Annotated in this window: 52 protein-coding genes and 4 tRNA genes (2 of these 56 only partly in view); 34 read left to right on the top strand and 22 right to left on the bottom strand. The window is 41.1% G+C overall.

Annotated elements, in window-relative coordinates:
• Positions 1 to 1,025 carry the 5' portion of a primosomal protein N' gene (locus tag D9K81_RS01380; RefSeq protein ID WP_120374625.1) on the bottom strand. The gene continues 1,198 nt to the left of window position 1, outside the view, so the window shows 1,025 of its 2,223 coding nt (coding positions 1-1,025); its start codon is at positions 1,023 to 1,025; its stop codon lies beyond the left edge, outside the window.
• A gap of 152 nt (positions 1,026 to 1,177) precedes the next feature.
• Between D9K81_RS01380 and gspF the strand changes: the two genes are divergently transcribed.
• The 4 genes from gspF to D9K81_RS01360 all read left to right on the top strand — a co-directional run bounded on the left by gspF (position 1,178) and on the right by D9K81_RS01360 (position 4,022).
• Complete coding sequence (gene gspF / locus D9K81_RS01375) at positions 1,178 to 2,383, top strand: type II secretion system inner membrane protein GspF (protein ID WP_120374626.1); 1,206 nt, start codon at positions 1,178 to 1,180, stop codon at positions 2,381 to 2,383.
• 37 nt (positions 2,384 to 2,420) lie between these two features.
• Positions 2,421 to 2,858, top strand: coding sequence for a type II secretion system major pseudopilin GspG (gspG, locus tag D9K81_RS01370; protein WP_120374627.1), 438 nt, complete (start codon positions 2,421 to 2,423; stop codon positions 2,856 to 2,858).
• 282 nt (positions 2,859 to 3,140) lie between these two features.
• Positions 3,141 to 3,476, top strand: a complete 336-nt coding sequence (locus D9K81_RS01365; RefSeq protein WP_120374628.1) for a hypothetical protein — start codon at positions 3,141 to 3,143, stop codon at positions 3,474 to 3,476.
• A 207-nt stretch (positions 3,477 to 3,683) separates the two neighbouring features.
• A complete protein-coding gene (locus tag D9K81_RS01360) occupies positions 3,684 to 4,022 on the top strand; it encodes a tRNA-binding protein (protein WP_120374702.1) in 339 nt (112 codons plus the stop codon).
• Between the two features lie 56 nt (positions 4,023 to 4,078).
• On the opposite strand, the gene lnt is transcribed toward D9K81_RS01360, so the two are convergent.
• Together lnt and D9K81_RS01350 are read right to left on the bottom strand one after the other, a co-directional pair.
• Positions 4,079 to 5,638, bottom strand: a complete 1,560-nt coding sequence (gene lnt / locus D9K81_RS01355) for an apolipoprotein N-acyltransferase (protein WP_120374629.1) — start codon at positions 5,636 to 5,638, stop codon at positions 4,079 to 4,081.
• Positions 5,635 to 6,474: an HlyC/CorC family transporter gene (locus D9K81_RS01350; protein ID WP_120374630.1), complete on the bottom strand. Its 840-nt coding sequence runs from the start codon at positions 6,472 to 6,474 to the stop codon at positions 5,635 to 5,637. Before D9K81_RS01350 ends, lnt begins: the two co-directional genes overlap by 4 nt.
• Before the next feature lie 267 nt (positions 6,475 to 6,741).
• Between D9K81_RS01350 and tusA the strand changes: the two genes are divergently transcribed.
• From tusA to D9K81_RS01330, 4 genes are all read left to right on the top strand, one after another.
• Positions 6,742 to 6,999 (top strand): sulfurtransferase TusA, encoded by a 258-nt coding sequence (tusA, locus tag D9K81_RS01345; protein WP_120374631.1) that lies wholly within the window; start codon positions 6,742 to 6,744, stop codon positions 6,997 to 6,999.
• Positions 7,000 to 7,346: 347 nt separating this feature from the next.
• Positions 7,347 to 10,136 carry a type VI secretion system Vgr family protein gene (locus tag D9K81_RS01340; protein WP_120374632.1) on the top strand — a complete coding sequence of 930 codons (2,790 nt, stop codon included), beginning with the start codon at positions 7,347 to 7,349 and terminating at the stop codon, positions 10,134 to 10,136.
• Positions 10,133 to 11,122: an alpha/beta hydrolase family protein gene (locus D9K81_RS01335; protein ID WP_227601992.1), complete on the top strand. Its 990-nt coding sequence runs from the start codon at positions 10,133 to 10,135 to the stop codon at positions 11,120 to 11,122. The genes D9K81_RS01340 and D9K81_RS01335 overlap by 4 nt, the downstream gene beginning before the upstream one ends.
• A gap of 14 nt (positions 11,123 to 11,136) precedes the next feature.
• Positions 11,137 to 11,583, top strand: coding sequence for a hypothetical protein (locus D9K81_RS01330; RefSeq protein ID WP_120374633.1), 447 nt, complete (start codon positions 11,137 to 11,139; stop codon positions 11,581 to 11,583).
• A gap of 664 nt (positions 11,584 to 12,247) precedes the next feature.
• Here the strand turns inward: D9K81_RS01330 and D9K81_RS01325 are convergent.
• Complete coding sequence (locus D9K81_RS01325) at positions 12,248 to 13,960, bottom strand: electron transfer flavoprotein-ubiquinone oxidoreductase (RefSeq protein ID WP_120374634.1); 1,713 nt, start codon at positions 13,958 to 13,960, stop codon at positions 12,248 to 12,250.
• Positions 13,961 to 14,151: 191 nt separating this feature from the next.
• Between D9K81_RS01325 and D9K81_RS01320 the strand changes: the two genes are divergently transcribed.
• The 5 genes from D9K81_RS01320 (at position 14,152) to D9K81_RS01300 (ending at position 18,581) form a co-directional block, all read left to right on the top strand.
• Positions 14,152 to 14,763: a DUF1285 domain-containing protein gene (locus D9K81_RS01320; RefSeq protein ID WP_120374635.1), complete on the top strand. Its 612-nt coding sequence runs from the start codon at positions 14,152 to 14,154 to the stop codon at positions 14,761 to 14,763.
• A 45-nt stretch (positions 14,764 to 14,808) separates the two neighbouring features.
• Positions 14,809 to 15,681 carry a glutamate racemase gene (gene murI / locus D9K81_RS01315; protein WP_120374636.1) on the top strand — a complete coding sequence of 291 codons (873 nt, stop codon included), beginning with the start codon at positions 14,809 to 14,811 and terminating at the stop codon, positions 15,679 to 15,681.
• A 130-nt stretch (positions 15,682 to 15,811) separates the two neighbouring features.
• A complete protein-coding gene (locus D9K81_RS01310) occupies positions 15,812 to 16,840 on the top strand; it encodes a DUF4062 domain-containing protein (protein ID WP_120374637.1) in 1,029 nt (342 codons plus the stop codon).
• A gap of 64 nt (positions 16,841 to 16,904) precedes the next feature.
• Positions 16,905 to 17,918 carry a ferrochelatase gene (gene hemH, locus D9K81_RS01305; protein WP_120374638.1) on the top strand — a complete coding sequence of 338 codons (1,014 nt, stop codon included), beginning with the start codon at positions 16,905 to 16,907 and terminating at the stop codon, positions 17,916 to 17,918.
• 18 nt (positions 17,919 to 17,936) lie between these two features.
• Positions 17,937 to 18,581: an MBL fold metallo-hydrolase gene (locus tag D9K81_RS01300; protein WP_120374639.1), complete on the top strand. Its 645-nt coding sequence runs from the start codon at positions 17,937 to 17,939 to the stop codon at positions 18,579 to 18,581.
• A gap of 719 nt (positions 18,582 to 19,300) precedes the next feature.
• Here the strand turns inward: D9K81_RS01300 and D9K81_RS01290 are convergent.
• Entirely contained in the window at positions 19,301 to 19,474 is a 174-nt protein-coding gene (locus tag D9K81_RS01290) for a DNA gyrase inhibitor YacG (protein WP_120374641.1), read from the bottom strand.
• 86 nt (positions 19,475 to 19,560) lie between these two features.
• On the opposite strand from D9K81_RS01290, the gene D9K81_RS01285 reads away from it, so the two are divergent.
• The 3 genes from D9K81_RS01285 to D9K81_RS01275 all read left to right on the top strand — a co-directional run bounded on the left by D9K81_RS01285 (position 19,561) and on the right by D9K81_RS01275 (position 21,895).
• Entirely contained in the window at positions 19,561 to 20,214 is a 654-nt protein-coding gene (locus tag D9K81_RS01285; protein ID WP_171406848.1) for a class I SAM-dependent methyltransferase, read from the top strand.
• A 2-nt stretch (positions 20,215 to 20,216) separates the two neighbouring features.
• Positions 20,217 to 21,416, top strand: a complete 1,200-nt coding sequence (locus D9K81_RS01280; protein ID WP_120374704.1) for a TIGR03862 family flavoprotein — start codon at positions 20,217 to 20,219, stop codon at positions 21,414 to 21,416.
• A 68-nt stretch (positions 21,417 to 21,484) separates the two neighbouring features.
• Complete coding sequence (locus tag D9K81_RS01275; protein WP_120374643.1) at positions 21,485 to 21,895, top strand: GFA family protein; 411 nt, start codon at positions 21,485 to 21,487, stop codon at positions 21,893 to 21,895.
• 66 nt (positions 21,896 to 21,961) lie between these two features.
• Here D9K81_RS01275 and D9K81_RS01270 read toward each other — a convergent pair whose 3' ends face one another.
• Both D9K81_RS01270 and D9K81_RS01265 read right to left on the bottom strand, forming a co-directional pair.
• Complete coding sequence (locus D9K81_RS01270; protein WP_120374644.1) at positions 21,962 to 22,564, bottom strand: hypothetical protein; 603 nt, start codon at positions 22,562 to 22,564, stop codon at positions 21,962 to 21,964.
• Positions 22,565 to 22,572: 8 nt separating this feature from the next.
• Entirely contained in the window at positions 22,573 to 23,349 is a 777-nt protein-coding gene (locus D9K81_RS01265; RefSeq protein WP_120374645.1) for a class I SAM-dependent methyltransferase, read from the bottom strand.
• A 122-nt stretch (positions 23,350 to 23,471) separates the two neighbouring features.
• Here D9K81_RS01265 and D9K81_RS01260 point away from each other — a divergent pair, with 122 nt between their 5' ends.
• From D9K81_RS01260 to D9K81_RS01250, 3 genes are all read left to right on the top strand, one after another.
• Complete coding sequence (locus tag D9K81_RS01260) at positions 23,472 to 24,746, top strand: hypothetical protein (RefSeq protein WP_120374646.1); 1,275 nt, start codon at positions 23,472 to 23,474, stop codon at positions 24,744 to 24,746.
• Between the two features lie 112 nt (positions 24,747 to 24,858).
• Positions 24,859 to 25,065, top strand: coding sequence for a hypothetical protein (locus D9K81_RS01255; protein ID WP_120374647.1), 207 nt, complete (start codon positions 24,859 to 24,861; stop codon positions 25,063 to 25,065).
• Between the two features lie 114 nt (positions 25,066 to 25,179).
• Positions 25,180 to 26,136 (top strand): 2-hydroxyacid dehydrogenase, encoded by a 957-nt coding sequence (locus D9K81_RS01250; RefSeq protein WP_120374648.1) that lies wholly within the window; start codon positions 25,180 to 25,182, stop codon positions 26,134 to 26,136.
• A gap of 69 nt (positions 26,137 to 26,205) precedes the next feature.
• Here D9K81_RS01250 and D9K81_RS01245 read toward each other — a convergent pair whose 3' ends face one another.
• From D9K81_RS01245 to D9K81_RS01210, 7 genes are all read right to left on the bottom strand, one after another.
• Positions 26,206 to 26,742, bottom strand: a complete 537-nt coding sequence (locus D9K81_RS01245; protein WP_120374649.1) for a hypothetical protein — start codon at positions 26,740 to 26,742, stop codon at positions 26,206 to 26,208.
• Between the two features lie 314 nt (positions 26,743 to 27,056).
• Positions 27,057 to 27,446, bottom strand: coding sequence for a hypothetical protein (locus D9K81_RS01240; RefSeq protein WP_120374650.1), 390 nt, complete (start codon positions 27,444 to 27,446; stop codon positions 27,057 to 27,059).
• A gap of 89 nt (positions 27,447 to 27,535) precedes the next feature.
• A complete protein-coding gene (locus tag D9K81_RS01235; protein ID WP_120374651.1) occupies positions 27,536 to 28,624 on the bottom strand; it encodes a YaaC family protein in 1,089 nt (362 codons plus the stop codon).
• Between the two features lie 681 nt (positions 28,625 to 29,305).
• Positions 29,306 to 29,704 carry a hypothetical protein gene (locus D9K81_RS01225; RefSeq protein ID WP_120374652.1) on the bottom strand — a complete coding sequence of 133 codons (399 nt, stop codon included), beginning with the start codon at positions 29,702 to 29,704 and terminating at the stop codon, positions 29,306 to 29,308.
• Between the two features lie 174 nt (positions 29,705 to 29,878).
• On the bottom strand, positions 29,879 to 31,948 hold the full coding sequence (glyS, locus tag D9K81_RS01220; protein ID WP_120374653.1) for a glycine--tRNA ligase subunit beta: 2,070 nt from the start codon (positions 31,946 to 31,948) through the stop codon (positions 29,879 to 29,881).
• On the bottom strand, positions 31,948 to 32,937 hold the full coding sequence (gene glyQ / locus D9K81_RS01215) for a glycine--tRNA ligase subunit alpha (protein ID WP_120374654.1): 990 nt from the start codon (positions 32,935 to 32,937) through the stop codon (positions 31,948 to 31,950). Before glyQ ends, glyS begins: the two co-directional genes overlap by 1 nt.
• Before the next feature lie 84 nt (positions 32,938 to 33,021).
• The gene (locus D9K81_RS01210; RefSeq protein WP_147395916.1) at positions 33,022 to 33,486 is read right to left on the bottom strand and encodes a hypothetical protein; all 465 of its coding nucleotides are present in this window, start codon (positions 33,484 to 33,486) and stop codon (positions 33,022 to 33,024) included.
• Positions 33,487 to 33,666: 180 nt separating this feature from the next.
• Here D9K81_RS01210 and D9K81_RS01205 point away from each other — a divergent pair, with 180 nt between their 5' ends.
• Positions 33,667 to 34,788, top strand: coding sequence for an HPP family protein (locus tag D9K81_RS01205; protein ID WP_120374656.1), 1,122 nt, complete (start codon positions 33,667 to 33,669; stop codon positions 34,786 to 34,788).
• Positions 34,789 to 34,913: 125 nt separating this feature from the next.
• Here the strand turns inward: D9K81_RS01205 and D9K81_RS01200 are convergent, their stop codons facing one another.
• Positions 34,914 to 35,174 (bottom strand): PspC domain-containing protein, encoded by a 261-nt coding sequence (locus D9K81_RS01200; protein WP_120374657.1) that lies wholly within the window; start codon positions 35,172 to 35,174, stop codon positions 34,914 to 34,916.
• Between the two features lie 288 nt (positions 35,175 to 35,462).
• On the opposite strand from D9K81_RS01200, the gene D9K81_RS01195 reads away from it, so the two are divergent.
• Positions 35,463 to 36,128: a hypothetical protein gene (locus D9K81_RS01195; protein WP_147395917.1), complete on the top strand. Its 666-nt coding sequence runs from the start codon at positions 35,463 to 35,465 to the stop codon at positions 36,126 to 36,128.
• Positions 36,129 to 36,157: 29 nt separating this feature from the next.
• Here the strand turns inward: D9K81_RS01195 and D9K81_RS01190 are convergent.
• From D9K81_RS01190 to D9K81_RS01165, 6 genes are all read right to left on the bottom strand, one after another.
• Positions 36,158 to 36,233, bottom strand: a tRNA-Lys gene (locus D9K81_RS01190).
• Between the two features lie 218 nt (positions 36,234 to 36,451).
• A tRNA-Lys gene (locus tag D9K81_RS01185) sits at positions 36,452 to 36,527 on the bottom strand.
• Positions 36,528 to 36,574: 47 nt separating this feature from the next.
• Positions 36,575 to 36,650, bottom strand: a tRNA-Lys gene (locus D9K81_RS01180).
• Positions 36,651 to 36,672: 22 nt separating this feature from the next.
• Positions 36,673 to 36,748: transfer RNA gene (locus D9K81_RS01175), tRNA-Lys, on the bottom strand.
• A gap of 129 nt (positions 36,749 to 36,877) precedes the next feature.
• Positions 36,878 to 38,719: a long-chain-acyl-CoA synthetase gene (locus D9K81_RS01170; RefSeq protein WP_120374659.1), complete on the bottom strand. Its 1,842-nt coding sequence runs from the start codon at positions 38,717 to 38,719 to the stop codon at positions 36,878 to 36,880.
• A gap of 185 nt (positions 38,720 to 38,904) precedes the next feature.
• Positions 38,905 to 42,282 carry an Rne/Rng family ribonuclease gene (locus D9K81_RS01165; protein WP_120374660.1) on the bottom strand — a complete coding sequence of 1,126 codons (3,378 nt, stop codon included), beginning with the start codon at positions 42,280 to 42,282 and terminating at the stop codon, positions 38,905 to 38,907.
• Positions 42,283 to 43,039: 757 nt separating this feature from the next.
• Between D9K81_RS01165 and D9K81_RS01155 the strand changes: the two genes are divergently transcribed.
• The 7 genes from D9K81_RS01155 (at position 43,040) to D9K81_RS01125 (ending at position 51,039) form a co-directional block, all read left to right on the top strand.
• Positions 43,040 to 44,002 (top strand): RluA family pseudouridine synthase, encoded by a 963-nt coding sequence (locus D9K81_RS01155; protein WP_120374661.1) that lies wholly within the window; start codon positions 43,040 to 43,042, stop codon positions 44,000 to 44,002.
• A gap of 133 nt (positions 44,003 to 44,135) precedes the next feature.
• The gene (locus tag D9K81_RS01150; protein WP_120374662.1) at positions 44,136 to 44,804 is read left to right on the top strand and encodes an HAD-IA family hydrolase; all 669 of its coding nucleotides are present in this window, start codon (positions 44,136 to 44,138) and stop codon (positions 44,802 to 44,804) included.
• A 484-nt stretch (positions 44,805 to 45,288) separates the two neighbouring features.
• Complete coding sequence (locus D9K81_RS01145) at positions 45,289 to 46,086, top strand: 2-keto-4-pentenoate hydratase (protein ID WP_120374663.1); 798 nt, start codon at positions 45,289 to 45,291, stop codon at positions 46,084 to 46,086.
• 36 nt (positions 46,087 to 46,122) lie between these two features.
• The gene (locus D9K81_RS01140) at positions 46,123 to 47,025 is read left to right on the top strand and encodes an acetaldehyde dehydrogenase (acetylating) (RefSeq protein ID WP_120374664.1); all 903 of its coding nucleotides are present in this window, start codon (positions 46,123 to 46,125) and stop codon (positions 47,023 to 47,025) included.
• Positions 47,026 to 47,035: 10 nt separating this feature from the next.
• Positions 47,036 to 48,055: a 4-hydroxy-2-oxovalerate aldolase gene (dmpG, locus tag D9K81_RS01135; protein WP_120374665.1), complete on the top strand. Its 1,020-nt coding sequence runs from the start codon at positions 47,036 to 47,038 to the stop codon at positions 48,053 to 48,055.
• Between the two features lie 565 nt (positions 48,056 to 48,620).
• The gene (locus tag D9K81_RS01130) at positions 48,621 to 49,889 is read left to right on the top strand and encodes an OprD family outer membrane porin (protein WP_120374666.1); all 1,269 of its coding nucleotides are present in this window, start codon (positions 48,621 to 48,623) and stop codon (positions 49,887 to 49,889) included.
• A gap of 289 nt (positions 49,890 to 50,178) precedes the next feature.
• Positions 50,179 to 51,039 (top strand): alpha/beta fold hydrolase, encoded by an 861-nt coding sequence (locus D9K81_RS01125; protein WP_120374667.1) that lies wholly within the window; start codon positions 50,179 to 50,181, stop codon positions 51,037 to 51,039.
• A gap of 391 nt (positions 51,040 to 51,430) precedes the next feature.
• Here the strand turns inward: D9K81_RS01125 and hcaR are convergent, their stop codons facing one another.
• Positions 51,431 to 52,336: a DNA-binding transcriptional regulator HcaR gene (gene hcaR, locus D9K81_RS01120; protein WP_120374668.1), complete on the bottom strand. Its 906-nt coding sequence runs from the start codon at positions 52,334 to 52,336 to the stop codon at positions 51,431 to 51,433.
• Positions 52,337 to 52,616: 280 nt separating this feature from the next.
• Here hcaR and hcaE point away from each other — a divergent pair, with 280 nt between their 5' ends.
• From hcaE to hcaD, 6 genes are all read left to right on the top strand, one after another.
• The gene (hcaE, locus tag D9K81_RS01115; RefSeq protein ID WP_120374669.1) at positions 52,617 to 53,984 is read left to right on the top strand and encodes a 3-phenylpropionate/cinnamic acid dioxygenase subunit alpha; all 1,368 of its coding nucleotides are present in this window, start codon (positions 52,617 to 52,619) and stop codon (positions 53,982 to 53,984) included.
• Entirely contained in the window at positions 53,981 to 54,499 is a 519-nt protein-coding gene (gene hcaF, locus D9K81_RS01110) for a 3-phenylpropionate/cinnamic acid dioxygenase subunit beta (RefSeq protein WP_120374670.1), read from the top strand. The genes hcaE and hcaF overlap by 4 nt, the downstream gene beginning before the upstream one ends.
• On the top strand, positions 54,499 to 54,825 hold the full coding sequence (gene hcaC, locus D9K81_RS01105; RefSeq protein ID WP_004278517.1) for a 3-phenylpropionate/cinnamic acid dioxygenase ferredoxin subunit: 327 nt from the start codon (positions 54,499 to 54,501) through the stop codon (positions 54,823 to 54,825). The genes hcaF and hcaC overlap by 1 nt, the downstream gene beginning before the upstream one ends.
• Before the next feature lie 2 nt (positions 54,826 to 54,827).
• Entirely contained in the window at positions 54,828 to 55,643 is an 816-nt protein-coding gene (gene hcaB, locus D9K81_RS01100) for a 3-phenylpropionate-dihydrodiol/cinnamic acid-dihydrodiol dehydrogenase (protein ID WP_117006843.1), read from the top strand.
• Between the two features lie 65 nt (positions 55,644 to 55,708).
• Entirely contained in the window at positions 55,709 to 56,674 is a 966-nt protein-coding gene (locus tag D9K81_RS01095) for a 3-carboxyethylcatechol 2,3-dioxygenase (protein WP_120374705.1), read from the top strand.
• Between the two features lie 4 nt (positions 56,675 to 56,678).
• Positions 56,679 to 57,671, top strand: partial view of a 3-phenylpropionate/cinnamic acid dioxygenase ferredoxin--NAD(+) reductase subunit gene (gene hcaD, locus D9K81_RS01090; protein WP_120374671.1) — the 5' portion only. 237 nt of this gene lie beyond the right edge of the window; the window shows 993 of its 1,230 coding nt (coding positions 1-993); it begins with the start codon at positions 56,679 to 56,681; its stop codon lies beyond the right edge, outside the window.

Here is a 57,671-nt window from a genome sequence, read left to right as displayed (position 1 = left end):
AAGCCTTCTTGCTGTTTAAAGGATAAATCGTGTTCTTCATCAAGCACGATTAAACCTAAGTTGGGTAAGGGGCTAAAAATGGCGGAACGTGTACCCAATATAATCGAGGCTTTGCCCGTTTCGGCGGCCTGCCAAGCCTGTAAGCGTTTGCTATCGTTAAGCCCAGAATGTAATAAAGCAATATTGCAATGAAAGCGTGACTGAAAACGGCTAATGGTTTGTGGGGTGAGACCAATCTCGGGGACCAACACCAACACTTGCTTGCCTTGTTTTAATACTTCCTGCATGACTTGCAAATACACTTCAGTTTTGCCACTACCCGTGAGCCCGTCCAGTAAAAAAGCCTGATATTTTTGGCGTGCTTTAAGAATACACTCGATGGCATGCTTTTGTTCTGGATTTGCAGTGAGAGGCATTTGTGCCATTTGAATTGGCATTGGGCTAAAATCTTGTGCTTCTAGCTCACAGATACAAATATTTTTTTTCTCTAAAGCTTTAAGTGTTGCCGTTTCTACGCCCGCTAAATTCAGCACATTTTCGGAGGTACCCGCAGGATGCAGTTTTAATATTTTATAAGCTTCTTGTTGGCGTTCTGAGCGTTTTAGTTTAGCTTCGGCTTCGGTATCTAACAGTTTCCATGTACGGGCCAATAAGTTATAGGGTTTGCCTTGACGCAGTAGCGTAGGTATAGCGCTATGCACCACTTCTCCAATCGGAAACTGATAGTACTGCGCGGCCCAGGTTAATAAATTTAAGCTACGGGTATTCAAAATTGCACGGTCATCGAGCAATTCTGTAATCGCTTTGAGCTTGATGTCTGGATTGAGCGGAGCATCGGGAGGCAACTTTTCCATAATCACCCCGACTAGATTTTGTCGGCCAAATGAGACCGCAACCCGCGTGCCAATTTCAGCACGTTGATAAAGTTCTGCGCTTAGACTGTAATCAAAACAATCATATAAGTGCACAGGTACGGCCACACGTACACGAAAAATTGGGGCGGAGGTGAGATCTGAAACTTGCATAAAAAAGGCAGTTAGGTCCTGATTAAATTTCGTCGTGCTGTAAGAACAGTTGTGTTAGAGTGATCAAACAATTTATATCTAAGAATATGAATGATTTTGAGGGTTGGGCGCAACTGCGCTCACAGGGTTTTTTGGAAAATTAGAGCATTGTAATGCCAGCATATCAGTTTACCGCCATAGATGCGTCAGGCAAGCAACAGAAAGGTGTGCTTGAAGGCGATTCTGCGCGTCAAATTCGTCAGCAGCTACGTGATAAAGCATTAATTCCCGTGGCTGTAGATCCTATTGAGCAAAAAGATAAACACGCACAACCACGCTGGTTTCAAAAAAGCATTACCTCATACGATTTAGCGCTCATGACTCGGCAGTTGGCGGTGTTGGTGGCAGCGGCCATTCCATTAGAAGAGGCGATTCGAGCGGTAGGCAAACAAAGTGAAAAAGCACACGTACAAAGTCTCTTAATGTCTGTGCGTTCAAAAGTGTTGGAAGGGCATTCTTTAGCGCAAGCCTTACAACAGTCGGGGCGTTTCCCTGAACTTTATATTGCTACTATTGCTGCAGGTGAGCGTTCGGGGCATTTAGATTTAATTTTAGATCAATTGGCGGATTACACTGAAAATCGTTTTGCTATGCAAAAAAAGATTCAAGGCGCCATGATCTATCCGATTATTTTAATGTTGATGTCCTTTGCGATTGTGATGGGGCTTATGACTTATGTTGTACCTGACATTGTAAAAACCTTCGATCAAGATAAAGCTGCATTACCTTGGATTACCGTTGCTTTAATGAAGGCTAGTGATTTTATTCGTGTGGCTTGGCCATTTTTGTTGGTGGGTGCAACGGTGGGAATCATGTTGCTCATCCGCTTTTTAAAAACCACGGCGGGGCATTATGCCTTTGACCGCTTTACTTTAAAAATGCCTTTATTTGGCAAGCTGTCTAAAGGAATTAATGCGGCGCGTTTTGCCAGTACATTGTCTATTTTGACCAAATCAGGTGTGCCTTTGGTGGACGCACTCAAAATTGGTGCAGCCGTTAGTAATAATTGGGTGATCCGTGATTCAGTTAATAGCGCTGCTGAAAAAGTCACTGAAGGTGGCAACTTAGCAACACAACTGGAGCGCAGTGGTTATTTCCCACCAATGATGGTACAAATGATCCGAAGTGGTGAATCTTCAGGCGAATTAGACCGTATGTTGGAGCGGGCTTCTGTGATGCAAGATCGTGAAGTGACTACCTTAATTTCAACATTATTGGCTTTATTAGAGCCACTCATGTTGGTGGTCATGGCGAGTATTGTGTTGGTCATTGTGATTGCTGTCATGCTACCGATAGTAAATATGAATAATATGATTTAACCCTGTTGAACCCAAAGAGATAAACGAGAGTAATAACATGCAAGGCAAAGGATTAAAGACAAAACAATCGGGCTTTACCCTCATTGAAGTGATGGTTGTTATTGTGATTTTAGGTGTATTGGCGGCTTTAATTGTACCTAATGTAATGGGACGTGGCGAAAAAGCCAAAGTAGACACCACACAAATCACACTCAAAAGTGTAGCGGGTGCTTTAGATCAGTACAAAATGGACAATGGTAAATATCCATCGATGCAAGATGGTGGTTTGGGTGCTCTAGTCACTAAACCTGAGTCTGCAAAAAACTGGCTACAAGGAGGCTATGTGAAAGGTGGCTATCCAAAAGACAGCTGGGACAATGACGTACAATATGTTGCGCCAGGCACAGAAGGACGCCCTTTTGATTTGTACTCATTTGGTGCAGATGGCCAGTCTGGTGGTGAAGGAAATGATGCAGATATTTATTATCAGCACTAATTGAGAATCATTATAAATTAATGGTGATTGAATATATCGCTTCATGTCATTGGCTATTTCAATACTGGCTGAAGCGATAATTATTCTTAGTTATATTAATTAATATAAGTAATTGAAATAAAATAAGTTAAATAATATTTTTTATTTGATATTTATAATAAGAATTATTCCCAAGTTTATTGATTACAATAATCGTAAAATATGAATGAATATAGGCTTTTATTTTAATTTAAAGCTTGCATAATAACTCCATAGGCAGAATGAAAGTCAGAGGAGAGCAGTATGAAAGCATTAATACTTACGGATGAAATTAACCAATTTCATTGGGCGATGCTGAAATCTGTGCTTCTGATTTTAAGCTTATTGCCTGTGAGCCAAGGAATTATGCATTTGTGGCTAAATACCGAAGGCAGTAGCCAAATTATGGTGGGCTTCTTTGCAATTAGCCTGATGAGCTCGATGTTGGCCTTGAGTTTTTGGTCAGCTTTACAAGCAACAGTTGCAAAGCTCAAACAAGAACACAGCAATGTTTTTGAAAAAGCTGTGGTGAATCTTTATCGTTATGTGCCCATGCTTTCTTTGGCAGGCATGTTGTCTTATTTGGCGGTACAGTTCTAAACAAACCAAAATCCGATGATTTAAACCGAGTGTATCAACTCGGTTTTTTTATACCACTACTTTGGTTTTGCTTAAATTTGTCATGATTAATGGATAGATTGTCAGCTTCTAGTTATATGTTTGAGTGTTGATTTACGTACAGTGGTGGAAATGAATTCTAATCACAGCATATAAAATTGCAGGAAGCTAAACATGTCATCATCTGAGATGCAACAAATAGAATGGTCAGACTTTATGAAAGTCGAGCTACGAGTGGGGAAGGTAATTCAGGCGGAAGTCTTTCAGCAAGCCCGTAAACCTGCTTATATTTTACATATCGATTTTGGTGCTGAGTTGGGTATTAAAAAATCCAGTGCACAAATTACGCAGTTATATTTGCCTGAAGGCTTAGTTGGAAAGTTGGTGCTCGCAGTGGTAAATTTTCCCAAGAAACAAATTGGCCCGATTCAGTCCGAGTGCTTGGTGACGGGTTTTCATAATGCGGATGGACATGTGGCTTTATGTGTACCTGATGCTGAAGTTCCCTTGGGCACTCGATTACTTTAAGACTCGCATTAAAAAACCGAGCTTAGGCTCGGTTCATTGGTTTCACTAGATCAAAACTAGCGACGTGATTTAAAGCTTACATTTACAGTGCGTGGACGGTACATCCAGCCCAAAATAAGCAAGAACACACAGAAGCCTAAAATTGGCCAATCGCTTAAGCGGGTATATAAGGTTTGACCTTGCATAGCAGGTAAATCCCCACGTAAAACAGCTTCTTGATCCATCGGTGCTTGTTTCACAATATGTCCATTGTGGTCAATAAAAGCGGTGACGCCAGTATTGGTTGCACGGATAAACCAACGGCCGTTTTCTTTAGCGCGCATTTGTACCATTTGTAGATGTTGTAATGGGCCAGCAGTACCTGTAAACCACGCATCATTTGATACAGTCACTAAGAAATCACTTTGTGATGCATTGCGACGAGTCAGATTTGGATAAGCCACTTCGTAGCAAATAGCCGCCCCTAAATGATGATTCTTAATATTTAAAGGCTTTTGATCACTGGCACCACGAGAGAAACCACTCATAGATGGATCATTTTGCATAGCAGGCAGTACCCAGCTGAGTAGGCCTGATAATGGAATATATTCACCAAAAGGAACCAGACGCTGTTTTTTGTACATGCCTGAAGCATCATCGCCTGTAGCCATAATGCTGTTGTAGTACATCGGGTGCTGTTCAACTTCTGATGCTTTTAAATCCCAATAAGGAATCCCTGTCACCCACGATGTCCCTGTTTTTTCTGCCTGTGCTTTCATGGCATCTAAAAAAGGTTCGATGTCGGTTTGGAACATCGGAATAGAAGATTCAGGCCAAACAATTAAATCGCGTCCCCACTCAGTACGGCTGAGCTGTGCGTAGATCATCAGTGTTTTGACTTGATATTCAGTCAGCCATTTTAAATCTTGTGGAATATTGCCTTGAACCAAAGATACAGAAAGAGGTTTTTCAGCTTTGGGTTGAACAAAACTGAGCTGTGAGGCTCCCCAAGCACCAAGCAAGAAAATAGCCGAAGGCACTAGCCAAAAAATACGTCTATTGAGGATTTCTACTACAGCACAAGCCAGCACTATAACTACAAACGACACGCCAAATACACCAAAAAGCGGTGCATAGCTGTCTAGGTAGCGCTCAGTAAACGCATAACCCGCAAACAGCCAAGGAAAGCCCGTAAATACCCAAGTTTTAGCCCATTCAAACAGTACCCAAAGTGGCGCAAAGGTGAGGGGTGTTTCTGGGAAAAAACGACGATATAGCCATGTTTGTACTGCGGTAAATAAGCCCATGACAATTGCCATGACAGCAATCATCAGTACGCTCAGTACGGCATTAGTGTCGCCGTACACATGTATAGACGTATAGAGCCAAAATGCTCCAACAAACCACAGGCCAAAACCATAGGCCAAACCAATGAAAAATGCATGCTTAGCACTGCGTTTGCGTAGGCTGGCATACAAGAGCGCTGGAGATAGGATTGCCAGCCACCAGTAATGGTAAGGTGCAAGAGCTAGGCTAAAAATCGCCCCTGAAAATAGGGCGATGAGCATAGGTAAAATTAAAGGCAGCTGTTTTTGTTGTTCTGTGGGGTTTAACAGCTTGTCAAAGAAGGTTCTCATTTACGAACAGCTCGAATCAGATGAATAGTGCGGGCATCTGCTTCCAAAATCGTAAATTCCCAATTTTCAAGGTCTACAGTCTGTCCTTGTAAATCGCTTACTAAACCGATTTCTTGTAGCAATAAGCCACCAACAGTTTCTACTTCATCATCTGAAAAGTCTGCATCTAAAACATTGTTAAAGTGTTCGATTGGTGTAAGTGCTTGAACGAGCCAAGTATTTGCAGTATTTGGGTCTGCATCTGGCACGATAAACTCGGCTTCCTCATCGACTTTATCGTGTTCGTCTTCAATTTCACCAACAATCTCTTCCAAGATGTCTTCTAAAGTCACGATACCTGAAGTTGTACCGTATTCATCAATGACAATCGCAATGTGCGTTTGGGTGTTTTTCAACATGCGCATGACTTGGTCGGAACGCGCACTTTCAGGCACAAATAATGGCTGACGCATTAAGGCACGAATATCGACCTTAGCGGTAGGCTCAGTTAAAAAAGGCAATAAATCTTTGGCCAACAAGATACCCACGACATTGTCAGGTTGGTCCGCAGAGAAAACTGGAAAACGTGAATGCGCAGATTCTATAAGCACATGTAGGATATCAAGAAGCTCATCATCTTCTTGTAGACTAATCATGGCAGTTCGCGGGGTCATAACTTCGCGAATTTTTGTTGCAGGAAGGTCAAGTACGCCTTCAAGCATTGCAACAGTATCGGGTTCTAAAAAACGACGTGAATCTTGTACTAATTTTAACAGTTCGTCGCGGGTTTCTGGCGCTGTGCCTAACCATTTTCGTAAGCCGCGCATGCCCCACGACGGGCCTGATTCCTCGTGCATGATCTTTCCTGAAGACGCTGAATATCTAAAAAAATTGATTTTATCATACCGTAGAAAATACAGTTGTCTATGCATATTGCTATGCGATTTTAGAATGTTCAGATCAAATTATTTAAAAGATGAGCATTGCGTCGCGTAAAGCGAGCGAATAAAAGAAAGCCAAATGCAAAATAAGGTTAATCGCTCAATGTAGCATTGAGGCGAGACAATGTAGGAATAAACTGGGCTATGCTAAACTAGGCAGGTTTTCTTCATCTGAGTTTTGCAATGTCTGATTCTACTATCACACCAAGCCTTCAATTGAACACGCGTGGACTGCGTTGTCCTGAGCCTGTCATGATGTTGCATCAAGCCATTCGTAAGTCGAAGTCAGGTGATATTGTTGAAGTATTTGCAACGGATAACTCAACCTCATGGGATATCCCAAAATTTTGTATGCATTTAGGTCATGAGCTGGTGCTACAAGAAGAGAGCTTAGATGAAAATGGCAATAAAGAATTTCATTACTTGGTGCGTAAAGGCTAAGTAGTCTGTTGCGTACAAAGCGTGACTCAATTGATATGAAATAAAAGATAAGCTTCGGTTTTTATATGTGTACTAACGGGTTTGGTCTGAAAAGGCCAGCCTGTTGGGTTAATGAATGAAGAATGTATAACAATAATAAAATGATCAGAACCGACTACTCTTTTATTGAGATATGTTTGAGGTGATTTAAAATTTTGTAGTTTTGGTTTAATATTAGCCAAAATTTCATGCGATTTAAAATCGTAATATTTTGATAGGTCTGAAAGAGTCATTCATTTTTAAAGATGACGGATGATCTTAAGTATTTAAATTAATTTAATAATAAACCTAAATTATAGATAATAATTATGTTGAGCAATATCTTTGTTGTATTAGAAAAACTCGGGTTGAGCCCACAAAAACGTGCATTGCATATCCAGTTTTCTAATCCAGCTCTAAATACACAAGTATTTTTACAACGCATTGATGGTGAGCATGCCTTAAACCAAGGTTTACATGCCACGCTCATTTGCCTATCAACTCATGCTTTGATTCCGCTCAAACAACTGATTGGCGCACAAGTGGCTGTCGATCAGGTTACAGATCAGGGTGAACTATTTCGTATAACAGGCATCATTACAGAAGCTAGCCAAGGGCAGAGCGATGGATCACTTACCTTATATAAACTCACTTTAGAAGATGCAACGTCGCTGTGGCATAAACGCCGAAATAGCCGTGTGTTTATGAACAAATCAGTGCTTGAGGTGAGTGAAATTCTTTTTAAGGAATGGCAAACTAAAAGTTCATTATTTGCATCAAGCCTCAGTTTAGACTTAAGCGGTTTGAGCCAAAGCTATGATGTTCGACCTTTCATCATGCAGTCGAATGAAACTGACTATGACTTTTTAACCCGACTTTGGCGTAGTGAAGGAATCAACTGGCTGATTGATGAAACACAGCTGAGGGTACCCCATTCCTCAGTAGCTATTGAAAAACAAAAATTCCGTTTAATTGATGATAACAACCAATATCGAGCATTGACTCGGCGTAATATTCGCTTTCATCGCTCCAGTGCCACAGAAAAACAAGACAGTATCACCAGTTTTATGGGTGATCGTAGTCTGCAGCCGACTGCAGTGCATGTACAGCGTTGGCAAGCGGATAGCCTTAGCCAAGAAGAAGGCGCAGGTTCAGTGCAAAGCAAACATCAACACAGCCAAAATCAAGACAATGCAAGCCTCAGCTTAGAACAAGCTTGGCATGTGAGTCCGGCATGGGTAAAAGACTTAAAAGGTGAAGACCAAGCCACTGAAGCATCTAACCAACAAATTGAAAAACTCAACCAAAACTTAACGCAATATCATGAGCTACAGTCCAAAAAATTTACTGCGCAATCGACTGTACGTGATACACAAGTGGGCTATTGGTTTGAGCTGAATGAACACCCTGAAATAGATCAACACAGCGGTGCTGACAAACAATTCCTGATTATAGAAAAGAAATTTTATAACCAAAACAACTTACCCAAAGATTTAGCAGAACAAGTCAGCCAACTGATTGAACAAAGCCAATGGAATATTAAACCCATCCATAAACAGGCAGAACGTCAAGCCAATCAGCTGATCTTACAACGTCGCAATATTACGATTGTGCCTGTATACAACCCATTGGAACATCGACCAAATACCCATCCACAGCGTGCAAAAGTGGTTGGGCCCAGTGGTGAAGAAATTCATGTTGATGCATGGGGGCGAATCAAAGTTCGTTTCTTATTTACCCGCGGTGATGACCACAGTCATGATGGTGGTGCAGGCAGTAATGATAACGATACAGACTCTGCATGGGTGGATGTACTGACCCCATGGGCAGGTGAAGGCTATGGTGCACGCTTCTTACCGCGTATTGGTGAGATCGTAGTCATCGATTTCTTTGATGGTAATATCGACCGACCATTTGTGGTAGGGCGCATACATGAGGCGCAGCGTAGCCCAACTCAATTCGATAATCAAGGCAAACTGCCCGATACCAAAAAACTGGCAGGGATTAAAAGCAAAGAAGTTCAAGGCCAAGGCTTTGGACAATTGCGCTTTGATGATACCACTGGGCAGATTGCAACCCAATTGCAAAGCACCCATGGCGCGACTCAGCTCAATCTCGGGAATCTGAGTCATCCCAAAGAAACTGCAGAAAGTGAAGGCCGAGGCGAAGGTTTTGAACTACGTACAGATCAATGGGGCGCTGTAAGAGCTGGACAAGGGTTATTGCTCACCACTCACTCGCAACAACAAGCAGTGGCAATGCATCTTGATACACAACCCGCGAAACAACAAATCGAAGCGAACTTAAACAGTAGTAAAGCATTAAGTGAAGTCGCGAAGAATCAACAAACCGATCCACTTGAAGTCCTAGACAACTTAAAAAACTTCCTAGAACAGATAGAAAAGGGGAGTAAGGAAAAAGCTGATGCCTTTAAACAAGCATTAATGATTTTATCTGCACCTAATTCCATCGCTATAAGTAGTAATGAAGATGTTCACCTTTCTGCAGATGGGCAGATCAGTCATAGTGCAGGTGATAGCATTAATCTGAGTAGCCAAAACTCATTGATTGCCCATGCGCAAAGCAAAATTAGCTTATTTGCGGCACAAGAAGGATTACGCGCCTATGCAGGCAAAGGCAAAGTTGAAATTCAGGCGCAAGGTGATGGGGCAGATTTAATTGCACGAAAAGGCATTCAAATTATTTCGACGGAAGATAGCGTTGAAATTAAAGCCAGTAAGAAAATAGTGCTGACTGCAGGTGGTAGTCAAATTGAAATTAGTAGTGTAGGGGTGCTACCAACGACTGCTGGAAAGTTTGAGGTGAAGGCAGGGCAGCATACGTTTGTGGCTGGTGCAAAAGTTGATACTAAAATGAAAGAAATTCCATTACTAGGTTTGAACTATCTGAATTTTTTCGCCACAGATAAAGCAGGAAATCAATTACCAGCGGGCACAGGTTATGTTTTATATGGATCTGATGGGACTATTACAACTGGGAAACTATCTGAAGATGGATATATTAAGACCCCTCCATCAAATGAACCAAAAGAGTATTCTATAATTATAGATGATCCTCGATTAGATGTAGAAGAAAGAGTTATTGAGGAAAGCGAATGATATTTACAGCACGATTAAAACTATTAGTTGATAGTCCAATGCTTTGGTCGCATATTCAATATAGGATGTTTAGCGTTAAAAGGGGTTGGTTAGATAAAGCTCCTCAAAATTTTGAAGTAAAAAATAATGGTGCTTATGGAATTACTAAAATTTATGAATGCAATAAGGACGAGCAAATAAGTTGTGAGGTTAATTATGGCCCCAATAAAAAAGTATACCTAAAAATTATAGCCTTGAAGGATGGCTCATTTGATCAATCGTGCCAAAAACTACCCAGTTCAACGGCATCACAGAATCCAGACTTTTCTAATAAAAAAGAGATTAAGGTGCCTTCTAAGCCTATACCAAAAGCAATAATATTTTTTATAGGTGGAGCTGGTGATAAACGACCTTATGCTCTTGTTGGGCCAAATGAAAATGTCATGTATGTAAGGAAAGATTACTTAAAAAGAAAAATAAAAGACTTATCTGTAGAACAACAACGTTTGATTGTTGATGATAGAGCAACTACCTATTTAGGATATTATGAGGTTTTTAAAGAGAAAAATTTAAAAACAAATGTATTAGATAAAATTCCAAATAAAAATATACTCATATATTTAATAGGTCATAGTCTAGGTGGTTGGAATGCTGCTCATTTATCAGATATTCTTACTAAAAAAGGTTATCACGTAAAAATGTTAATAACGCTTGATCCTGTTGGGACTTTATATAATGTGAAAGCTATTTCAGATATATATTGGGATTATCCAAAAGGTAGTGCTGATAGTTGGATTAATTTTTATTGTGACCCTAAAGACTGGAATTTTAGTGATATTGTGGCTGATTTGGGAGGGCAATGGAATCCAAGGGATCAGAAACCAACTTATAACGTCTATTCTAAAGCAAGTCACGTCGATGCTGAATTGATCTGTGGATCTAAGGTGACTGTAAATAAAACAGGATTAGATTTATTAATGGACTCTTTGAAAGAATTTGTTAATTAGATTGGATTTTAAGTATGAATTATAAATTTTTTATTATTCCGTGTGTTTTTTTTATTAATGCTTGTGTTTATTCAAGAAATGATGGAATTTTGGTTAAAAAAATAATGATTGATGATAATCAAAATGTTGGAATGGTTTTTTTATCAAATGTTAATTATCGTGAAAAAAAAGGAAGTGAAGTGGGCAGTTATATTTATTGTGAACCATCTAAATTGGTAGATGAGAAAAGTAACTTGTTTCCTGACGCTGAAAAAAAATCAATAACAGGTGTGATTGATACTGTTAATATTATTAATGAAAACTTATATAGTTATAATGTTTTTTTAGAGAAAAATATTCATTATGATCTGTTTGAATATGGTAGTATTTATACATGCCAAAGATTTACTGGTTCAATGAGTTGGTTTTTGAAAAAATCTGAAAAATTTAAAATAAATTTATTGATTAATAATTCTTTATAAAGATATATTTAAATATGAATAAATTATAAAGATTAGGTTGTTTCTTTAACGATTTATAAAAATAATCAAGATGTGTCTAATTAGTCTTCTAAAAGCAAAGCTGTGAGAATGTAGTGAATTTGTCGGTCTATTTTGATGGTGCAGGTAATAATTAAAAATGATGAAAAAAATTAAAATGAGCGAATCCAGCGCGTTTTATGGCGTAATGTAAATGCTTATAGCTAGTATGAAATAGAGTTAAATAAACTTGAAAATGGCTTAAGTCATGCAATTTATGTCTCAGGTGTGGGCACTCCTTTTAATGGTGATCTAAATCATTTAGAAGCTTTTGTACGCTGGATGCAAGACAATGACTTAATAGGAAGAAGTACTGGTATTGGTGCTTGGTATGCAATTGAAGTCTGAGAGGAAGAGTTGAAGAAATTTACGAAATGGACAGTTTTTAGGTTTTTTTATAATATTAATTTTATTAGCCCTAGTAGTTTTTACTTATATTAAATCTAGTGAATTAGAAGAAGAGAGTACTTTAAATAATTTTATTATGTATCTTTTTGCAGGTTTATTTATTTTATATTTTTTCTATTTAAAAATTTTTATCTAGTTGTATGTTGAAATTTAAAAAATAAACCCGCCTAAGCGGGTTTGTTTTTTATCTCAAAAGAGATTACATATTTGGGTAGTTTGGACCACCGCCACCCTCAGGTGTTACCCAAGTAATGTTTTGTGATGGATCTTTGATGTCACAAGTCTTACAGTGAACACAGTTGGCAGCGTTAATTTGGAAACGCTTCGAACCGTCATTTTCTTCCATAATTTCATACACACCTGCAGGGCAGTAGCGCTGTGCAGGCTCATCCCATTTAGGTAAGTTTACATTCACTGGAATAGAAGCATCTGTCAGTTTCAAGTGAGCAGGCTGGTTTTCTTCATGTACGGTATTGGATACGAATACAGAAGATAAACGGTCAAAAGTGAGCTTACCATCTGGTTTTGGATAGTTCGGCTTCACATTGTTCGCTTCAACAGTTTTGAGTGCGCTGTAATCTGGCTGTAAGTCACGTAGTGTAAATGGCACTTTAAAGATGTTTTGGTCAATAAAGTTAAATGCACCACCACCGAAAGTACCAAACTTATGCATTGCAGGGCCGAAGTTACGTGCGTTATACAGCTCTTCTTTCAACCAGCTGTTGTTAAACTTCTCTGTGTATGCTGTTACTTCTTTGGCAAAGAAGTCTTCACCTTCAGTCACACGTGCAATGGCAAGGTCACCACCTTTTTCAACACCCGCAGCAATCGCTTCAAATACTGCTTCACCACACAGCATGCCTGATTTCATGGCCGTGTGAGAGCCTTTGATTTTGGCAAAGTTTAAGAAGCCAGCATCATCACCAATTAAAGAGCCACCAGGGAATGTGAACTTAGGAAGCGAGTTAAAGCCACCTTTCACCACAGCACGTGCGCCATAAGAAATACGTTTACCACCTTCAAGGAATTGCTTGATCAGTGGATGGGTTTTCCAACGTTGCATTTCCATGAATGGATACATATGTGGGTTGGTATATGATAAGTCCACGATCATACCCAAAGTCACTTGGTTGTTTTCTGCGTGGTATAACCACCAGCCACCTGAAGAACCTGTTTCAGTTAAAGGCCAGCCCGCACCGTGCATCACCGTACCTGCTTTATGTTTTGCAGGATCGATTTCCCACAGCTCTTTAATACCAATACCGTAATGTTGCGGATCAGCATCTTTATCTAAATTAAATTGAGAAATTAAACGTTTACCTAAATGACCACGGCAACCTTCTGCAAAAATTGTATATTTTGCATGAAGCTCATAGCCCGGAGCAAAGTTGTGCGTTGGTTCGCCATCTTTACCAATGCCCATGTCACCAGTTTGAATACCTTTTACTGTGCCATCTTCATGGTAAAGAATTTCTGATGCTGCAAAGCCAGGGAAGATTGACACTTCAAGTTCTTCAGCTTTGGTCCCTAACCAACGAACGACGTTACCGAGTGAGATCACATAGTTACCATCGTTGTGCATGGTTTTAGGCACCATCCAATGAGGCATTTCCTGAGACTTTTCATCAGACAATAAGAAATAGGTTTTGTCTTCAGTCACAGGCACATTTAAAGGCGCGCCTTGTTCTTTCCAGTCAGGGAAAAGTTCATTGATTGCACGTGGTTCAAGCACAGCACCTGATAAAATGTGTGCACCAACTTCGGAGCCCTTTTCCACGACACAAACGGACAAATCGTTCAGGTTATTTTCAATTGCAAGTTGACGAATTTTGATCGCGGCAGAAAGACCCGCAGGGCCTGCACCAACGATGACGACGTCAAATTCCATCGATTCACGTTCGATGTGTTCCATGTAGGACTCCTCATATTTTTTGAAGGTGGCAACCATTTAGATTTTCACTAACGGCGCTGCCATGAGTGTACTGAATTCCTAGACACAAATTTATTATCGTGCCTTTTATATTATGGGCTAGTATAGTTTTAAACCTTGTTCTAGCCAATTGGCTGAATCATATTATTTTTCCGTCAGTAAGGTCTTCTGCTATGAATAATCATGAAAATCCCTCAAATTCGACGAAAGAAACAGCTCAAACCGATAATAAAAATTTAATGGCAATTGCACAATACTTAAAAGATGGACAGTTCGGTCACAAAAAGTCAATTCCTCCATTAGAGCAATGGCATCCAAAGCATTGTGGCGCAATGGATTTGAAGATAAAAGCCAATGGGGAATGGTGGCACGAAGGTCAATTGATCAAACGCCAATCCCTCATTAACCTCTTCTCTACAGTACTTTGGAAAGAAGATGATAATTTCTATTTAAAAACGCCAGTTGAGCAGATTGAAATACAGGTGGAAGATGAACCATTATTTGTCAATCAGGTAGATGAAATTCAGATAGAAGGTCAAACTTATCTACAACTCACAACATCTACAGACGATGTCATCATCGTGGATGAAGCACATCGTATCTTTATGCGTGAATTTGCAGGTGAGCTAAGGCCTTATGTACAGGTTCGATTTGGTTTAAATGCTTTAATTCAGCGCGCAGCATTTATGCATTTGGTGCAAATGGGTGAGCTCACTGAAAATGCACAAGGTGAAGCTCAATTAAGGCTGAAAAGTGGTAATTTGCTATTGCAATTAGACAGCTGAGGTTTAAGCTTTCTGAATCGAATACGTCTAATTTAACTCTGTACTATGAGCGCGATATATCCTCTATACCCACTCCATGATCCAATGCCCAAAGCTGGGCCTGATGCACCGATTGGAATCTTTGACTCGGGCATTGGGGGGCTATCGATTGCACAAGAAATTGCACGTTATTTACCCAAAGAACGTATTCTATATTATGCAGATACTGCACATGTGCCATACGGGCCACGAGAAGATCAAAATATTCGTGAACTAACCGCCCATGCGATTGAGTGGTTATATCGTCAAGGTTGTAAAATTGCGGTGGTGGCCTGCAATACCGCTTCTGCATTTAGTCTGGATTATTTACGTGAACACTATGGCGAAAACTTTCCGATTATTGGTTTAGTTCCAGCCCTTAAGCCAGCGGTATTACAAACCAAATCAAAAAAAGTTGCGGTACTGGCAACACCTGCGACTTTCCGTGGTCAATTAATTAAAGATGTGATGACCCGTTTTGCTGAACCTGCTCAGGTTGAAGTGCTCACGATCACCTGCCTAGATTTGGTGCCTTTTGTTGAGGCTGGTGCTCAGATGAGTGAGGCATGTTTAGCAACATTGAAAGAGGTGTTACAGCCTGCCATAGAGCAAAATGTGGATTATTTGGTACTCGGTTGTACACACTATCCCTTCTTAAAAGGCGCAATTCAGCATATTTTTGGTCAGAAAATGACATTAATTGACTCTGGAGCTGCCGTTGCGCGACAAACAGCCCGAATTTTAATTAAAAATGAGTTATTATTTGAACATGATGGGCAACCAGAGCATGTGCGCATTGAATGTTATGTCAGTGGGCAAAATGCAGATCAGTTAAAGTCAATTCTAAGTCATCTTATTGCGTCTGATTTGACTTGGAGCATTAAAAATATTGGTATTTAATGATCAAATAACTTAAGTTAGTCTTTTGAATTAATTAATTAAAAATTATTTATTTGGGGTAGTCATATCGCAGAACATGTTGTGACTTTAGTCACAGTAACTGTAATGTGCACTTGGAAGAGGATAACCAATGCTCGATAAGCGTTATCAAGTATTTATTTCAACGTCAGGGAGCGAAATGCAACCTGAACGCATGATTTTAGCTCAGACTCTTGTGGGAATGGGCTTTTTCTCCTGGGGCTTAGAGCAACGGACACCATTGAGTACTGCATTTGCACGTCGCCAAATTGATGACTGTGATTATGTGATTATCTTATTAGGTAGCTCTTATGGCGAGCAATCTGTATCGGGTGTTGGCTATATGCACCTTGAATATATTTATGCAGTGACAAAGCAGAAGCCAATTATTGTATTTATGCATGATGAGCCTTCTTCACGTGATCATGCACTACAAGATCAAAAGCCAGAATTGGTTGAAAAGTTCAAAGAATTTCGTCAACTCTTGCAAAATGAAGTGGATCAAATTTTTACGTATCGTAGTCTGCGCGATTTAGAAATGGCAGTGCGTTTAAATATGTCACAAATGTTGGAGCGCTATCCAGCAGTAGGTTGGGTACGTCCACAAAACACCCAAGTATTGCAAGATGAAATTGATGCTTTAAAAGATAAAATCCAACAATTAGAAACGGATGTAGGCAAGCGAGAAGTCGATCCATTTCTATCTTTACCTAAAGTGTCGATGCATGAAGTTTTTGCGTTTGAATACCGTATGCATGCCTACCAAGATGGTAATTTTAAAGAATTAAAAATTCAGAAAAAATTAACATGGGCACAAATGCTGAGTATTTTGGGCACCACATTTATGAATCCAACGCCGGAAGAGTATTTTTCCAAGCGGATGAATGAATATTTAAATGAAAATGGCTTGTCAGATGCGCGTATAGAAATGCCTCGTGCGCATGCAGTTGCACGTGCCCAAATTAATATTCGTGCTTTACACAGTATTAAAATGCAAATGCGACAAAATGAGTGGATAGTGCAATCTGGACGTGATGATCGTCAGCGCATGCTTTGGCAAGTGACGTCAAAGGCCACAAAATTGCTGGAAAGCAATTTATTAGATTCTGATCGGAGTTTTCAATTTAAATCTTTAAATTAATCTATTTAATAAATTTATTTAAAGCTGATACAGTAGATTGGTCTAAATTCATAGGAATAGCGTGATGTCTTCTGCGCCTAAAGCAAAAGTGACGGTGATTTTAGCCAATTTAGGAACGCCTGATGCGCCGACTGTACCTGCAGTGCGTCGGTTTCTAAAGCAGTTTTTATCCGATCAGCGTGTGATTGAGATTCCAAAACCCATTTGGCAACTCATTTTACGCTTGTTTATTTTACCGTTTCGCCCAAAACGCGTGGCACATGCTTATGCATCGGTTTGGCAAGCAGACTCACCCATGCGTGAAATCTTGTTACAACAAGTGAATGCCGTAGAGCAACAGTTATTAGCAGATAACCCTGAGTTTGAGCTAAATGTTGTGCCAGCAATGACTTATGGACAGCCCAGTATTTACCAAGTATTAGAAGATATTAGTCAGCAAGTCGTTGACCATGTCATTCTTTTACCGTTATTTCCGCAGTATTCAGCAACTTCAACCGCGCCTTTATATGATGCTGTGGCTAAGTGGTTACCTACACAGCGTAACTTACCTGGCTTGTCGATCATTCGCGATTATTATCAGCACCCGCTATTTATCCAAGCGTTGGCGCAAAGTGTTCGAGACTATCAAGCTGTTCATGGGCGCCCAGAAAAGCTTTTAATGTCTTTTCACGGTATTCCACAGCCTTATGCCGATAAGGGTGATCCCTATGCGGATCGTTGCCGTGTAACTGGTACCTTGCTTGCACAAGCATTGGGCCTAAAAGAGCATGAATATGCAGTGAGTTTCCAATCACGTTTTGGTAAGCAAGAGTGGGTGAAGCCCTATACAGATGCTTTACTGGCTGAGTGGGCCACACAAGGCGTGAAGTCAGTACAAGTATTAAGTCCTGCTTTTTCTGCCGATTGTTTAGAGACCTTAGAAGAATTGGCCATCGAAAATGCGACCTTGTTTCGTGAGGCAGGCGGCGGTTCTTATGCGTATATTCCAGCCTTAAACAACCGTGCTGATCATTTGCAATTGCTCAATAGTTTGCTTCAAGCTAATCTTGATACTTTAAAGCATACTTTAGCGCATTGATTTTTGAGGTCTCGCCACATGCTCCAAGTAAAAATTGTGCCTGTCACGGCATTTCAGCAAAATTGTTCCATTGTTTGGGATTCGGTTAGCAAAGAGGCCATTTTAATTGATGCGGGCGGTGAGCCAGAAAAATTAAAAGCTGAAGTTGAAGCTTTAGGTTTGACCGTTCAAGCATTGTGGTTAACACATGGGCATTTAGATCATGCAGGTGCGGTGGGTACACTACAAAAATTGTGGGATGTGCCTGTGATTGGGCCACATAAAGAAGATGCATTTTGGTTGGATATGATTCAGGAAGTGTCTGCAAAATATGGCTTCCCAATCCCAGAAAAAGTTGCAGTGACGACTTGGCTCGAAGGCGGTGAAGTACTTCAACTGGGCACTGAAAAATTTGAAGTACGCTTTGCGCCAGGTCATACACCGGGTCATGTGATGTTCTACAATGCTCAATATGGGCTGCTTTGGACAGGTGATGTGCTATTTAAAGGTTCTATTGGCCGTACGGATTTCCCACGCGGAAATCACCAGCAATTGCTAGATTCTATTCAACGTGAATGTTTTAGCTTGCCAGATGAAACTCAGTTTATTTCTGGACATGGTCCAATCAGTAGCATTGGCTTTGAAAAGCAACATAATCCCTTTGTTGCAAGCAAAGCTGGCTAAGTACTTCAGACTGGAGCTTCGGCTTCAGTCTTTATTAAAAGGATTGCTATATTCCTTTTTTACCTCAAAATACATCAGGCTTGAGGCTGTTCCCATTAACAGCCCGATGAATACAAAGATAAGATCCGAGTTGTGTATTCCAATGATTAAACAACCCAAACTCGTTAAAATAAATATCGCCATAATGACGCACATCAGTTTTGCTTTCATCTAAATCTGCTCTCCCCCAAAGCACTTTTTTGTTTTAACGCCATTTTTAAAGGTGTTTTTGTTAGACCGCTAAAATGGCTTAAGTCTATTCATGTGCAAAACGCAAGCACACTTAAATGATGAATACATGTCGAGTATTCATGACTATTTATAATCTGAATTAATGACAATATTCTTAATTAAATCTTAAAAAAAAGATAGAGGTAGAAATAAAAATATTGAACCCTAAGTGATTGACAAAAAAGGTCATTTTTCACTAAAAAATGAACATGTGTGACATCAGGTTATCTGCAACAAAACTAAAAAATATAAAGCATGAGAATGTATTTAAAACTTCCCATTTTTGGGAGGCACAGTGAGCACAAATTAAATGATATAAGGGGATAAAAAATATTGGTGTTTGGCGCTTATTAGAGGGGGGAGTGAATGAGAAGTGATGTTGAATGTTAAGAGAGGATCAGATTCCTCTCTACATCAGATACAAAGATAAGTTTTCAACGTCGAGGATATTATTCCTCAGAGCCATCTGCTTGAGGCGCATCTTGTGTGGGCAAGCTATATTCGTCGTTTGCCCAAGCGCCAAAATCGATCAGTTTGCAACGCTCTGAACAAAATGGGCGGTATACGTTGTTTTCCCAAACAGTCAGCTCGCCACAACGTGGGCAGTTCAGAGAAGTGGACATAGTGGGTGACTCCAAGTACATCAAATGATTCAATTAGGCAAAAACCGCGACACTTGTTAGACTTGTACGGTTTTTATTAGTTTGATCTGATTATGCCGATTCGTCAATTTCAAGCGCAGCGCATGCATGCACCTCGTGATTTCCAAGCTATTGCCAATCAACCGATTTGTGTGGAAATTGGTGCTGGTAAAGGTAAGCACGCGTTATTGTTTAGTGCATCTAATCCCGACAAACAATTAATTGCGGTAGAGCGCACTCGTGAAAAATTTGTTGCGATGCAAAAACAACATGGCATTGAGGGTCAAAATAATTTACAGCCTATTCATGCAGATGCATTGCCTTGGGTTGTTCATGCGTTATTTCCTGCACAAGTACAGCAATTTTTTATTTTATATCCTAATCCTGAGCCACATAATCCAGCTCAACGTTGGTTAAATATGCCATTTTTTGAGTTTTTACTGTCGCGCTTAGAAGTGGGCGGTACGATCACATTGGCCAGTAATATTCCTGAATATATTGCTGAAGCACAGCAACAGCTCATTGATGTATGGAAGCTTCCTTTTGTGAAAGAAGTGATTGCTCCTGATTCAGCCCGTACACATTTTGAAATTAAATATTTAGAGCGTGGTGAGTTGTGCCAGCAATTGATTATCACTAAACCTGCATCTTATTCAACGCGTTTTGATGATTTTCAACCTTTGCAGGGTCAAACGACACCTGCAATGAATATTGAAGCCTAATGATGAAAAAGCGAGTTGCGATCATTGGCGCTGGCCCAGCAGGTTTAATGGCTGCTGAAGTGCTCAGCCAATATGCTTATGATGTGCATGTTTATGAACAGAAACCATCTGCTGCGCGTAAGTTTTTAATGGCAGGTAAGACGGGTTTAAATATTTCGCATGCAGAACCCGTAGCCCAGTTTATTCAACGTTATGACCAAGCAGAGTGGCTTGCACCGTGGGTTCGACAGTGGGATGCTACTTGGATTCAAAATTGGATGAAAGGCTTAGGCATTGAATCTTATATTGGGTCTTCAGGTCGAGTGTTTCCCATTGAGATGAAAGCAGCACCTTTATTGCGTGCCTGGTTAAAACGCTTGCTTGAGCAGGGTATAAGCTTTCATTACCGGCACCAAGTAACCAATTTGCAAAGTACGCAGTTAACGGTGTTGGATTTAAAACAAAATGAAACCCATACTGAAGCTTTTGATGCGGTAATTTTGGCTTGTGGAGCCGTGTCGTGGTCGCAACTCGGAAGTGATGGTGCATGGCAATCTTGGTTGCAAGCAGAACATATAGAGCCCTTTCAAGCCAGTAATGCAGGTGTAGAGTATCCATGGTCGCAGTTTATGCACGCTGTGTTTGGTCAACCCTTAAAGCGTGTAGAAGCGTGGGTTGGTACAGCTGAACGCTCTATAGGCGATATTGTCATTAGTCATTATGGTTTAGAAAGTGGTTTAATTTATAAACAAGGTCGTGCTTTACGGGCTATGCTTAAAGCAAAAAAGGCCATGACACTGTATTTGGATTTAATGCCTGAACTCTCTGTAGAGCAATTGGCACACAAACTTCAGCCCAGCAAAAAGCAATCACAAAGTAATGTATGGCGTAAGGCTGGCTTAGACAGTGCCAAAGCTGCATTGGTTCGAGAATTGGTGCCGAAAGCACTATGGTCACAACCAGAAGTATTGGCCAAGCAGATTAAAGCATTATGCATTCCGTTAACAGGTTTTCGTCCGATAGAAGAAGCCATTAGCTGTGCAGGTGGGGTAAAGCGCGAAGTTTTATCTGCACAGTTGCAACTTAAGCAGCAGTCGGGCTTATTTTGTGCAGGTGAAATGTTAGATTGGGATGCACCTACGGGTGGCTATCTGCTCACGGCATGCTTTGCGACAGGGCGGGCAGCCGGCGAAGGTGTACATACTTATTTGCAGTCGAACTAAGCCAATATAGGAACTGCATTTAATACGAACTTGAACAGAACAATAACGTGGACATAGAGGAAAGTGCAGTGGATAGAAAACAACAGTATGTGGGGAGCTGCTTGTGTGGCGAGATTCAATATGCCATTGATGGCCCAATTGGCGATCTGGTGCAGTGCCATTGTCAGCGTTGCCGTAAAGCCAATGGCAGTGCTTATGCAGTTAATGCGCCGATTGCCAAAGCAGATTTTAAATTGGTTTCTGGTGAGGCATATTTCAAGCGATTCAGTTCAAGTGCTGGCGTAGAGCGTTGCTTTTGTAGTCAGTGTGGTTCGCCAATCATCAGTATTAAAACGGAAACCCCTGATACCTATCGGCTTAGAATTGGGACTTTGGATACACCACTTGAGCAAGCTCCAACATGCCATATTTTTGTGGGCTCTAAAGCTGAATGGGATCAAATTTCTGATGATCTCCCGCAATATGTGACCCGTCCATAAGCCTCTTGTTTTTGCTTGAGCTCATAAAAAAAGGGTTCACGTGGAACCCTTTTTTTGTGTTCTAAACTAGTGTGCTGATGTGACTACATCACTTGTAGCTTGCGTATTAAGTTGTGCCAGTTCTGGATATTGAGCTTGCCAGTGATCAAGTTGCTCTTGTGCATGAATAAACTGGCCTAAACCTTTGACATGCGCACTCGAAACTACATTTTCACCTTGGCTTGGCGCCTGTGCTTCGGCCAATTGAAGTTGTTGTTGCTGATCCCAATATTGATACATCAAGCCTTGAATATAACGACCTTGTTCAGTTTTGAGGTCTAATTCTTTTAACATGCTTAAGGTAGATTGAATGTTGTCACGTTTACGTTCTGCGGCAAATTCTGGAGTGAGCGAACCACTTTCTTTCATCTGCATCAGCTCATCTTCCATGTCGTCACTGACTGCGGTAAAGCGTTGATCATAGTCACGTAGCGCACGAATATCATTTGGGTCTTGTGCTGTTTTAGCAAAGCTTTTGACAGGCTCAGAAGCCAGCTCTTTCATAATACGATCGTCTGGAGTGACTTCAGTATTAGATTGTTGCGCCGTATTTTTTTGTTCGCAACCATGCATGAAAAATGTAGTACTTAACAGTGCTGGTATCGCCAAAAATTTAACCATGTGATGCATAACTTGCCCTAATCATTTTTTTTAAAGACATACACATAAGTGGTGTACGGGAAATCAATTTCATCTTGTGCTTGTTTGCCTGTGTAGTCATACACAATGTGTTCGAAGCGTTGTTTTAAATGTTGCTGCGCGGGTTCAGGCAAGGCAGCAATAAAGCTAGTAGACAATAAGCGCTTGGAGACCACTTGTTCTACTGTACCATGATGCAATTGGCGAAAGGTGGTTTGATCTTGTTGTTGGAAATAGTTTTGCTGTGAAAATACTTTTTGCCACTCGCCACTATGGTAGCGTGGGGTATCTCCTTCAAGTGGAAAGATCTCATCGGCCAATGCTTTGACCCAGTCCACGCTCACATCACGTTGATTCCAAATCAGCACCAAATGACCATGGCTTTGCAACACGCGATGCAGTTCAGCTAAAGTATCGAGCGTAGCAAACCAATGAAATGATTGTGCACAAAATATAGCGCGCACAGTATCATTGGCAATTGGTAACTGATCGCTCATGGCCTGTAAGGTATGAACATCAGGATGATGCAGACGCAATTGCGTTAACATGGCTTCTACAGGATCGGCAGCATAAATCTGCTGACTGATGACTTGTAGATAGGGTAAAAATTTGCCCGTACCTGCACCAAGGTCGAGTAAAAGATCATGGGTCTGTAGCCCAAGGGTATCTTTTAGCCATGCCGTGATGGCTTGGGGATAATCAGGACGAACGTTTTGGTAGAGGCTGGCGCCAACACCAAAGCCTTTTTCTGCAGCAGGATGGAGTGATTGTGTCATATTCTGCACTTTTTAATCCTTATCACCGATATAAAATAGCATATTCTTATGCAGGCGACCTTTTGCCAGCAGATTCAAATCAAGTGACATGAGCAGAAAGGGATTTTTTAAACAGGACAACGATGGATAAAGACATTATTTTTGAAGATGACCAAATACGGGTCATTTTTTTAAAAGGCACTTCAGACGAATTGGTTTTCTCATTTGGTGATTTGATTACACGTGCGAAGGGCAATAGCATCAATGCCGAAAAGTCATTGCATAAATATGACTTTAATGTGATTGGGATTATGCCGAAGCAAAAGTCATGGTTTCCTGAGTCATCTATATTGGCCATGTTTGAACAGATTCAAAGCTGGATTGCGCCTTTTGCGACCCGTATTGCTTATGGCGGTTCGATGGGTGGATATGCTGCTATTAAATATTCTAACTTGCTGAATATTCAGCGTATCGTGGCGATGGTGCCTCAGTATTCGATTGATCCGACAGATGTTGAAGATCCACGCTATAACATGTTTTATCAAGCTGAGCTGAATGCCAACATGCGCGTACAGCCCAGCGATGTATCGGCGTCGCGGGAATACATCATCATTTTTGATCCTTACTATGCAGAAGATCGTGTGCATGTGGACTGTTTAAAGCCACTTTTGCCGAGTGCAAAATATTTGCATCTACCTTATACCAATCATGACGCGATTGCCGTATTGGCCAGCTCAGCCTTAGTCCATGATTTAATTCGCCATCCTTTTGATGCGGGTTATTTTTATCAAAGCATGCGAAAGGTGAAAAAGAACAGTAAGTTTTATTATCGAAAAGTGATTGAAAACTTATTGCCACGCCATCCAACCGCTTTGGGCAAAATTTTAAAAAATAATGATTTGATGTTGGATGGTCAGTTTTTTGACGCCAAACAAAAGCAAGTGATATTGCGTGAATTACTACGTAACAAACAAGTAGATCAGCAAGACCTCAGTAAGCTGGGCATTGAAGTGACCATGCCTCAAGAAAAGCGCAGTATTTTGCGTGACCGCTTTGGACATGGTTTGGTTTTTAATGTCATTAGCCAAAAGTTAGAAAGCTATGCAACCAGTGCCATCGCCTTAAACCATAAGTTTCTGATTCCAATCTATGCCAGAGGCAATGCTTTAGTGCAAATTGTGTGGAATGATCAAGCCTTTATTGTGGTGATGAATGATCGGCAAATGATGAAACTCATTCGTGTAGAAGATGCTTTACCTGTGGGGCATCATCCCTTAATGATGAAGAAGTACAGCGACTACTATGCATTGGCATATAAAGCCCAATATTTGAGTACAGATGAATTTGGTGCGATCAGTATGACTGAACATTTACACAGCGACAGCCAGTTTGTAGCACAGCCTGAGGGGCAGATCTAAGACCTTGGCAGGGAGAGACTTGCTTTTTAAATTGGGAGTGCTATGGTTGAAATATAGGCAATACAAGGAATGCCTATAGACCAAGGACGAGATTGAAAGCGAGGAAAGCAGTATGCAATCTCCATTCATGCTTGCTGTATGTGTTTCATTGTTTAGCATAATTTATTCGCCCATGATTTATGCTGAAGACTTAATTCAGACAGAATCTTCGGCTACAGTGCTGGCCATCGCACTGATGATTATGTTGGCTCTAAGTATATATGTGGTCATTCGTGTTCGAAGTACCATTCGTTATCATCTAGATAAACCCGCTAAATAGCGGGTTTTTTGTATTTTAAAGCCGTGTGTTTTTCTTGAATCTTCACGCGTTGTTCGATTAAATGCAAAAACAGCCCAGTTTATGCATTGAACCCATCTCATTTAAGGAAAGCACATGAAGGCGGTATATTTAGATTACGCATCTTTGGATAAAAACGATTTAGATTTTAGTGCGTTGCATGCGGTATTTGATGATTTACAGCTGTATGAAGGTACCAGCACCGACCAGTTGTTATCTCGTGTGCAAAATGTGGATGTGATCATTAGCAACAAAGTGGTGATTGATGTAGCAACTATGCAACAGTGCCCCAATTTAAAACTGATTCTAATTTCTGCGACAGGGACCAATAATATTGATTTGGTACAGGCGACCCAGCAGGGCATTACTGTATGTAATTGCCAAGGCTATGGGACTGCCGCAGTGGCACAGCATACGCTGATGCTGATGCTGAATTTGGCCACTTCTTTCTGTCAGTATGACCGCGCTGTGCAACAAGGCGAATGGAATCAAGCCAGCCAATTTTGCTTACTAGATTATCCAATTATGGAGCTTTCGGGCAAAACTTTGGGCATTGTGGGCTATGGTGAATTGGGGCAGGCAGTGGCGAATTTAGCCCGTGCTTTTGGTATGCAGATTCAAATAGCAGCTTTGCCCAACCGTCCAGCGGGCGCAGAGCGCATAGCATTTGCAGATATGCTTCCTCAAGTGGATTTTTTAAGCTTGCATTGCCCACTCACTGAAGATACACGTGATTTGATTGATGCCACCGCACTTGCAACCATGAAATCGAGCGCATTTTTGATTAACTGTGCGCGTGGTGGCGTGGTGAATGAAAGTGCATTAGCAGAAGCATTAAAGGCGAGAACCATTGCAGGGGCTGCAACGGATGTATTAACCGTTGAACCACCCAAAGAGGGTAATGTGCTTTTGGATACATCTATTCCCAATTTAATTATTACCCCGCACAGCGCATGGGGCAGTGTGGATGCACGTCAGCGTATAGTGCAGCAAATGGTGGAAAATACACAAGCATTTAAAGCGGGTGCCCCAATCCGTAAAGTGAATGCATAAATTCATGCCAAGATGAAATCAAAAAAGCCCATTAAGTGATGGGCTTTTTATTTATGTGAAGAGCAGGGTTTATAAATCAGTCACAGCATAAGAGGTTGTAGATGAGCTAGATGTAGTTGCCGATTGGTTTTGGTTTGGTGTGCTTAACGGGCTGTTACTAATCGTACTGCTATTATGACTGTTATTGTTTGATGGCTCGCTTAGAGACTGATGTTCGATAGGAGCAGGGTGTTGTGGTTTGCCACCAAACGTTTCTTTACTGTCCTGAATTTTGGCATTGGCTGTTTGGGATGCTTGTGTTGCACTTGCATCGACTTTATTTACGGTAGTCGAGGCAAGGTTTTTGGTGTTGTCCCAAGCTTGGTCTACAGACGGTTTAACTTTGGCTACGCCTCGTTCGGTTATTTCACCTACATTTTTGGCTGCGCCAATCACGCCTTCTTGTGCTTTATAAGCCCAAACATGAAAGATATTTGGGTTATTACCATAAGGTTGTACGATTTTTTGTGTGGTTTCGGCACTGCTGGTGCTATTGGTTTCTTGTGCCCAGATAGATGCAGATGCCAAAAAAAGCCCTGAACAAATTACGGTTTTTAATATACGCATAGAAAGACAGCCTCAAGTGCCGAAAGGGGCAAACAAAAAATAGATCTACTCATGTATTAACATGCTTTGATAGGATTTTGCATACAGAACTGCAAAATTGATACAGCAGAACAGGTATTTTTATACACGTGCATGAAGTAAAAAGTAGGCTAAAACAATTTATCTGGCAGAATGCGCCGTATGGTTAGGCGAGGTATGAGATGCGTTAATACCACGACATCATTTTAAATTTTGGCGGGTCACTGCAAAACTGAAATAAGGAATAAGGCTTCATCACTCATACAGCAGATGAGTGATGAAGAATAAGCAAGTGCTTAGTCACATTGAGCAACGGCTTCTTTTGCAAAATGATGACGTAAAGCAAGGAAGTTCTTTTGAACTTCTGGTGCATGTAAGTCAAAACCTGTTGCGGTACTCGTGCCATCTTTAGCAAATGTTGCAGAGCCTGCAGAAATTAGCGTTAAGCCTTTAAATGTCCATTGCTCTACCACTTTGCCATTTTCCAGCTGGCCCGTAAATTCAATCACGCATTTGTCTACGAGCTTGTTCAGCTGTGCTTTGTTGTTGGTGGTATTTGGGTAGACATCAATGTTTGAGACTTCTTGTAATGCACCAGCTTGAATTTGCGGAATGGTTGGAGCAGATGTACAAGCGCTTAATGCAAGACCCGCAAGACCAGTCAAAATGAGTGCTTTTAGTTTCATAAGGTTCTTTCTTGTTGAGTGTTGTTGTTCCTGAGTATAGGGATTCTATATGGAATTGCCTATACCTACTTTCGATTGAACTAATCTATTTAAATAGTGCTCATTGGTGTGATTGAGGAAAATGGCACAACACATTCTTTTTCTAATAAAATAGAGCACAGTTGATATAAGAATTGATTGGGTGAAAGATTAACAAATTCACTTACAACGGGTCTTAATGTACCTTCTAATAACTCATTTGCTTCGTTAGGTCTATAACGGGCTACTGTACCTAAATAGAACATGCAAAGTAAAGAATATGCCAGATGCGGTAGTTCGGGATTTTTTAAATCAACATAATAGCGATAGCCTGTGTTTGTCAGAATTGGAACAATATCAAACTTACTGTAATCTTTTAAAATATTTTGATAGATAGTATTAATATTCTCTTTATTGAACGATTTTCTTCTTTTTGAGCGGTAGACTATTTTTCCCTCACGGGGTAAACCATTTATAAAATACTTTTGTCGTTCAGTTTTTAGAAATTTACCCATGTCAACTTTAGTCTTTTGTTCATTATCTATTATTACCTCGGTAAAAAATTTATTGTGTTCTGAGTTGCATAATATTTCAATTGAAATTGGTAAAAGTTTTCTTTTATTTATCAATTCTAAACTATGACAAAGACTATGGATCTCAGGAATATTAATTACTGCTTGTCTGAAGTTTATATTTAAAGGATGGTTGATTTTTTTTCCTAATAATTCTGAAAAAGTTGCAAATATATTTACGCCTTCATTTGACTTAGGTTTAGCTTGAATTTGACCATTTGTACCTAAGGGTAAATTTAATCCATGGTGTTCATGGACTGTTTCAAGTTCAATTTTTTTATAAGAAAGAAAACATTTTACTAAGTTGAGCATCCCGTAATATAAAAGAGTAGCTCTTGTGGGAAGTAAAATGCTATTAGCTGCTTTATAGAAGGATTCTGCAAGTGATGAAAAGTATAAGGCTCTCTCTAGGAAAGTTTTGTTTTCACCTCTACTTTTAGAAATTTTTTGCTGTAAATGTGAGTTTATGAGAGACCATGGGTCGCTAGTTAAAATGTGCTGATCTCCAGCTTTAAGATTTGCGAAAGAAAAACGTAGTTTATTGTATTTGAATAGAGCTATATCGCCTTTTTCTAATAGTTTACTCATTTTAAGCTCAGTGAAAAAATGCTATCAAAATAGCGGTTTTTTTAATCAATTACAATCTGTAACGATTAGTGTTGCAACACCGAAAAATCCTCTACTTGCGTAAACAAGTCACGAAGCTGAGTAAGCCTAATGCCTTCTTTCAATCATTAAGTTTTAGGAAAAAAGAATAGTAACACCAATCCGCCTAATATCTCGCCCATCATCAGCCAGTCTTTCTTCTGCATGTCTACAACGGGAATCACTGAAGAATACAGGCTGGTGAAAAACACTAAAACAAATAACCAATAATATAAGAGGATTGTTATGAAAAAACTGTGTAATACCTAGCAGCACAAAAATAGCGGTGCTCGAAAGCCAGTAAAGAATATTGAGTACCAGTTTACAAGAGTCTAAATACCGAAGTGAATGGTCTAAACGCGGTAAGGACACAGCCAAAATGACGATTCCAAGAAAACCACCTACAGCCGAAACAATCATAAAAACAAACCGCTTATATCCTACTTATTTGGAATATGCAGATACAATTTCCAGAGCAAGAAACATGAAACGAGTAGCGTGAATGATAAAAAAAGTATAGGTCAGAACGGAAAAACCCTTTATTTTTAACATTGGGCATGTATTGTTCTTATAAAAAAATCCCGCTATTTCTAGCAGGATTCCTGTGTTATTTCAAATTTAGCCTTATTGAAGGCGCACAAATTTTTCCACACGGTCATTGGCATCATAAGTCACTTCAAAAGCTGTCTTTTTACCGTCAAAAGTCGCTTCAGTCGGGGTTGCTACGACTTCCCACAAACCTAATGTCGCGACATCAGCAACACCGTGGAATAGCGTACGTCCAACACGGTTTGCAGTGCTGTAGCCTTGGGTAAACGAGAATACATCAATACGCTTACCATCCTGTTTCGTCTCACTGGAAATTGGAGAGCCAATTTCAGCCAAAATGGCACTGCGTGGCATACCTTGCGCAATAACTGATAAATCTTTCTTCTGAGGTTGTTTAGCAGCCATAACAGCAGAACACCCAGTTTCAGCAAAAGCTAACGCCAACAATAACGGTAAAACGAATAATTTTTTCACTTTTGAATATTCCCCTCTAAAATTATTGAATATTTTGGGGGATTATAGAATAAATGATTTGAATAAGTTTATGAAATTAAAAATAATTTTATTTATGCATACTGAATTAAGCTGTAAGAAAATATTAAAAGTAATAAAAAACCCGCTCTAAAGCGGGTTTTTTATATCTAAATCTTAGTGCTGTAACACCGAAATATCAGCCACTTTCGTAAACAAGTCACGAAGTTGTGCAAGCATACGTAAACGGTTTGCTTTTAGGTCAGCATCATCTGCCATCACCATTACACCGTCAAAGAAAGCATCAACTGGTGCACGAAGTGCAGCAAGTGCAGACAAGGCAGCAGTGTAGTCTTTGGCAGCAAATAACGGCTCAACTTGAGGCGAAATTTTAGCAAGTTCAGCGAACAATGCTTTTTCAGCATCTTCAACCAAGTTTGCTTCAACTACAGCACCTTCAGGTGTAGCTTCTTTCGCTAAGATATTCGCAACACGCTTATTCGCAGCAGCAAGCGCAGCAGCTTCAGGCAAGTTACGGAAGTGATTTACCGCATTCACACGCTTGTCAAAATCAAGCGGAGATTTTGGAGACAACGCTTGAACGGCTTGAATCACATCAACAGCTACGCCTTGGTCTTCGTATTTCGCACGGTAACGACCTTCTAAGAATGCAACAGCATCCGCCAAAGTCTTGGCATGATCTTTTAATACATCACCATAAGCAGCAAGTGCAAGTTTGATTAAATCTTCAATAGATACATCAAGCTCGTTTTCAGTCACTAAACGCAAAATGCCAATGGCAGAACGACGAAGTGCAAATGGGTCTTTCGAACCTGTAGGTGCTTGACCAATACCAAAAATACCTGTGAGCGTGTCTAAACGATCCGCAAGGGCAATGGTAGTACCCGTTTTAGTTTTTGGTAAAACGTCACCCGCAAATTTAGGTAAATACTGCTCGCCTAAAGACTCAGCCACTTCAGCATTTTCACCTTCAAGGCGCGCGTAGTAAGTGCCCGCAATACCTTGAAGTTCAGGGAATTCGCCCACTAACTCAGAAGTTAAATCACACTTGGCAAGAAGGGCAGCTTTCTCAGCATCCGCAGGATTCGCACCTGTCATAGCCGACAAAGCCACAGCCAATTTCGCAATACGTGTCGATTTATCCCAAAGCGTACCTAGTTCTGCTTGGAAAACCATATTCGCAAGTTTCTCTTTACGAGAAGCAAGCGGTTGCTTTTGGTCTTGTAAGAAGAAGAATTCAGCATCCGATAAACGCGGACGAACTACTTTCTCGTTACCTTCAATAATTTGTGTCGGGTCTTTTGACTCAATATTTGACACAGTAATAAAGTAAGGTTGAAGTTTGTTATCGCTGTTCACTAAGCAGAAGTATTTTTGGTTGTCCTGCATGGTGGTAATCAAAGCTTCTTGAGGAACCGCAAGGAAGCGCTCTTCAAAGCTCGCACGAAGTGCAACAGGCCATTCAACGAGTGCAGTCACTTCATCACGAAGGTCCGCAGGCACAATTGCAATCGCATTCACTTCATCCGCAAGTGCTTTCACTTGTTGGTCGATGATTGCTTGACGTTCTTCAAAAGATGCCACAACGTGAGCAGCTTTTAATTTTGTTAAGTAGTCATCAGCATTTGCTAAAGTGATCGCCTCAGGTGCATGGAAACGGTGACCATAAGTCACGTTACCCGCTTTATGATCTTGAATGGTTGCATCAACCACATCATTGTCTTTTAGCAATACAACCCATTTTACAGGACGCACGAATTCAGTACGGCTTGCTGCAGAACGCATACGTTTTGCAATTGGTAGGTTGTCCAACGCAGTTTGTAAAATTTGCGGTAAAAGCACATCAAGGCTTTGGCCTTTTACATCTTTTAAGTAGCAAACTTTTTCAACTTTACCTGCTTGGAAAGTTGAGACTTGATCAACCGTGATGCCTTGACCACGCATAAAGCCTTCAAGAGCTTTAGTCGGTTTACCTTCAGCATCAAATGCTGCTTGTTTTGCAGGGCCGTCAAAACGTTTTTGTGTGTCTGCTTGAGCTGCGTCAACATTAACAATTTTTAAAGCTAAACGACGTGGCGCAGCATAGGCTTCGATAGCATCGAAAGCTAAGCCAGCATCTTTTAAGCCTTTTACGGTTTCTGCTTGCAAAGCATCACGTAATTTTTTTAAGCTTTTTGGTGGAAGTTCTTCACAGCCAAGTTCAAATAAAACAGTATGTTTAGACATTATTTGCTCTCCGCTGATTTTTCTGCTTGAGCGGCTTCCGCTTCAACTTGTGCTTTTAACTGCGCTAAAACTTCATCGCGTAGTTCAGGTTCTGCCATAGGGAAACCTAATTCCGCGCGGGCTTGAACATAACTGGTTGCAATAGCACGAGCCAATGAACGTACACGTAAAATATAACGTTGACGTTCAGTTACAGAAATCGCACCGCGAGCATCTAACAAGTTAAAGCTGTGTGATGCTTTAATCACTTGCTCGTATGCAGGAAGTGGCAATTTTGCTTCAATTAAACGCGTTGCTTCAGCTTCATAGAAGTCGAATAGTTCAAACATTTTTTCAACGTTTGCATATTCAAAGTTATAAGTCGATTGTTCAACTTCATTTTGATGGAATACATCGCCATAAGTGACTGTACCAAATTGGCCTTTGGTCCAAACCAAATCGTAAACAGAATCTACACCTTGTAAATACATAGCAAGACGTTCAAGACCATACGTGATTTCGCCAGTCACAGGGTAGCATTCAACACCACCGACTTGTTGGAAGTAAGTAAACTGAGTTACTTCCATACCATTTAACCAAACTTCCCAACCTAAGCCCCAAGCGCCTAGTGTTGGAGATTCCCAGTTGTCTTCTACAAAACGGATGTCGTGTACCAGTGGGTCAATGCCAATTGCTTTGAGCGAGTCGAGGTACAACTGTTGAATGTTGTCTGGGTTTGGCTTAAGCACCACTTGGAATTGGTAATAATGCTGTAAACGGTTCGGGTTTTCACCATAACGGCCGTCTTTAGGACGACGAGAAGGCTGAACATAAGCGGCATTCCAAGTTTCAGGCCCTAAAGCACGAAGGAATGTTGCTGTGTGGAATGTACCAGCGCCCATTTCCATGTCATAAGGCTGAAGTACGACACAGCCTTGCTCAGCCCAGTAATTTTGTAAGGCAAGAATTAAGCCTTGGAAGGTATCAATATGCGATATGGCGCGACTCATGGTCATCCACTTAAAATTAGATAAAAATTGTGCTCAATTATAAGGATTTTGGGGGTGTGTGGCAAAGGTTAGTCCATAAATTTGTCAGCCCGATTTTTTAGTGTTTTTTTGATGTTGGCGGAGGAGTAAAAGCCAGTAACACAGTGCAATTGGCGTGGCTACTATTGGAGTTGCGGGAATCATCCCGAGCATGCTGGGGCCAAGTAGCAATACCATTAAGATGAAAATACAGCTCAGCATGATTGCGCTGAGCATAATCCACCAAAAATTTAGTTTTCTGCGCTTCATCAGCCAAAGTTGCGCCATATAAATAAAAATGCATGTCAGTACATAGTAGGTGATTAAAATGACGGCGCTGTATGCGGTAATGATGAACAGTATTTCAAGAGAAGATTTGAAATCGAAATTGCTGGAAATAAGAATCAGGATATAAACAAAGCCGAAACAGATCAGACAAGTATAAAGTGGCGCCCAAAGGAGACATTTTTGGATTTGCTCACGATTTACATGGAGCTTTAAAGACAAGACTTGCATCGCGTTGGATAACATACAATTCATTTCATTCTCTAAGCTGCCTATCGCGATCAACATATTCTATAGTGATCAGATCATGGCATAAATATTGTCAATAAAGCGGGTAATATGATTTTAAAGATGTAATTTAAATCTATCTTTGGCTGACTTTGTTTTATAATTTGAATCATACCAAAACAACAAATCAGGCATCTCGTGTTTCGTGTAAAGGAATTCGCTTGGATCAATATCTTAAAACCCAATTTTAAAATCCTGCCTATCAAAGACCGTCTATTGTGCGGGATAGGGGCATTATTGGGTTTAAGCCTGTCTTCATTTATGAGCTGGCTTGCACTAGGTCATTTAAATGCATGGTATATCGCACCCATGGGGGCTTCATCAGTCTTATTATTTGCTATTCCAGCCAGCCCATTAGCACAGCCGTGGAATATGGTGGTGGGGAACAGTATTGCGGCTCTGATAGGCGTAACTTGCGCGCTTTGGATACCCAATCAAACAGAAGCATTTAGTATCGCTGTGGCATTGGCGATTGTTCTGATGATGAGTACAGATTCTTTGCATCCACCAAGTGGTGCTGTGGCGATTACGGCGGTATTGGGTGGTAAGGCGGTGCAGGATTTGGGTTATGCCTTTTTATTTTATCCTGTGCTATTAAATTCTGTACTGCTCATGGTGGTGGCTATTTTGTATAACCGCTTATTGGGTAAGCAGTACCCACAGCCTCCTCAACTAAATACCCGAACAGCAGATCCGACCCCAACGCAAAAGGTCTCTATTCAGCCCGCGGATATTCAGCAGGTGTTGGAAGCTCAGAGCCAGCTACTCGATATTAGTGAATATGACTTACAAAAAATTATTTTAGAAGCACAGCATTTGGCAAATCGTCGCTCTATAAGTCAATTTTGCTGTGCTGACATTATGAGTGCACAAGTGATTTCTCTGTGTGCAGATGAACCGATTCAAACAGCTTTAGATAAATTTAAACAAATTAATTTAATGAGTTTACCTGTGGTCGCTAAAGTGGAAGGTGCTGAGCATTTGGTTGGTACCTTAGCGCTGTACGATGTTGTGGAGTGGTTTAAGCGCGCCGCAGATCCCAAAGCCACTTGGGAGGAGCATGTGTACCAAATTATGAATCCGCAAGTGGTTACAGTGAAGCCACAGCAACCCATTCAAGATTTAGTCCCTTATTTTGTTGAGCGCTCGTTTAACTATATTCCAGTGGTGGACGATAAAAAATTGGTGGGCATGATTAGTCGCGCGGATATGATTGCAGCGCTGAATCAGCAAATTTATCAGATGCAAAAAACCACTTAAATATAGGCAAAAAAAAGCTGTAGGCTTTTGGGGGAAAACCTACAGCGACCAAACAGGTCTAAGGGATTTCTATTGTGCTTATAACAACAGATTAAAATTAAAATAACCTGAAATTTAAATGCAGATTATTGCAGTGGATCATTATTTACAGTACGTACAGGGTGGTCATAACCTTGCATATTTTTGTATTGGTTTTGCTGTTTCGGAATGACCAGCCATAAAACCAAATACACCAAAATCCCTGGAAATGCTGCACTCATACATGAAACGATCACGAAAATAACGCGCAACAAATTTGCATTCCAACCAAAACGTTCAGCAATACCGCCCATCACACCCGCAATCATGTTTGAACGGTTAGAACGATATAAACCAACATTGGCCATTCAAGTCTCCTTAATTCATCAATTGTTATATGAAGCATGAGGTGAGTGATCAGATTGAACTCAACAATGCATCCATACTTTTAAAATGGTGACATGGAACAATTTTTTAAAGGTTTTTTATAAAATAAAACGTAAAGATATGTAAAAGAACAAGGGCTTATAAAATAACAGTGGCATAGATTAAATTCTAAAAAATGTAAAAATTACGCATCTCGATAAAATCTAGAGTTTTTCTGAAGTCAGACGAGCGAGCGATTACCATATATGAGGTTAAGGCAGATTTTGCTGATGAAAATTTTAAGGGTTCTTCACTTGTGGACGCATTGCCGATATTTGGGTGTTAAGCAGGTTGTATTGGGGGGAGTGGCTTTGTCATGCTTTACACTTATGGGATGTGGTTCATCTGAGGATCAAGGTCGTAACTTAAAAAAAGATGTTGTGCAAGTAGGCGCATTGGATGCCGAAAGTCAAAAGGGGCGTGCTTTATTAGATGTGGCTTTAGGGCAGGAAGGGAGTATCAGCGCTAAGCAATCTAGCAATGTGGGTTTAGTGGCGAAAGAGGCATTGCCCTATGTTGGACGTTATGTCACAAAAATTAATTGCGATGATGCTTATGTGGGCTGCGATAGTGGCGAAGCAGATTTTATTGTTAGTTTATTACCCAATGGTATAGCGCATCGCATGATTAAACATCGTGGCTCAATTACTTTTACTTCTAATCAACAGTATCGTCAGGATCGTTGGTCTTATGATCCCAATGTGCATCAAATTATTTTGCATCGGGCTTCTGGGGTAGATTTTTTTTACGATATTAATAGTCAAAAAAATATTGTGATGGATTTAGATAAAATTGCCAATGTGACTGAAACGAATCAGCAATACTTTGCTGAGGGAAATCCAATGCCCATGAAAGCTTATGTATTAGAAAAAATCCAAACAACGTCTGCTCAATGAGCATGCAAACTGAAAAGAGATTAGGAATGTGGTGGGTTGTGTGGGGTTCGAACCCACGACCAATAGATTAAGAGTCTACTGCTCTACCAGCTGAGCTAACAACCCTGAGTAAGGATCAGTGAATTTTAAGCATTAGTTTAATAATTCACCCGAGTGCAATAAAAATTCTATAATGTATAAATACAAAAAAGCACCGTGATTGCAACATCGGTATAGCAAAATTTCGAGAATGGCAAATAAACCCGAATGGGCAATGAGTCTTGGTCGGAACTTGCAGGTTTCTTTTTCTTCGCATGCCGGAAGAAAGAAGCCCTAAGAAAGAATGGTGGGTCGTCCGCGACTCGAACGCGGGACCAATAGATTAAAAGTCTACTGCTCTACCAACTGAGCTAACGACCCTTAGGGGGTATACTGCATTTTAGTCTAAAACAGATGTTTTAGAAAGATGGTGGGTCGTCCGCGACTCGAACGCGGGACCAATAGATTAAAAGTCTACTGCTCTACCAACTGAGCTAACGACCCATCTTTGGGGTATCGAAGTAAATGGTGGGTCGTCCGCGACTCGAACGCGGGACCAATAGATTAAAAGTCTACTGCTCTACCAACTGAGCTAACGACCCATATCACTTGATGGTGCGTATTGTAGCAAGATATAGATGGAGCGCAAGTAAAAAATCATAAACTTGCTTTTGTTTGTTTATAAATACAACAAAAAAGCCCGTTTTTATCAAAAAACGGGCTTTCTCTGATTAGAAACGGTACTTGTAAGCTTGGATATTGCTTAAAATATCAGCAGTTAGTTCACAATAAGCATCATTACTTGGCAACCATACCAAGATACGATCATCGGTTTTTTCAGGATCAAATCCTTGCTCTTTTAACTTACTTTTTTGATATTTAAACGTACCTGTGGTTTCAACCTGTTGTTGTATGCGTAGAAACAAAGGAACAGCATAAGCTGGTAGGCATTTTTTAAACTCAGCCAGCATGTTTTTGCAGTCTTGTTCATCCAATACTGCATTGGGATGCAAGGTAATGGCTGCCATACCTGCACGGCCATTGGTATTTGGAATTTCTACGCCATATACCACGGCTTCTGAAATTTTACTGTACTCGCTCACCATGTTTTCAACTTCGGTGGTGGACACATTTTCGCCTTTCCAGCGGAAAGTATCGCCCAAGCGATCCACAAACTGCGCATGACGGAAGCCAATATCGCGTACTAAATCACCTGTGTTGAAATAGGCATCGCCATGCTTAAACATGTCTTTGATAATTACAGATTTGTTTTTTTCTGGATCTGTATAGCCATCAAAAGGTGAACGACGAGTGATTTTACCCACCAATAGGCCTACTTCACCTTTTTTAACTTTAATGCACCAACCCTTTTTGTTACGGATCGGTTCATTTTTTTCTTTATCAAATTGAATGACTGCATAGGGGGTAGGTGAGAAACCTACAGTATTATCAAAGTTAAATACGTTACTAAAGCCAACATTGCCTTCACTAGATGCGTATAGCTCTAGTACTTCTTCAATGCCAAAGCGTTCTTTGAACTTGTCCCAGATATTCGGTCGCATGCCGTTACCAATCATTTTGGTGACACGGTGGCCTTTTTCTAGATCAGATGGTGGTGCATCCATAAGGTAACGGCAAAGTTCACCCACGTAGCCAATTGCCGAAGCATCAAATTTTTGTACATCTTTCCAAAAAGAAGAGGTTGAATATTTACGACGAATAGCGAGTGTTGCCGCACCTGCAATCACCCCACACCAGCACACCACCGTACCCGTTGCATGATAAAGAGGCAGGGTCACATACATCACATCATCTGGTGTGAGATTTAAAATGTGACCATAAGTGCCGTATGCCAGCGTCCAGCGACTATTGGTAAAAATCACGGCCTTTGGTAGACCTGTGGTACCAGAGGTATAGATATAGAATAGACCGTCTTTCCCTTTCACACTTTGCGTTGTAGGTGGATTGAATTTTGGAAATTGCTCAATAAGCTGGGCAAGGTTTTGAAAGCCTTTAGGTGCTTTACCTGCGTCTACGCGCGTCGCATGATCGGCAAACCAATGTAAACGCTCTGGTGCTACGCTCAGTTCGTTGCGTATGTCATCGACAGCTACACGGCACTCTTCGCCCACAATCACTGCAATAGGGTTTACGAGGTTAATGCTATGTGCAAGCACTTTACCCACTTGAGAGGTATTGACCAGTGCGGCCGTTACGCCAATTTTTGCTAATGCAACAATACATGCCACAAGTTCAGAGCGGTTTTCAATCATCACCGCAATCACATCACCTTTTTTAGCCCCGAGGGAAAGGTAGTAGTGTGAAATTTGGTTGGCCCATTGGTTGAGCTCGGTATAGGTATATTTTTGTTCTTCAAAGAGCAAAGCCATACCATCTGGATTACGTTTAACCGCTTTTTCAAATGCTATGCCAAGACCAGCAGGTGTATTTGGAGTGCGTAAATAGGCTTGCTTGAGTCCCGATAATAAATTTGGAACTTTGCTCATAAATTTGGGAATTTTAGCAGCGACATCTGCAATCCCAATCAGATCATGTGGTGTAGTTTGGCTCATGAGAATCCTAGTTATTTTGCGTAATCCAATACGTCTTTTGTTAGCGGTATATGATGCATTCAGTAGAGATATTGGGTTTTAATCGTTTTAATCTAGTGCAATCAACCTAATTTGACAAAAGTATCAAAAAAAAACCAGTCACCGAAATGACTGGATTTTTTTAATCAGCTGCATTTTTGCAAATGCTACTCAGCTGAAGGATTAGTTTTCTTTGGTGGACGACCACGAGGACGGCGTGGGCGAGCAGGCTTATCTTTGTCTGCTTTCGCTTTTTCGTCATCTGTTTCTGCAACATCAGTGCTTTCTACTGCGTCTTGCACTTCTGCTTCAGCTTCAACCTCTGCAATCACCTCAATAGGTGCTACTTCAGCTTCTACTGGTGTTTCAGTAGTTTCTTCTGCTACAGGCTCAATTGCAAGTGTTTCTTGAGTTGGAACGCTTTCTGCAACTGTTGGAACGACTTCAGCTGTGTTTTCCACAACGGGTGTTACTTCAACTGTGCTTTCAGTCGTTTCAGTTGCTTCCACTTGAACATTTTTCGCTTGCTCAAGAGCTTGTTCAGCCGCTAATTTTGCTAAACGACGACGTACGCGTGGATCGTTAGACACACGATTTTCAGAGGTTGCTTTCGGTGGGGTTAAGTCCAATACCGCTGCAGGCTCTGCCTCAGGTGTTGCTTTAACTACGACAACATCGCGAGTAACAGGTTTTTTCTCAACAGGTGTTACTACTGTTGAAAGTGTTGCTGCGTACTCTTCCGTGAATTTTTGCAAAGCTCGGTTGAATGTTGGAATTAAGCCAAACTGCTCAATCAGAACTGAACAATCTTCACCATATACATGGCGAATTAGACTGCTCACAGTGTATTGACCCAAAGTTGGCACTTGTGAAGGTGATAACTTCGGCGCTTGAGCTTGGCGGTTTTGATCGCGTTGCTGACGACGGCGTTGACGTGGGTCATTGCTTGCACGTTTCACTGGCGCATCTTGAGCTGGCTTTTCAGCAGGCTCTTGATGTGGTTTAGCCTTCGCTCTGTGCTCTGCTTTTGGTGCTTCGTTAACTACAGCTTTTTCTGCTGGAGCTGCATCAGCAACCTGATTGCGAGCTGGTTTTTCAGCTTTCACTGGTGCTTCAGGCGTTAAAGCAACGATTTCGCTTTGCGCTTGGTCTAGGTTCACCACCATTGCTGTTGGAAGAATCTCTTGGCGAGGAACTTCAACAGTTTCTACCTTAGGTTGACGCGAAGCGACAGCCGATGTGGTTTCAACCGCCAACTCTTGAGCAATTGCTTGCTCATTTAACACGCTTGGATCGCGGTGGCGATTTGGGCGGTTTGGACGTTGGTGATTGTTACGGTCACGACGTGGAACAGCTTGTTGCTCATGATTTTGTTGCACATCATGCTGCTGTTGTTCGCTGTGACTGTTGTTGTGTGGGCGACGTGAATTGCGCTTATTTTCACGCGCTTCTTGACGTTGCTCTTGACGCGACACTTGAAGCACTTCTTCATGCACTTGATGTTGCGGTGCATTGTTGTCTTGAGCAACTTGCTCACGTGGTTCTTTATGTTTGTTGCGTTGCTTTTTGTTGTGATTGCGCTGTGTTGCTTTTTCGTCTTTCTCAACATGCTTTTCTGTCTCGCGGACATCAGGCTTGTGAGTTACAGATGTAGACGGCGCTAAGTACACATTGCTTGCAGGTGTCGCAACTGGTGTAGTCGCTGCTACAGCAACTTGACCGACTTGGCCAAATTGACCACGGCTTACAGCACCACCATTCACCATTTGTTCAATCATTGTTGCTGCGTTATTTGCAGTACGTGATTGATCAATCGTGGCAGCTTGCTTTTGTACAAACAAGTTTTCTAACCATGCACATGGACTAGAGCTTGCAACTGCTGGAGCAGGGGCCTGAGCAACTGGCGCTTGAGTAGTAACTTGAGCTTTTTGCTGTTGCTTTTTATGGCTTTTTTCTTGTGCTTGAACAGGCGCTTGAGCGACTTGCTGCTCTTCTTCTAAATGCCATTCAGAAGCTTCATAGCCCAATTCTTTTTCGCTTGAACGTGTTGCTTCAGTACGTTCATAGCTTGTTGGCGCAAAGCCTTCTGGGTTATATGAAATTTCGTAATGTGGTGTTTCTAAATGCGGGTGAGGCAATACAGTTACACGGACATTTGAAGTTTGCTCTAGGTATACCAAGCTATGGCGTTTTTCATTCAATAAGAAGGCTGCAATTTCTACAGGAACTTCAACTTGAACTTCACCATGACGTTCGCGAAGGGCAATCTCTTCAACTTTACGCATAATTGAAAGTGAAAGAGAGCGGAGGTCACGAACCATACCTGTGCCATGGCAACGTGGGCATACATAACCAGTAGCTTCTTCTAATGATGGACGTAAGCGTTGACGGCTCATTTCCATTAAACCAAAGCGAGACAATTGACCGAATTGAATACGGGCACGGTCGCTTTGTGTTGCTTCACGAAGTTTCGCTTCTACCATACGTTGGTTACGGTCTTTGGTCATGTCGATGAAGTCGATGACCACTAAACCACCGATATCACGTAAACGTAATTGGCGCGCAATTTCTTCAGCTGCTTCTAAGTTGGTGTTGAGTGCAGTTTCTTCTACATCGTGACCACGTGTTGATTTTGCTGAGTTAATGTCGATAGACACTAACGCTTCAGTTTGGTCAATCACAATTGAACCACCAGAAGGAAGTTTTACTTCACGTTCATAAGCAGTTTGAATTTGACTTTCAATACCAAAATGAGCGAATAACGGTTCATTTAAAGTATAGGTTTTAAGCTTGTCGATTTGACGAGGCATCACAGCTTTAACAAAGTTATATGCTTCGTTGTAGGCTTGCTCAGAGTCAATCAGAATTTCTGCAACGTCATCACGTAGGTAGTCACGAATTGCACGAGTTACTACACCAGCTTCTTGATGAACAAGCATTGGTGATGGACCAGAATTAGACGTGCTTTGGATTTGTGCCCAAAGATCTAATAAATGTTGTAGGTCAAGTTGTAATTCTTCTTGCGAACGGCCAATACCTGCAGTACGCACAATCACGCTCATACCACGAGGGATATTTAAAGACGCCAACATTTCTTTGAGTTCTTCACGAACTGAACCAGAAATTTGACGACTAATACCGCCACCTTTAGGGTTGTTTGGCATAAGAACCAAATAACGACCAGCAAGGGAAATAAAGGTAGATAAAGCCGCACCTTTGTTGCCACGTTCTTCTTTTTCCACTTGAACTAAAAGTTCAGTACCTTCCGTAATGAGCTCACGAATGTTTGAAGTTTGACGAGGGTCAGCTTTGTAATATGAGTTGGCAATTTCCCGCATCGACAAGAAACCTTGACGACCTGCACCGTATTCAACGAATACAGCTTCTAGAGAAGGTTCAACGCGAGTCACGTGACCTTTATAGATATTGGATTTTTTTTGCTCACGCGTACGATTTTCTAAGTCAAAATCGTAAAGACGTTGTCCAGTGACAAGTGCAACGCGAATCTCTTCGGCATGTGTTGCATTAATCAACATACGTTTCATGGAGTAACACCTAATAGTGATACACAACAAAACATCGCTATACACGTAGCGAACATCAAACAACGGATCAACCCTCAGATCTCAAATATACCGATTGCGGTCTGAGTTCTTTTACCGGCCTTCTTTATAGTGGGCTTCGGTTTTTGATTCACGTATTGATGATGGCAATACGGCTTCAATCTTTAAACGATTAAAGTCACCTGATGGAATTCACTGGCGGACGAGCGGTACATTGGATGTGAGTAACTTTCACTGTCACATTGCTCAAAGATCATCCCTTCTTTGTAGATAGAGTGTCTTGATACGGAATTATCATCGTATCTTTACAACTTGTGCAGATCCAATGTATCAACGCTGTAGCCTGAATGTAGCATTAGGGCGCGACTAATCTGATGTGTATCAGTTTACGTTTAAAACCAACAAAGTTGGCAGCATATTTTTTTGGGTAAGCTGCTTTTACACCGTATAGGTGTAATTAAACGCAACAGCTTACAGTTTTGCCGATATAATAAGCCTTCGGCGTCGGCATAATTCTTTTGGGACCTATGCGTATTTAGATGGGCACTTCATTGAAAAAGCATGCTCAGTAAACTGAAACGATTCAACTTTTGTCCACCAACGATGGTTTCCGTGCGCTGACTATATCAAACCTTGCATCATCTGCCTATGGGCTAAGCTTATGTTTCTTGTGTAAAGCATAGCCTAAATGATCAGTTTTTAACCAAATTTAGTATTTTTTTTAGGTCACAGTAATTGTATGAATTCTACACAGCAATGGCAAAGCGTCACTTGGTTTGAAGTGGATGAGCATCAAGTGGGACAGCGTATTGATAATTTTCTATTTACACGCCTCAAAGGCGTGCCTAAAAGTCGAATTTATCGTTTGATTCGTGAAAGCCAAGTACGTGTAAATAAAAAGCGCGTGAAAGCCGAAACCAAATTAAATATTGGCGACCAAATTCGTGTTGCACCAATTCGTTATGAACAAAAAGACGAATCGGCTGTGCCTGTGTCAGATAAAGTGGCGCAAAGCTTATTGGCACGTGTGATTTATGAAGATGAGGGCTTGATGGTTGTTAATAAGCCATCGGGCATTGCTGTACATGGTGGCAGTGGTGTGGCCTATGGTCTGATTGAAGGTTTACGTGCAGCTACAGGTAAAAAGTACTTGGAGCTGGTTCATCGTATTGACCGTGATACATCTGGTTTGGTCATGATTTCTAAAAAGCGTAGTGTATTGAAAACCCTACAAGATATGCTACGTGAGCACAAAATTCAGAAAACCTATGCGGCTGTAGTAAAAGGTCAGGTCAGCTTAGATAAGCAGTTGATTGATCAGCCACTACTTCGTTATGAATTGGCAAATGGCGAACGTCGTGTCCGTGTGTCGAAAGAAGGTAAAGAATCCAAGACACAGTGGAACGTTCAAGAGCGTTTTATGCACGCAACGTTGGTATATGCTTCGCCACTGTCGGGTCGTACCCATCAAATTCGTGTGCATGGTTTGAGTATTGGTCATCCCTTGGTTGGTGATGAAAAATATGGTCATGAAACTGACTATAAAGGCCCGAAACCACGCCGTTTATGCCTACATGCAATGCGTTTAGATATTCCAGGTTATGCAACGATTGAAGCACCATTACCTGAAGATATGCAAAGCTTAGTCGCACAGCTTCGTGCACAAAAAGCGGATAAACCAGCAACAACACCTGAAGATTAATAGTTTATGTTGTTTTCTTTGGTGGAGCTGTACGCTGTATAAAATCGAGTTGGGTCTTATTTATCCTGAGTCAGCTCCTGCGAGGGGCTGAGATATAACTTGTTTTGAGCGGAATCAAATTTAGGAAAATTGTATGAAAAAACCAGTAGAACTGATTATTTTTGATTGGGATGGCACTTTATTTGATTCAGTGGGACAAATTGTGGCAAGCCTGATGTTTGCAGCTGAACAGTACCAGCAACCACTCACCGCAGAAGATGCAAAAAGTATTATTGGCTTGGGATTGCCTGAAGTCGCACAGCGTTTATTTCCAACTGTACCTGAATTACATGAAGAAATTTTACAAAGCTATGCAACCCATTATGTCGCGAACTCAAAAGGTGATGCGTGGTTCTCGGGCGTATCCGACATGCTCCATGATTTAAAAGAGCAAGGGGTGCAATTGGCTGTTGCAACAGGCAAGAGCCGTAAAGGCTTAGACCGCGTGTTACAGCAGACCAAAAGTGAAGATTTGTTTATTGCAACGCGTGCGGCCAGTGAAACCAAATCCAAACCTGATCCATTAATGTTGCAAGAAATCTTGCAACAAACTGGTGTGGCTGCAGAAGCTGCGATCATGGTGGGGGACACCTCGTATGATTTGCAGATGGCGCAAAACATTCAAATGCCTCGGGTTGGGGTACTTTATGGTGTGCATGATCAGAAAACGCTATCGCAATTTGCACCACTGACGATTGTCTCAGATGTACGAAAGTTACATGATTTTCTGTTGGAACAAGTACAAGATATCGAGCTGATTTAAATCAAAATTGCTTTAAATAGGCACAAGAGGCGGGCGCTCACACTGAGCGATTCCCGCCTTTTTGTATGCGCCATTTTGGCAAAATTCACGCTTAAATAGACAACCTTAGAATTAAAAAAACAGCAAATGATCTAGTCTTTTAGTCGTATACGCTGGGTTTTTTAGGATTGTTCAGAATTCGTAAGCTGGCTAAGGTTTTAGGTGCAGATGATTGTTTAAGTTTAAAGTTTTGTTTTTAAATAATAAATCCGAGTTAATTTATAGGAATTAGCTATTGTTAGAAATAAAATAAGTATTGGCGCTCGGGGGGTAAAATCCCGATTCTAAACCAGTTTATTTATATAAGCGTTCTCTGCTGAAGCACCTACCAGACATTATTGTTGGTTAGGACATGTTAATGTTCATTGACTTTAAAAATGAGCTTTAAATTGACTTTTCACAGATGGCGCTGTAAGTCCCATTTTTGCAGTTTAAGGAAACATTGATGTCGAATTCTGCTGTTGTTGAGTCAGTTGCTTTAGCACTGCGTGAAGCTGAACTATCAAAAAAGGCGATTGCGCCAATCCGTCCACAACTTGGCGGTGAAAGTGCAGATGTTGATATTGCGTATGCAGTTCAGGAAGTAAATACTGAGCGCGCGTTGACTGAAGGTCGTCGTTTAACTGGCCGTAAAATTGGTTTGACTTCAAAAGTAGTTCAAGCACAGTTGGGGGTAGATCAGCCTGACTTTGGTATGTTATTTGCCGATATGGCGTATGGCGATGGCGAAGCGATCCCAGCAGGTCTTTTAATTCAACCTAAAGTTGAAGCTGAAATCGCTTTAGTAATCAAAGCAGATTTAACCAAAGAAAAACATACTTACGCAGACATTATTAGCGCTACAGACTATGCACTTCCTGCGGTGGAAGTGGTGGATAGCCGTATCGAAAATTGGAAAATTTCGTTAATTGATACAGTGGCTGATAATGCATCTTCAGCAGCTTATGTTTTAGGTTCACGTCCTGTGAAACTTGAAAACCTTGACCTTGTGAATTGCAAAATGACGATGACTCGCGCAGGTGAAGTGGTCTCTCAAGGTGTGGGTAAAGCATGTCTTGCAAATCCATTAAATGCTGCTGTTTGGTTGGCAGATGAAATGGTACGTCGTGGTCGTCCACTTTTGGCTGGTGACATCATTTTAACAGGTGCGCTGGGTCCAATGGTTGTGGCAAACGCGGGTGACGAATTCGTGGTTGAAATTGAAGGTTTTGGTTCTGTAACAGCATCATTTGCTGCTGAATAATAACCTGCCTGAGCAAAATTTTTAGAGAGTACGTTAATGAAAAAGATTAAATGTGCAATGATCGGTCCAGGTAATATTGGTACTGATTTGCTTTACAAACTTCAACGCAGCGAATGGTTAGAGCCAGTTTGGATGGTAGGTATTGACCCGACTTCTGAAGGCCTTGCACGTGCTGCAAAAATGGGTTTAAAAACGACTGCTGAAGGCGTAGACGGTCTACTTCCTCACGTCATTGCAGACGACATCAAAATTGCATTTGATGCAACTTCAGCGTATGTACATGCTGAAAACAGCCGTAAGTTAAATGAACTTGGCGTGTTGATGATTGACTTAACACCTGCTGCAATTGGTCCATTCTGTGTACCACCAGTGAACTTGAATGCTTTACTTGAAGCAGGCGAAGTACCAAACGTGAACATGGTGACATGTGGTGGTCAAGCAACTATTCCAATGATTGCTGCGATTGCGAGTGTTCAGCCTGTGAACTATGGCGAAATTATTGCAACTGCTTCGACTAAATCTATTGGTCCTGGTACACGTAAAAATATTGATGAATTTACCCGTACAACTGCAAGCGCGATTGAAAAAGTCGGCGGCGCAAAACAAGGTAAAGCGATCATTATTATTAACCCAGCTGAGCCACCAGTGTACATGCGCGACACAGTGCATTGCTTGGTTGAAGGTGAGCCTGATCAAGCTGCAATTACTGAAGCTGTTCACGCAATGCTTAAAGAAGTTCAAAAATATGTACCAGGTTACAAACTGGTAAATGGTCCTATTTTTGATGGAAACCGTGTTTCTATCTTCTTAGAAGTAGAAGGCTTAGGTGACTTCTTGCCTAAATATGCGGGTAACCTCGATATTATGACTGCTGCTGCTGCACGTACTGCAGAAATGTTCGCAGAGCGTTTAATCGCATCACAAGTTGCTGAAGCTTAAGGAGCACATCATGTCTAAAGTGATTATTAATGATATGACACTACGTGATGGTATGCACCCACAGCGCCATCAAACTACTGTTGAGCAAATGATTGCCATTTCAACTGCTTTGGATGAAGCAGGTGTACCTTTAATTGAGGTAACACATGGTGATGGTCTTGGTGGTAACTCTGTAAACTACGGTTTTGCTGCAGCTACAGATGAAGAATACTTATCTGCAGTTGTGCCACGCATGAAAAATGCCAAAGTAACAGCATTGTTACTTCCTGGTATTGGTACGGTTGATCATTTGCACATGGCACATGAGATTGGTGTTTCTACGATTCGTGTAGCAACGCATTCAACAGAAGCCGATTGCTCTGAACAGCACATCACTGCTGCACGTAAGTTGGGTATGGACACTGTTGGTTTCTTAATGATGGCGCACATGGCTTCTCCAGAGCGTTTATTAGAAGAAGCGAAAAAGATGGTGTCTTACGGTGCAAACTGTATCTATGTGACTGACTCTGCGGGCTATATGCTTCCGCAAGATGTGAAAGACCGTGTTGGTGCTTTACGTCAAAGCTTAGATTCAAACATCGAAATCGGTTTCCACGGTCACCATAACTTGGGTATGGGCGTGGCGAACACCGTTGCTGCTGTTGAAGCGGGCGCGATTCGTGTCGATTTAGCATCTGCTGGTTTGGGTGCTGGCGCAGGTAACACACCACTTGAGTTGTTTGTTGCTGTTGCGAACCGTATGCAAATGGAAACGGGCGTTGACTTGTTTAAAGTACAAGACATTGCTGAAGACCTTGTGATTCCAATGATGCACAACCCGATCCGTGCCGATCGTGATGCTGCAACTTTGGGTTATGCGGGTGTTTACTCTTCATTCTTGTTGTTTGCTAAACGTGCTGAAGCGAAATATGGTGTTTCTGCGCGTGAAATTCTTCTTGAGCTTGGTCGTCGTGGTACGGTTGGCGGTCAAGAAGACATGATCGAAGATTTAGCTTTAACTATGTCTAAAGCACGTGAATTACAAGCTTAATTTATTTTAAGCGCAATTCAAAAAAGCATCCTTTGGGGTGCTTTTTTATTTTTAGATCATATAAATTTTAGGCAAAAGCAGAGCTAGCACTTTTGTAGTGACTGGCGGGGGCAGGGTGAATCCTGAACAATGATGTTGCGATGATTGTATGGTGGATAAGCATTTATCAAACAGGATCTGGAGTGTGAGTTATTTTTAATCTAAATATCTGATATTGATAGTTTTAATATATTATGTAATTTTTTTTAAATATAAGTCTGAGTGAGAAATTCAAACAATGTTTTAATGTATTAAACTTAAAAGCAATAAGTGAAATCTAGAACTGATTTAAAAACCATAAAAAATAATTTTAACTATGATAAAACATTTACTTATTTAAACCATTTGATAAATAAAGTGAAAAACAGTTATTGCTTAAAACTCTAAACAAAATCAGTCAAAATCACGCAATCAATCAAGATGATATATTCATCGAAAAAACTTAATACTGTGGTCTGATTTCTCAAATTCGCATTGTTTAGCATGATAGCACCATAGCTTAATTTGATGATTTAGGAAGAGAGCCATGCGTCGTCAAAACTTATGGATAGCAATACTTGCTGCGACAGCAACTTTAGGGACAACTGCATCTCATGCAGATTTTATTGGCGACAGTCAGGTTCAATTGAAACTTAAAAATTTCTATTTAGACCGTCAAATTGAAGATACACCAAATAATAACTGGGGTTCATGGAGCCAAGGTATTACGCTTGATGCAAAATCAGGTTACCAAGATATTGGTGGCGGTATTCAAGTGGGTGCAGACCTTTTGGTTCAGCATGCTTTTAAATTGAACGGTCGTGATGCCAAAGCAGATTACATTTTGCCTCACAATGGTCAAAAATCGAAAGATGAATTTGGCAAAGTAGGCGCGACATTAAAAGCGAAAGTGGCTAAAACTGAATTGAAAGTAGGTGAAATATTACCTGTTTCTCCAGTCTTGGTATTCGATCCATCGCGTCAATTACTCACCACATATAGTGGTGCATGGTTAGAGTCGAAAGACATTAAAGATACCAAATTGACCTTGGCGTATATTAATGGCATTAACAACCGTTATGACAACCAATTTCGTGACTTGACCTTATTTGCACCAGGCAAAGTTCTACCGAATGGTGGTCAAGGTCATTTTGATTTAGGGCCTACGTCTGACGGTATGTATATCGCGGGTGTTGACCATCAATTTACGCCTGAAATTGGTGCTAGCTACTGGTATGCCGATGTTCAAGATATTTATCGCCAACATTATGTAGGTGCAAACTACAAAACAAAATTAGGTGAAAAAGCTAAACTTGATAGCCATGTTCGTTACTTTGACAATTCAGAGTCTGGTGACAAACTGTATGGCAAAATCGACAACCAAGCATTATCTGTTGGTGCAAAAGTCAATTATGGTGCACATACAGTAGGTTTAGGCTACCAACAAATGTTTGGTGACAATGCATTCCCTACATTGGGTGGCTGGGTTCCACAGCCTTACCTTGTGAACTGGGGTGTAGCAACTTTTACAGCGAAAAATGAAAAATCATTCGGCTTTACTTATGGTTATGACTTCGCTGAATTGGGTGCTAAAGGTTTAAATGCGACTGCAGTTTATATGATGGGCCAAGACGCTGAAACCAACGGTAAGAAAGATCAGAAGTCTGATGAGTTGAATCTGATTGTAAATTACACTGTGCCTGAAGGTAAATTGAAGGGCCTAGGTTTCCAAGCTATGTATATTGATGCGAACTTTGACTATAAATCAGACCTACAAGAATACCGTGTAGCAACGACTTATACTTATAAGTTCTAATTTGTAGCCTAAAATGCAAAAGGGCAATCCTAAAAGAGATTGCCCTTTTTTATGCGTTGATATTCCAGTGAAAAATACCCGATGCTTTTTAAGGGTATTCAATAAAAATAACATAATAAAAACAAATATTTAAATTATATTAAATTTATTGTTTATGATCGTAATTTTGTATCAGTTGTCGTGCGGATAGCAGGTAATATGCAAAGGTAAAACTCAAAATATCTTATTTATAGGCGTTTAAATCCGGATGTGATTGAAACGCCAGTATGATGCTGTACGAGGAGTATGTATGAGCACAGTTCAAATCCCTGAATACACAACAGATTCATTCTTTGGTTTAGAAGATAAATGGATTGAAACTGCTGAAGGCGAATTAACCCATTACCACGAAATTGGTGAAGGTACGCCGATTCTATTTTTACACGGTTCTGGTACTGGTGTATCTGCAGCTGCAAACTGGTGGTTAAACTTACCACAAATTGGTGAGCAAGCACGTTGTATCGCAATTGATACCATCGGTTATGGCCAAACAGTTGTAGCACCAAACACAGCTTACGGTATCCGTGCTTGGGTAGACCATGCGGTACGTACTTTAGATGCACTGGGCATTGAAAAAACATGGTTAGTGGGTAACTCATTGGGTGGTTGGTTAGCATTCCAAATGGCGCTTGACTATCCTGAGCGTATCTTGGGTATCGTATCTATGGGTACGGGCGGTGCGAAACAAACTGCTGCACTTAAAGCACATGCAAACCCTGTATTAACAGAAGAAGGCATCAAGAAAACATTGTCTATGTTTGTTGTGAACAAAGACTTGATTACTGATGAATTGGTAAAAGTACGTTTTGCATCTGCTGCAAATGACTACGCATCAAACCGTTTGATGGATGTTGTTGGCGCACGTGACCGTGATCGTTTTGAATTCCCATTAGACTTCGAAAAAATGAAAGACATTACGGTACCTGTACTACTTATTCATGGTACACAAGACGTTGTGATTCCAGTTTCACGTACTTGGGATATTTTAAATGTTGTTCCAAATGCTGATGCGCACATTTTCAGCCAATGTGGTCACTGGTCTCAAGTTGAAAAATCAGCAGAATTTAATACTGTGATTAAAAACTATTTAGCAGTTCATGGCGTTAAATAAGCCATAACGAGATAAAAAAGAGTGCTTCGGCGCTCTTTTTTTAGCTGAAGGTCTTAAAAAGTACATTATTTGTAACATTTATAGGGCTTAGTATCTTCAACAGGAGATATATTTGTGTGGTTTGGCTAAGAAAAAGGTCTGATTGATGTGTTGAGTCTTAGACCAGCGTATTAGACTTAAGTTGTAATTTGGCTAAAAAATCCTAGGTTTATAGGTGTTGAAACATTTTCTTATAAGTTATTTCCCATAAAGACCACAGCTTTTATACATAAAAAGCGTAAGACTTAAGTCTATTTGGGATAAAAAGCAGACAAATTTAGTCAAAAAAAAGCACCACTATTCATTTAAGAAATAATGGTGCGATGGTTTTTAAGTAAAACTATATAAAAAATTAATTTTGTTCACGTGCAATATCTAAATAAAACACGCGTGTCAGCAGTTCCATAAATTTGTTTACTGCCATAGATTCACTATTTTTACGCCAGCTCACATACAAATCAAGATACGGTAATTCGATGTCTAAAGGACGAATCACGGTGTTGTTCATGGTGAGTGGTGCGATATAACCCGGTAGAATCGTACAACCTAATCCCATACCAATTGAGTTGATATTAAACAAAATATTATCGGCTTTTTGCACAATATTAAATTCAATATTATTGGCTTTGGCGAAGTCTAAAATGGCGGTATGTAAGGTGAGAGACTGCTCGGCAGCAGGGATAATAAAATCTATGCCATTCAGTGCCTTAACTGGAATTCGTTCATATTTTGCCAAAGGATGATCTTTAGGCAAAATGAAAATAAGAGGCTCACGCAATACAAACTGACTTTCAATTTCGTCACTATTGAAGTTATGACGGGTAAAAGTGATATCGAGTTCACCTTTTTTCAATAATTTCATTTGCTCAACGTTGTTTAAGCTGAGTAATTCAATTTTGAGGTCAGGGTTTTGTACACGTAGGTTTGGCAGTACATAAGGAAAGATTTTCATCTCTGCAACAGGAACAAAGCCAATGCGAAGCATCTGCTGTTTGGCTTGTGAAACCTGACGCGCCATCGCAATGGCTTTGTCTGCTTGTGCCAAAGTTAAGCGGGCTTGTTCTAAGAACACGGCGCCTTCTTCAGTAAGCTCTACTTTACGCTTAGTACGGTGTAGTAGTTGTACACCGACGTCTTCTTCAAGGTCTTTAATTTGTTGGCTGAGCGATGGCTGAGCTGTATAAAGTTTGAGTGCTGCCTTGCTGAAGTTCAATTCTTCAGCAACGGTTATAAAATAGCGAAGGTGTCGTAATTCCATATATCTAGCCTAGGAGTAATCCAAAAAATGTCTTACTATGAGTTCAAGTCAGTATAATCTATAAACAACTATGTCGTGAAGTTGATTTTGCCATTTAGAAAATAAATGGTCTTGGTGGGTTTTATTGAAAGCGTATATCAAAAATATCTATTCTAATAATTGGTGAAAGCTCTTAATTAAAACAAAAAAAATATTTCCGCAAAACTCAGTGAAAATCCATCATCGTCGGAAAGTTGAGTCTATTTGTTTTGTGACCTAAGTGGCCACAGGAGAGCTTTTCATGAGTGGAAAAATTGATGTGCGCGAAATCGATGCTTTAGTCGATGCGCAAAATGGACGTATTACGCCATCGATCTATACAGATCCTGATATCTACGAATTAGAATTAGAGCGTGTTTTCGGTCGTACATGGTTGTTCCTTTGCCATGAGAGCCAAATTCCTAAGGCTGGGGATTTCTTCAATACCTATATGGGTGAAGATCCAATTATTGTGGCACGTCAAAAAGACGGCTCAATCAAAGCATTCTTAAACCAATGCCGTCACCGTTCTATGCGCGTAAGCTTCGCAGACTGTGGTAACACACGTGCGTTTACTTGCCCATACCACGGCTGGTCATACGGTATTGACGGTTCACTGAAAGACATTCCACTTGAAGACCGTGCTTTCCCGCATGGTGCTTGTAAAGAGCAATGGGGTCTAGTTGAAGTTAACCGTGTTAAATCATACAAAGGCTTAGTATTCGCATGTTGGGATGAAACAACACCTGACCTAGAAGAATACATGGGCGATATCGCTTGGTACTTAGATGGCGTATTAGACCGTCGTCCAGGTGGTACAGAAATTATTGGTGGTGTGCACAAGTGGGAAATCGAGTGTAACTGGAAATTTGCAGCTGAACAGTTCGCATCTGACCAATATCACGCATTGTTCTCTCACGCGTCTGCAATTCAAGTTCTTGGCGCGAAACCAGATGACGAAGGCTCTAAAAAGCTTGGTGCAGCACAAACTGCTCGTCCAGTATGGGAAACTGCGAAAGACGCAATCCAATACGGTTCACGTGGCCATGGTTCAGGTTTCTTCTTTACAGAGAAGCCAGATGCAAACGTATGGGTTGACGGTGAAGTTGCAAACTACTTCCGTGAAACTTACGAAGAAGTGAAAGAGCGTTTAGGTGAAGTACGTGCACTTCGTCTTGCGGGTCATAACACGATGTTCCCAACATTGTCTTGGTTGAACGGTACTGCAACACTTCGCGTATGGCACCCACGTGGTCCAAACAAAACTGAAGTGTGGGCATTCTGTATTGCAGATGCTGAAGCATCACAAGAAGTGAAAGAAGCATTTGAACGTTCTGCAACACGTGCATTTGGTCCAGCTGGTTTCCTAGAGCAAGATGACTCTGAGAACTGGATTGAGATTCAAAAAGTTTTACGTGGCTACAAAGCACGTAAAAACAAACTCATCATGGAAATGGGTAAAGGCAACGAGAAAGTACGTGAAGACGGCATTCCAGGCATTACCAACTACATTTTCTCAGAAACTGCAGCACGCGGTATGTACCGTCGCTGGGCAGATCTGTTGATTCATGAAAAATGGGAAGACGTTGAAGCTGCGGCTGACGAATATGAGAAGGAGCTTATGAAATGAGTCAAGTGAGTTTAGAACTTCATCATCAAATTAGTCAGTTCCTTTTCCGTGAAGCAAAATTGCTTGACGATTGGAAATTCCGCGATTGGCTAGACACGCTGAGTGAAGATATTTCTTACACTTTGCGTACAACGCCAAACGCACAAACCCGTGACCGTCGTCGTTCAGTTGAACCCCCTACAACTTGGGTTTTCAATGATACGAAAGATCTTTTAGAGCGTCGTGTCGCTCGTCTTGAGACAGGTATGGCTTGGGCTGAAGAGCCTCCTTCACGTACAACACACATGGTGTCTAACGTGATTGCAGAAGCAACTGAGGTTGAAGACGAGTACGATGTGTACGTAACTTACTTGTTATACCGTACGCAAAAAGAGAAAGACGTTGTTATTTACTGTGGTAAACGTCATGACAAGATTCGTAAAGTTGAAGGTGGCTTAGGCTTCCAAATCTTCAACCGTAAGATCACGCTTGACCAAGTTACTTACAGCTCACATAACCTGAGTGTGTTCTTCTAATGAATAAGATTTTTGTTTGCCAAGTTGATGAATTAGACGAAGGCGAAGCATTGAAAGTAGATTGTGGCGTAAACGGTATCGAAGCGCTCGCTGTATTTAATAATGGCGGAGAATTCTTCGCGATGAATGATAAATGCAGTCATGGTAATGCTTCTATGTCAGAAGGTTACCTTGAAGATGACGGTACTGTTGAATGTCCATTACATTCAGCGCGTTTCTGTTTAAAAACAGGTGAAGCATTGTGTCTACCAGCAACTGATCCAATTAAAACTTTCCCAGTGATTGTTGAAGATGGTCAATTGTTTGTAGAAATGGCAGGAGAGTAATCATGGGTTGGCTACAAGGCGAAGTTGCACTTATTACTGGTGGTGGTTCTGGTTTAGGCTGGGCACTGGTTGAACGTTTCTTAGAAGAAGGTGCACAAGTGGCTGTTCTTCAACGTTCAAAGGCAAAAGTGGATGCATTGAATGAACACTTTGGTGGTAAGGTTCTTGCAATTGAAGGCGATGTAGCCAGCTATGCAGATAACGTTCGTGCAGTTCAAGCAACTGTAGAGCGTTTTGGCAAACTCGACTGTTTCGTAGGTAATGCCGGTATCTGGGATCACTATGCAGATATCGTCAATACATCTGGTGAGCAACTTGAAAAAGCTTTTGATGAGATTATGGGTATTAATACCAAATCACTCATCTTAGGTGCGAAGGCTGCGCTAGATGCATTGATCGCTTCTGAAGGTTCTATCATATTTACTTTGTCTAATTCGGCACTGTACTCTGCTGGCGGAGGCCCTGTATATACTGCATCTAAGCATGCGGGTGTGGGCATTATGAAAGAATTAGCCTATGAACTTGCGCCTAAAGTACGAGTGAACGCTGTTGCACCATCAGGTATGAATGTGAATATCAAAGGTGCTGCATCTTTGGGTCAAGAGAACCTTGGCTTGTTAGATGCACGTGATCCTGAGAAAATCGCACGTGGTATGCCACTGAATTTCTTACCTGAACCGGAAGAAATGACAGGTTCTTATGTGCTCTTGGCATCTCGTCAAAATAACCGTCCACTGACTGGTGTTCTGATTAATGCAGAATGCGGTCTTGGGATTCGTGGTTTACGTCAACCACGTGCAGGTTTCTTTGACGAATAAAAATCTAGTCTTAAATGGACTTATTGGCAGCTATCCTTTTAGCTGCCTTCCTTTTGGAGTCTCTCATGGCCGTTAAACTTATTTGTGCATCGCATAGTCCTTTAATGGAATTTGCTTCACCGCAAGATCAAGCGCAAGAGCAAAAAGTTCGTTCTGCATTTGCAACCTTGTCTGCTGAAGTCAAAGCTTACGACCCAACCCTGATCATTACGTTTGGTCCAGACCATTTTAATGGTTTCTTCTATGACCTGATGCCAAGTTTCTGCGTGGGCATTCGTGCCACAGCTGCAGGCGACTGGGATTATGGTAAAGACAATGGCCACATTGATGTACCTGAAGACCAAGCATTGGCTTTGGTACGCCGTGTACTGGATGAAGGTGTTGACGTTGCATACTCATACCGTATGCAAGCGGATCATGGCGTGACTCAGCCATTACATTTCTTATGTGACGGTAAACTTGATCGTTATCCAACGATTCCAATTTTTATTAATGGCGCTGCAGCACCAATGCCAACCACCAAGCGTACGCTTGCTTTGGGCCGTGCTGTTGGTCAGTTTATCAAGTCTTTAAACCTTGAAAATGAGCGTGTGCTTGTATTGGGTACGGGGGGGCTTTCACATGATCCACCTACACCTCAAATGGGTTCTGTACCACCTGAAGTGGAAGAGTTCCTAATTGCAGGTCGTAACCCGACTGAAGAGGCACGTAATGCACGTCAAGCCAAAATTATTGCAGTAGGCCAAAAATTGGCGGCTGGCGATACTTCAGTGGCTGTACCACTTAGTCCAGAGTGGGATATTGCATTGCTTGAAAAATTCAAAAATGCTGATTTTGCTGCTTTAGAAGCAATGACAGAAGACGAAATTCGTCGTGAAGGCGGTCGTGGCGGTCAAGAAGTACGTTCTTGGATGGCTGCATTTGCTACACTCAGTGAATTGGGTGAATACGACATGACAACTCATTGCTACGAAGACATTAGTGAGTGGATCGCGGGCTTCGGCATCGTATCTGCAGAATTGAAAGGTTAACAACATGAGCAACATTGAAACCGTTGTAATCGTAGGTGCTGGTCAAGCAGGTGCGAGTGCGATTTTAGAACTTCGTGCGAACAAATACGAAGGTAAAATCATTTTAATTGGTGATGAAACGCATCTTCCTTATGAGCGTCCGCCATTATCAAAAGACGTGATTCTAAAACCTGAAGAAACCAAGATTGAAATTTTGTCGATTGAAAAACTGGCAGATCTTGGTGTTGAAACAATTCGTGGCAATGGCGTTGTAAAAATCAATGCTGAAGCGAAGACTGTTGAACTTCAAAACGGTGACCTTGTTGCTTTTGACAAATTGCTTTTAGCTACAGGCGGTGCTGCACGTCGTTTACCAAACTTTGATGCTTTGGGTAAACACGTTTATACACTGCGTAACCTTGAAGACTCACAAGCACTCGTACCTGTATTACAAGCAGGTCGCCGTATCATTTTGATCGGTGGTGGCGTGATTGGTCTAGAGCTTGCTTCATCTGCACGTTTCAAAGACTGTGAAGTGACTGTGATCGAAATGGGTCCAATGGTGATGGGTCGTTCATCGCCACGTGTGTTAAGCGAATTCTTATTGGCACAGCAACGCCTTGCAGGCGTTGATGTACGCCTTGAAACGTCAATTGCAGATTGCAAATTGGATGGCGAAGAAATCGTTGTAACTTTAGGTGATGGTGAAGAACTTCGTGCAGATGCTGTAGTTTACGGTATTGGTATTGTGCCAAATTCACAGCTTGCAGTTGACGCAGGCCTCGAAGTTGATCTTGCAATCAAAGTAAATGAAAACTGCCAAACGTCGAATGCAGACATTTATGCTGCAGGCGATGTTGCAACTCAATTACGTGATTGTGGTAATCACCGCCGTGTTGAGACTTGGGAAAATGCCAATCTTCAAGCAGGTATCTTTGCACGTCACGTGATGAATGTTGAGCATCCTACCCCAAATCCAGCATGGTTCTGGACAGACCAGCTCGACATCAATTATCAA

It is taken from the genome of Acinetobacter chengduensis (assembly GCF_003664645.1).
Classification (GTDB): Bacteria; Pseudomonadota; Gammaproteobacteria; order Pseudomonadales; family Moraxellaceae; genus Acinetobacter; species Acinetobacter chengduensis.
Note: the sequence above shows the minus strand (reverse complement) of the source record. Positions and strands in the feature narration are given on the sequence as shown.

Excerpts from the sequence above, each read along its gene's own strand:
- tusA (WP_120374631.1), top strand. The coding sequence starts at position 6,742 with ATGTCTGATTCTACTATCACACCAAGCCTTCAATTGAACACGCGTGGA.
- D9K81_RS01335 (WP_227601992.1), top strand. The coding sequence starts at position 10,133 with ATGATATTTACAGCACGATTAAAACTATTAGTTGATAGTCCAATGCTT.
- D9K81_RS01245 (WP_120374649.1), bottom strand. The coding sequence starts at position 26,742 with ATGCGTATATTAAAAACCGTAATTTGTTCAGGGCTTTTTTTGGCATCT.
- D9K81_RS01320 (WP_120374635.1), top strand. The coding sequence starts at position 14,152 with ATGAATAATCATGAAAATCCCTCAAATTCGACGAAAGAAACAGCTCAA.
- D9K81_RS01165 (WP_120374660.1), bottom strand. The coding sequence starts at position 42,282 with ATGAAACGTATGTTGATTAATGCAACACATGCCGAAGAGATTCGCGTT.
- glyS (WP_120374653.1), bottom strand. The coding sequence starts at position 31,948 with ATGTCTAAACATACTGTTTTATTTGAACTTGGCTGTGAAGAACTTCCA.
- D9K81_RS01170 (WP_120374659.1), bottom strand. The coding sequence starts at position 38,719 with ATGAGCCAAACTACACCACATGATCTGATTGGGATTGCAGATGTCGCT.
- glyQ (WP_120374654.1), bottom strand. The coding sequence starts at position 32,937 with ATGAGTCGCGCCATATCGCATATTGATACCTTCCAAGGCTTAATTCTT.
- D9K81_RS01125 (WP_120374667.1), top strand. The coding sequence starts at position 50,179 with ATGAGCACAGTTCAAATCCCTGAATACACAACAGATTCATTCTTTGGT.
- D9K81_RS01195 (WP_147395917.1), top strand. The coding sequence starts at position 35,463 with ATGAAAATTTTAAGGGTTCTTCACTTGTGGACGCATTGCCGATATTTG.
- D9K81_RS01300 (WP_120374639.1), top strand. The coding sequence starts at position 17,937 with ATGCTCCAAGTAAAAATTGTGCCTGTCACGGCATTTCAGCAAAATTGT.
- D9K81_RS01155 (WP_120374661.1), top strand. The coding sequence starts at position 43,040 with ATGAATTCTACACAGCAATGGCAAAGCGTCACTTGGTTTGAAGTGGAT.
- D9K81_RS01330 (WP_120374633.1), top strand. The coding sequence starts at position 11,137 with ATGAATTATAAATTTTTTATTATTCCGTGTGTTTTTTTTATTAATGCT.
- hemH (WP_120374638.1), top strand. The coding sequence starts at position 16,905 with ATGTCTTCTGCGCCTAAAGCAAAAGTGACGGTGATTTTAGCCAATTTA.
- D9K81_RS01150 (WP_120374662.1), top strand. The coding sequence starts at position 44,136 with ATGAAAAAACCAGTAGAACTGATTATTTTTGATTGGGATGGCACTTTA.
- hcaC (WP_004278517.1), top strand. The coding sequence starts at position 54,499 with ATGAATAAGATTTTTGTTTGCCAAGTTGATGAATTAGACGAAGGCGAA.
- murI (WP_120374636.1), top strand. The coding sequence starts at position 14,809 with ATGAGCGCGATATATCCTCTATACCCACTCCATGATCCAATGCCCAAA.
- D9K81_RS01140 (WP_120374664.1), top strand. The coding sequence starts at position 46,123 with ATGAAAAAGATTAAATGTGCAATGATCGGTCCAGGTAATATTGGTACT.
- hcaR (WP_120374668.1), bottom strand. The coding sequence starts at position 52,336 with ATGGAATTACGACACCTTCGCTATTTTATAACCGTTGCTGAAGAATTG.
- D9K81_RS01360 (WP_120374702.1), top strand. The coding sequence starts at position 3,684 with ATGCAACAAATAGAATGGTCAGACTTTATGAAAGTCGAGCTACGAGTG.
- D9K81_RS01280 (WP_120374704.1), top strand. The coding sequence starts at position 20,217 with ATGAAAAAGCGAGTTGCGATCATTGGCGCTGGCCCAGCAGGTTTAATG.
- D9K81_RS01095 (WP_120374705.1), top strand. The coding sequence starts at position 55,709 with ATGGCCGTTAAACTTATTTGTGCATCGCATAGTCCTTTAATGGAATTT.
- lnt (WP_120374629.1), bottom strand. The coding sequence starts at position 5,638 with ATGAGAACCTTCTTTGACAAGCTGTTAAACCCCACAGAACAACAAAAA.
- D9K81_RS01340 (WP_120374632.1), top strand. The coding sequence starts at position 7,347 with ATGTTGAGCAATATCTTTGTTGTATTAGAAAAACTCGGGTTGAGCCCA.
- dmpG (WP_120374665.1), top strand. The coding sequence starts at position 47,036 with ATGTCTAAAGTGATTATTAATGATATGACACTACGTGATGGTATGCAC.
- D9K81_RS01325 (WP_120374634.1), bottom strand. The coding sequence starts at position 13,960 with ATGGAACACATCGAACGTGAATCGATGGAATTTGACGTCGTCATCGTT.
- D9K81_RS01130 (WP_120374666.1), top strand. The coding sequence starts at position 48,621 with ATGCGTCGTCAAAACTTATGGATAGCAATACTTGCTGCGACAGCAACT.
- gspF (WP_120374626.1), top strand. The coding sequence starts at position 1,178 with ATGCCAGCATATCAGTTTACCGCCATAGATGCGTCAGGCAAGCAACAG.
- D9K81_RS01240 (WP_120374650.1), bottom strand. The coding sequence starts at position 27,446 with ATGAAACTAAAAGCACTCATTTTGACTGGTCTTGCGGGTCTTGCATTA.
- D9K81_RS01200 (WP_120374657.1), bottom strand. The coding sequence starts at position 35,174 with ATGGCCAATGTTGGTTTATATCGTTCTAACCGTTCAAACATGATTGCG.
- D9K81_RS01235 (WP_120374651.1), bottom strand. The coding sequence starts at position 28,624 with ATGAGTAAACTATTAGAAAAAGGCGATATAGCTCTATTCAAATACAAT.
- D9K81_RS01145 (WP_120374663.1), top strand. The coding sequence starts at position 45,289 with ATGTCGAATTCTGCTGTTGTTGAGTCAGTTGCTTTAGCACTGCGTGAA.
- gspG (WP_120374627.1), top strand. The coding sequence starts at position 2,421 with ATGCAAGGCAAAGGATTAAAGACAAAACAATCGGGCTTTACCCTCATT.
- D9K81_RS01210 (WP_147395916.1), bottom strand. The coding sequence starts at position 33,486 with ATGTTATCCAACGCGATGCAAGTCTTGTCTTTAAAGCTCCATGTAAAT.
- hcaF (WP_120374670.1), top strand. The coding sequence starts at position 53,981 with ATGAGTCAAGTGAGTTTAGAACTTCATCATCAAATTAGTCAGTTCCTT.
- D9K81_RS01250 (WP_120374648.1), top strand. The coding sequence starts at position 25,180 with ATGAAGGCGGTATATTTAGATTACGCATCTTTGGATAAAAACGATTTA.
- D9K81_RS01365 (WP_120374628.1), top strand. The coding sequence starts at position 3,141 with ATGAAAGCATTAATACTTACGGATGAAATTAACCAATTTCATTGGGCG.
- D9K81_RS01270 (WP_120374644.1), bottom strand. The coding sequence starts at position 22,564 with ATGCATCACATGGTTAAATTTTTGGCGATACCAGCACTGTTAAGTACT.
- D9K81_RS01255 (WP_120374647.1), top strand. The coding sequence starts at position 24,859 with ATGCAATCTCCATTCATGCTTGCTGTATGTGTTTCATTGTTTAGCATA.
- D9K81_RS01350 (WP_120374630.1), bottom strand. The coding sequence starts at position 6,474 with ATGCACGAGGAATCAGGCCCGTCGTGGGGCATGCGCGGCTTACGAAAA.
- D9K81_RS01310 (WP_120374637.1), top strand. The coding sequence starts at position 15,812 with ATGCTCGATAAGCGTTATCAAGTATTTATTTCAACGTCAGGGAGCGAA.
- D9K81_RS01260 (WP_120374646.1), top strand. The coding sequence starts at position 23,472 with ATGGATAAAGACATTATTTTTGAAGATGACCAAATACGGGTCATTTTT.
- hcaE (WP_120374669.1), top strand. The coding sequence starts at position 52,617 with ATGAGTGGAAAAATTGATGTGCGCGAAATCGATGCTTTAGTCGATGCG.
- hcaB (WP_117006843.1), top strand. The coding sequence starts at position 54,828 with ATGGGTTGGCTACAAGGCGAAGTTGCACTTATTACTGGTGGTGGTTCT.
- D9K81_RS01290 (WP_120374641.1), bottom strand. The coding sequence starts at position 19,474 with ATGTCCACTTCTCTGAACTGCCCACGTTGTGGCGAGCTGACTGTTTGG.
- D9K81_RS01265 (WP_120374645.1), bottom strand. The coding sequence starts at position 23,349 with ATGACACAATCACTCCATCCTGCTGCAGAAAAAGGCTTTGGTGTTGGC.